Source organism: Pantoea sp. MBD-2R (assembly GCF_039134845.1).
GTDB lineage: Bacteria > Pseudomonadota > Gammaproteobacteria > Enterobacterales > Enterobacteriaceae > Erwinia.
The window spans coordinates 403701-461371 of record NZ_CP152417.1; the positions used below are offsets into that span (position 1 = coordinate 403701).

Here is a 57671-nt window from a genome sequence, read left to right on the forward strand (position 1 = left end):
CTATATTGGACCAACAAATGAGCAATGCCAAGCGCTTTTCCCGTTGCGCTTAGCCATGAGGGCCTTACTAACGTAGAGCGGTTTCAGACGTTTTACTGCTTTTAATTGTTTCTGAGAGGCCTCTCGCAGCACTTACAGCTAGCAGTGCTTCTGTGCGTCCTTAACTGGTAGAGTTTTGCTACACCGACAGCCTTGGCGCCTCGCCCGGCCAGAATTCACGGCAGCAGGCGATCCAGGCCTGAGCGCTTTTCGACAGATAGCTGCCCTCGCGCCAGATCAGCCCCAGTTTCCAGACCAGTTCAGACTCCAGCGGTAGCCACAGCAGATGGGTTTTATCCAGCCGCTGACAAATCGGCTCTGGCAGAATAGCCACGCCCATGCCCGCCTGCACCATCGCCGCCAGAAAATCCCACTGGCCGCTGCGAACGGCAATTTGTGGCGCGAAGCCGCTGGCCTGAAAAGCGCGCATCAGCTGACGGTTAAGGGAAAATTCTTCGTTGTAAATCAGGATCGGATGGCTGGCCAGTTCGGTCAACGGCACGTGAGTCCGGCGCAGCCATTCACGGGTACGCGGAACCAGCACGCAAAGCGGATGGCTCATCAGCGGCAGCGCGTTTAACGGCAGATCGTCCGCAACCGGTAGCGCGGTGAGCGCAATGTCCAACGTGCCGGACAGCACCGCCTGCTGTACGGTGAGGCCACCAAATTCGGAAATTTTCAGCTCGACGCCGGGATAGCGCTGGCGAAATGCCGAAATCGATCCCGCGATCTGCATGCCCACCATCGGTGGGATGCCCAGCCGCAGCTCGCCCGTTTTTAAGTCGTTGATATCGCTGATTTCGGCTTCCAGCTGTTTAAACTCTTGCAGAATAGTCAGACCGCGCTGATAGACCGCCTGACCGGTGTCCGTCAGATGTAGCCTGCGTCCCTCGCGGATCAGCAGCGTACAGCCCAGCTCGTCCTCAAGCTGGCGCAGCATCTTACTGATAGTCGGTTGGGTCACGTACAGCTGTTCCGCCGCGCGGGTAAAACTTTGCTGGCGCACCACTTCAACGAAATAACGCAAGGCACGGACGTCCATAATCATTCCTGTAAGGCATAGTTTGAATAATATTAAGTCATTTTTTTCACCCTTTGTTACGCCTTTATACTCTCTTTACGCATTATTCAGAGAGAGGCCATCATGGCACTGGCAATACGTCCGCAAAGCACACGCTGGTTACGACACGTTCAGGTTCCCTTACAGGTTGTTCTGTATATTGTTTTTTTCCTGGCGGCTCAGACGCTGGTCGACTGGCTGCATCTGCCTTTACCCGCCAACATCGTCGGCATGCTGCTGTTACTGGCGCTGATTATGCTGCGTGTGCTGCCGCTGAACTGGGTGAAAGCCGGATCGCGTTGGCTGCTTGCCGAAATGCTGCTGTTTTTTGTTCCGGCAGTGGTGGCCGTGGTGAATTACTCACAGCTGCTGCGGGTGGATGGCTGGCGCATCATGCTGGTGATCGGTATCAGCACGCTGTTAGTGCTTTCAGCCACTGCGCTGGTGGTCGATCGCGTGTACCGTTTTGAAATTGCCCGGGCAGCGCGTAAACAGAGGAAAGATGATGAATAACCTCCTGATCAGCCTCCTGTGCCCGATCGCGACCCTACTGGTTTATTTCCTTAACAAACGGCTCTACCGCCGCTGGCATAAACTGCTATTGATGCCGCTGGTGATGACGCCGATGGTACTGGTGGCGCTACTGTTGCTGACGCATATCTCCTGGCAGAACTATATTGGCGAAAGCCACTGGCTGCTGTGGCTGCTTGGCCCGGCGACGCTGGCTTTTGCCGTACCGGTGTATGAGAATCTGACGATTATTCGCCGTCACTGGATGTCGCTCACCGCGGGCGTGATCACCGCCACGCTGGTGGCCGTATGTAGCTCTGTCTGGCTGGCACGCTTGCTGACGCTACCGGAAGCGATCCAGCGCAGTCTGGCGGTACGCTCCATCACCACGCCTTTTGCGCTGGCGGCGGCTAAGCAGCTTGGTGGCCAGCCGGATCTGGTGGCGCTGTTTGTGGTGATCACCGGTGTGTTTGGCATGGCGACAGGCGATGTACTGTTTATCCGGCTGGCCGTGAAGCAGGGCATGGCGAAAGGGGCGGGCTTCGGGGCCGCCTCGCATGGTGCGGGCACCGCACGCGCCTATGAGCTGGGTCAGGAGGAAGGCGTGGTTGCCAGCCTGGTAATGATGCTGTCCGGCATTGTCACGGTGATCGTCGCCCCCGTCATTGGCCATATTATGTGGGCAGCCGTCTGACGCTCTGTTTTGTTATTCACCTGTTATCAACGTTGACTAAACGCTGGGCTTAATTCATCAGATTCTCATGTTAAAAAGCATGATGATGGTCTACGCTGACAAGCCGTCGGAATCCGGCGTGAGTAAATTTATCAGGAGAATAAAAAATGAAAGCAGTGGCAACGACCGCAGGCGCTCTGGCGCTACTGGTGCTGGCAGGTTCAGCGCAGGCTATCGAAGGCGGTATTGATGTGGGCCGTGATTACACCAATTTGCATGCCGGACTGGGGACGACGTCACCGGGTTTTGCGCTTTCAGGTAACTGGTTGCGCAGCGACCACGACGGCAGCATGGGCAGCCTGGGTCTGGGCTACAACGTCGCGCTGGGTGATGTGTTCCTGTCGCCGGGCGTGAAAGCCATCTCCACCAATCCGCAGGATACGAAAGACGGTTATGCGGTTGCTGTTGGCCTTGGCGTTAACGTACCTGTTACCCACATGTTTAACGTGTATGGCCAGTATTACTACTCGCCGGACGCGTTCTCCAGCCATATTGATAACTACCAGGAAGCGTCTGCTGGCGTCAGCTTCCAGCCGATTTCGCTGGTAGATGTTCATGTTGGCTATCAGTACATGACCATGAACGGTAAAGACGGTCGTAAAGACAACGTGATTGCCGACGGCCCGTTTGTGGGCGCATCGCTGCACTTCTGATGCAAAAGGCGGATCGCAGGATCCGCCTTTAAAGACACCTTTCCTAATGCGCCTTTCCGCTCTCTATTCCCACCCCGGTTTGTGAACGAACAAACTGCGCCTGAAAACGCTGGCGTTCCTGTTGACCTTCTGCCGAATGGTCAGTCACCGAAAACAGCCAGGTGCCGATAAACGCCGCCAGCATTGAGAACAACGCCGGATATTCATAGGGATAAATCGGCTTCGCATGGCCAAGCACCTGTACCCAAACCGTCGGGCCGAGAATCATCAGCACCACCGCCGTGATTAATCCCAGCCAGCCGCCGATCATCGCGCCGCGCGTGGTCAGTTTTGACCAATACATCGACAGCAGGATAATCGGGAAGTTACAGCTTGCGGCGATGGAGAAGGCCAGCCCGACCATAAAAGCGATATTCTGTTTTTCAAACAGAATGCCCAGCGCAATGGCCACTACGCCCAGCACCAGCACGGTAATCTTCGAGACGCGCAGTTCCTGTTTTTCCGTGGCCTGGCCTTTTTTCACCACGCTGGCATAAAGGTCGTGGGAAACCGCCGAAGCGCCCGCCAACGTTAAGCCAGCCACGACCGCCAGAATGGTCGCAAAGGCAACTGCCGAAATAAAACCGAGGAACAGGCTGCCGCCTACCGCATCCGCCAGATGCACTGCCGCCATATTATTACCGCCAATCAGCAGCCCGCTGGCATCTTTAAAGGCCGGATTCGCGCCGACCAGTAAAATGGCACCGAAGCCAATGATAAAGGTCAGGAAATAGAAGTAGCCCATAAAACCGGTGGCGTAAAAGACGCTTTTACGCGCCTCACGGGCATCGCTGACGGTAAAGAACCGCATCAGAATATGCGGCAGGCCAGCCGTGCCGAACATTAATCCGAGCCCCAGCGACAGCGCTGAAATCGGGTCGTGAACCAGTCCACCGGGCCGCATAATGGCAATACCTTTTGGGTGCACCGCCATGGCCTGAGTAAATAAATTATTAAAGCTGAAGCCTACGGTCTTCATCACCATAATCGCCATAAAGCTCGCACCAAACAGCAGCAGCACGGCTTTAATAATCTGCACCCATGTGGTGGCGAGCATGCCGCCGAACAGCACATAGAGCACCATCAAAATGCCGACCAACACCACGGCCACGTGATAATCCAGGCCGAATAACAGCTGGATGAGTTTTCCCGCGCCAACCATCTGCGCAATCAGATACAGCGCGACGACCACCAGCGAACCGCAGGCGGACAACGTGCGGATCGGCATCTGTTTCAGGCGATAAGAGGCGACGTCGGCAAAGGTATAGCGTCCCAGATTGCGCAGGCGCTCGGCGATCAGAAACAGAATGATCGGCCAGCCGACCAGAAAGCCCAGCGAGTAAATCAGCCCGTCATACCCTGAGGTATAAACCAGCGCCGAGATCCCCAAAAAAGAGGCGGCGGACATAAAATCGCCCGCCATCGCCAACCCGTTTTGAAAGCCGGTGATATTACCGCCAGCGGTATAGTAATCGCTACGCGAGCGGGTGCGCTTTGAAGCCCAGTAAGTAATGCCCAGCGTTGCTGCCACGAACAGCAAAAACATCACGATGGCTTCAACGTTGGTTGGCTGTTTCTGCACCGCGCCGGTAATGGCATCTGCGGCGGAGGCGGACAGGGGCAGCAGTGCCGGCAGCGCATAATAAAGCGAGCGTATTTTCATCCTTTCACCTCATTCAACAATTCCCGGGTCAGGCGGTCAAACTCGCCATTGGCTCGCCAGACGTAAACACCGGTGAGAAGAAAAGAGATCACGATCAGGCCAACGCCGATGGGAATGCCGCGCGTAACGTTAGTGTTGGCATCAAGCGGCGTACCCAGCCAGCCGGGCGCAAAAGCAATTAACAGAATGAAACCGACATAGAGGATAAGCATAATTGCCGAGAGCAGGGTGGCAAATGCCTGGCGTTTCCTTACCAGCTCTTTAAAACGCGCGCTTTTTTCTATCCGTTGATAAATAATGTCATTCATCATCGTATCTCCAGAGATATAATCAGGATTATTATTAATCGGATTGATTAACGGCTTTGAAAATCGGTATGGATATTGGATAAATTAAAAAACAGCGTAATTATCTTTTCGGATAAATTACGCTGTGAATCATTTTTATTCTAAACGGCCTCAGGGCATTTTAATTGACTGTTTCTCTTCCAGTAATTTTTCCACCACGCCAGGATCGGCCAGCGTAGAGGTATCGCCCAGGTTACTGGTGTCGCCCGCAGCAATTTTACGCAAAATACGACGCATAATTTTACCGGAGCGGGTTTTGGGTAAAGAGTCGGTCCAGTGCAACACGTCCGGTGTGGCAATCGGGCCAATTTCTTTGCGTACCCAGTTACGAACTTCCGTATAGAGTTCGGCTGACGGTTCCTCTCCGCTGTTCAACGTGATGTAGGCATAAATGGCCTGGCCTTTAATATTGTGCGTAATACCGACAACCGCCGCTTCGGCTATTTTAGGATGCGAAACCAGCGCCGATTCAATTTCCGCCGTGCCTAAACGATGGCCGGAAACGTTGAGGACGTCGTCGACACGGCCGGTTATCCAGTAGTAGCCATCCTCATCACGGCGTGCACCGTCGCCGCTGAAATACATATTTTTAAAGGTGGAGAAGTAGGTTTGTTCAAAGCGATCGTGATCGCCATACAACGTGCGAGCCTGGCCCGGCCAGGAATCGATAATCACCAGATTGCCTTCGCATGCGCCTTCCAGCGCATTGCCTTCGTTATCCACTAACGCAGGCTGGACACCAAAGAAGGGTTTGGTCGCCGAACCGGCTTTCAGTTCGGTGGCACCCGGCAGCGGCGTGATCATAAAACCACCGGTTTCCGTCTGCCACCAGGTATCGACGATTGGGCAGCGGCAGTCACCAATTTTCTGGTAATACCATTCCCAGGCTTCCGGGTTAATCGGCTCGCCAACGGAGCCCAGGATGCGCAGGCTGGAACGATCCGTTCCGGCGATGGCCTTGTCGCCTTCGGCCATCAACGCACGGATAGCCGTTGGCGCGGTGTAGAGCAGCGTTACTTTATGTTTATCCACCACCTCTGCCATCCGGCTCGGTTTCGGCCAGTTCGGTACGCCCTCAAACATTAGCGTGGTGGCACCACAGGCCAGCGGCCCATACAGCAAATAGCTGTGGCCGGTGATCCAGCCAACGTCAGCTGTACACCAGTAAACGTCGTCAGGATGGTAGTCGAAAACGTACTTAAAAGTGGTCGCGGCATACACCAGATAGCCGCCGGTGCTGTGCAGTACGCCTTTGGGCTTGCCGGTCGATCCGGAGGTATAAAGGATAAACAGCGGATCTTCCGCGCCAATCTCTTCCGGCTGATGGTGCGCGCTGGCTTTATTCATCAGCTCATGCCACCAAATATCGCGGCTGCTCATCGTGATATCCGTGCCGGTGCGCCGTAACACCACAACGTTGGTGATAGTGGTGACGGCAGGATTAGCCAGCGCGTCATCTACGTTCTTTTTCAGCGGGATAGTGCGGCCAGCGCGGATGCCTTCATCGGCAGTGATAACCAGTTTGGCATTGGAGTCGATAATACGGCCAGACACGGCTTCTGGCGAAAATCCACCAAAGATAACCGAGTGAACAGCGCCGATACGGGCGCAGGCGAGCATGGCAATGGCGGCTTCCGGCACCATCGGCATATAAATAGCCACCACGTCGCCTTTATTAATACCCAACTCTTTCAATGAATTAGCGAAACGGCAAACGTCACGATGCAGTTCACGAAAGGTCAATGTTCTGCTTTCGCTGGCGTCGTCACCTTCCCAGATAATCGCCGGATGATCGCCACGGTTATGCAAATGGCGATCGAGGCAGTTTGCGGCCAGATTCAGCGTACCGTCTTCATACCAGCGAATATTGATATCACCCGGTGCAAACGAGGTGTTTTTTACCTGGGTATAAGGCTTAATCCAGTCAAGGATTTTGCCCTGTTCGCCCCAAAAGGCATCGGGGTCCTGGACAGACTGCTGATACATCGACTGGTACTGCTGAGCATTGATTAGGGTAGTTTCCGCGATGTTCGCGGGCACAGGATGTCGGTGTTGTTGGCTCATGGCTACTCTCCTTGAAGATGTTAATAATATGTCAATCAAAGGTTGGATGGAGCGAGCCGCCGGGCTTTGTTTGCTTTTTGCGCCACAGATCACGCCAGTGCAACAGACGATCAAAACGATTAAAAATTTGTCTTATTACTGTTTACCTGGAGGTAAACAACACCCAGATTTGCTTTCCTGAGCCAAAACAAGCTGGTTATTTTTAGCACAATTAAACCTTGCCAGGGTTACGGCGTATTGCGAAAAAGTGCATAGCTATGCGTTAAATAAGCTAAATATTACTAATTATAACAACAAGTTAGTTATTGTGATTAATTCCAGAGCTTTATCCTGCACGCTGACGATATAGTAGCCATATATCACTTAGGGTTGCATTTATACCCGTGAAAATGGTACTGATTACGCGCCTGCAAATCAGGTATCAACCATCCATTATCCGCGAATTAGCCGGCTTAGGCCTGACCTCCCTTGAGAGTGATTCACTCCGCACAGCACATGCGGAGAGCGGGTTTTGTTAAGGAAAAAACTATTATGAAAGCTGCAAAATTCAGCCTTGCCTGGCAAATATTGACGGCGTTGGTACTGGGGATCATCGTTGGTGCGATACTGCATAATCAACCGTCAGATCGTGAATGGTTAATCGCTAACATTCTGAGTCCGGCCGGGGATATCTTTATCCACCTGATCAAAATGATCGTCGTGCCTATTGTGATTTCCACGTTAATCGTCGGTATTGCCGGCGTGGGCGATGCGAAAAAACTGGGACGCATTGGCGTCAAAACCATTGTTTATTTTGAAGTGATAACCACCATTGCCATTGTGGTAGGGATTACCCTGGCGAATGTGTTTCAACCTGGCTACGGCATTGATATGTCGACGCTGGCAACGGTGGACATCTCTAAGTATGAAGCGACAACGGCGCAGGTCCAGGGTGGCGCGCACAGTCTGGTGACAACGCTCCTTTCGCTGATCCCGCAGAATATCTTTGCGGCGATTGCAAAAGGCGACATGCTGCCGATTATCTTCTTCTCGGTACTGTTCGGTTTGGGGCTTTCATCGCTGCCGTCGGAACATCGCGAACCGCTGCTGAACGTGTTCCGTTCAACCTCGGAAACCATGTTCAAAGTGACGCATATGATCATGCGCTATGCGCCAATCGGCGTGTTTGCCCTGATCTCCGTGACCATTGCTAACTTCGGATTTGCGTCGCTGTGGCCGCTGGCCAAGCTGGTTATCCTGGTTTACGCCGCCATTCTGTTCTTCGCCTTTGTGGTGTTGGGTGCCGTGGCGCGGTTCTGTAATCTGCGGATTACTACGCTGATGCGTATTCTGAAAGATGAGCTGATCCTCGCTTATTCCACCTCCAGCTCGGAAACGGTGCTGCCGCGGATCATGGAAAAGATGGAGGCTTACGGTGCGCCCAAGTCCATCACCAGTTTTGTGGTGCCAACCGGCTACTCCTTCAATCTGGATGGCTCCACGCTGTATCAGAGCATCGCGGCAATCTTTATTGCTCAGCTGTACGGCATTGACCTTTCGATTGGTCAGGAAATCGTGCTGGTGCTGACGCTGATGGTGACCTCGAAAGGGATCGCTGGCGTGCCGGGTGTCTCCTTCGTGGTACTGCTGGCAACTCTGGGCAGCGTCGGTATTCCGCTGGAAGGCCTGGCGTTTATTGCGGGCGTAGACCGTATTATGGATATGGCTCGTACCGCGCTGAACGTAATCGGTAATGCGCTGGCGGTCCTGGTGATTGCCAAGTGGGAAAACCAGTTCGATGCTAAACAGGCGCAGGCCTATGAAGCAAAGATGAAGCATCTGGCTTCCGCTTCCTGATTGTTTCGTTCATGGTCAGGCGATGCCTGAGTAAAGAGTGGCCCTTCGGGGCCATTTTTTTTGCCTTCAGAAAACCGTTTCGTTGTATCACGTTATTTTTATTCAGCTTCAGGGTGAAGCTTAATAGCTCAGCCAGTTTCAACAACGGCGCTATCTTTTTAACTATTCTTGCTCTGCATAAGTTTGCCACAGGCATATGCGCTGACAGGCTTAACCATCAATCTATTCTGCTGCAAGTAAAGCATTATGATAATCAGCTTAGGCATAATGGGCTATTTTAATTTATGGGTACACTAAACACTTAACTCAAATTGATGATAGTAAACAGTATGGTAATAAATTAAAGATCCAGTCTTTATAAGAAAGTGTGCAGTATTATTCTTAATTTCATTTTATTGCCGGTTGTTTCCATAAGTTTGTATAGACGTTTTTCTCCTGAAGTGATGTTATGCCATTACTCATTTAATCCTCGGCGTTATGTCGAAGATACTTTTTTTAAAGAACCTTTGGTTCTTGTTTTCTGCTGCCTTTTTTACGGTTTTTATTCTTCTTTGTGGAGGAATTATCCTTGTTTAAATTACATCCCTTATTTATAAGCCTGATTGCCGCGCAGGGATTGATGTTTCCCGCCGTGCAGGCCGCCACGCTGAAACCTTTTTCTCCCGGAGCCAACGACAACAGAGTGGGGGTTTTTTGCGTCTGCAATGGTTCAACGCAAACGCTCAGCGGCATTCAGCAATTCGATGCTGGCATCGGCGGTTTTGAAAACGCCACGCTGGGCGCTAAACGCTGGTCCGGCGGCCTGGATTTCACCCTGCTTGGCGCTGCTCGTCTCGATCTTGGGCCGCAAAATTCTACGGTGAGCGTGTACGATTTTGACACTTCCAGCATAATTTACGTCCCCGTTTTTAATTCGGCAAATATCACTGCGCTGACGCCTGTGGGTAACGACACCGTTGTACCTGATTACTATTCCTCGGGAAATCAACAATACATTAATACCCGTGTGGCCCAGGTCAGCAACGGCACCATCAACGTCGATATCGGCGAGGAGGACGCGTTAACCACCGCCGCTACCAACGGCTGGAGCATGGCGGCCAAGCAGAGCCAGCTGTTTGTCGCTACCGGAAGCGGCCAGATCAACTGGGGATCGAATAACCGTATTAATTTTACCGCAGGCACGGTGCCTTATGGCGGGCCTTATCTTAATTATGCCGTGAATAATGTGGTCAGCTACAAAGGGACCTTCACGGTAACGACACGGGATGACGCCACCACCTCCTTTACGGTCACCAATGTCAGTCAGCTCAAAGCTTATAATGACTGGCTGATTGAGCAGTTGAGCAACGGCAATCTCAATGCCAGCAGCTACAACGAAGAATTTAACAAAGCCGTTTCCATCACCAGCGGCGACATTGTTTATCAGATGAAGGATCAGCCTTACGATGAAAAAATGTCTGAACAGATGGGTGAACTGGTTGTTCTGAGTGCCGATGGCCCTAAAGCCAGGGTGACGGTGGAGGCAGGGAAAACGCTGGAGGTGATTAATGCCAACGACACGGCGGTACGCGCTAACAACGGTGCCACGGCGATCATCAACGGCAAAGTTTCCAGCACGGGTGCCACTTATACCCTGAACGACGCGCTACAGCTGCTGAATGCCAGTACCGGGATCAATAACGGCGTGATCAACGGCGGTTTTCTTAATAACGCAGATGGCACCGGCGTTGATACCTCAGTAAGAGGCTACAACAATACGGCCATTGTGGACTACAGCGACAAAACGGTGTTGGTGCAGGGAACCAGCCGTTTCACCAATAACGGCGTAATTAACTATCAGCCAGCAAAAAGCCAGCCTGTCAGCGAAACCGCAGCGGTATGGCTGGAGAGCGGCGGCTTTATCAATAACGGCAATATTAACCTTGGCGTAGCGGATCTCACCGGCGGGCGTTCAAGCTCTGCTGTCAGGCTAACGACCGACGATTCCAGCTTTATCAACGGCACCAACGGGATTATTTATCTGGGCCGCACGCCACAGAACAGCGTGACGGATGACACCTCCAACGTGGTGCTGAACCAGACCGACGGCAGCTATGGCGTGAAGATCAACGGGAACGGCAGCGTCAAAAATAACGGTCAGATCGTCATCGGTTCCCGGGTGCAGAACAGCACCGCTATTCAGGTAACTGACGGCGCACTGGCTCAGGTGTTGAACAATGGCGTAATTGACGTCAACGGCAGGGCGCTGCTGGAGCCGGAGGAAAATATCGCCATGGCGGTGATTGATTCCGGCAGCGGCGGCCGGGTCGGTAACAGCGGCACCATTAACCTCAATGGCGACAACGCCACCGGGATAAAAGTTATCTCCAGCAACACCAGCTCAAACGCCTGGTCGGACGGCACGATTAACGTCAACGGCGGGACTTCTCTGGCTCCGTCACGCGGGGCGGTTGTCTCTGGTGGTGAAGCGACATTCACTCAGGATGGCATCCTCAATTTGAACGGTGAATATGCCACGGGTGCAATCGCTCAGGATGGCGGGACGATCGTCATCGGCAACACCAGTTCGCTTACTTTTAATAATGCCAATCAGACCGGTTATCAGGCGAAAGGATATTCCTCCACGCTGGTCAGTAACGGCGCAAATGTTGATGTCAGCACGGCGGGATCGACGCTCTATCAGCTGGACGGTGGCACGTTATCAACGTTATTTGCTGGCGACGTCACGCTGAGCGGCGCGAACAGCACGGGGATTATTGCCAATTCGGGTTATGCAACCTTAGCCGATCGCTTTACCGTTACCGGCGAAGGCGCTGCGGCCGTCAAAGCGCTGAATGGTGCGCAGGTGGATGTGAACAGCCCGGTTGTCCTCAGCGGCGATAATACGGTGGGCGCCTGGGGCGATGCCAATTACAGCTATATCTCCAACAATTCGACCGTTTCAGGCGAAGGTAACAACACAACCGGTTTTGAGGTGGGTTATATCCTGAGTAACAGGGGAAACATCGCGCTGACCGGCGCGAACAGCACCGCTGTTTCCCTCCACGACGGCGGCACGATTTTTAACCGTGGTTCGATATCGACAACCTCGGGCACCGGTATCTATGCCGGAACGGGTAACAACCAATACTTTTTTGACGGCGGTCAGCTGAGCGCTACCGGTGCCAACAGTACGGCGATACGCGTCGGTGAAAACGGCGGCTTAACTCTGTTTGGTGAGGGCATTTTCCGTAATGGTATTTTTGCCTATGACGGCGCAGATGCCGTTGTGCTCGATAAAGATGCGTCGCTTACCATTAACGACACCTCACTCTACGTGTACGGCGGGGGGGATGGTATCGACAACAGCGCTGGAGCCAGTAATATCTCGCTCTCCGGGATGTCGATCTATGTCGGCGGTAGCGGGAGCGCAATCCGCTCTTCCACATCACTGCCGGGCGGCGGCGCTTTTATTGAAGTTCATGATGGCGGAACGGGGGTAACCTTTGCCAACGCCGATGGCTCAACGTCAGATAAAGATTTCGTGGTTGGATCCGGCTATGCCATTCTTGCGATGTATGGATCCACCGGGATCCGCGGCAATACCACCGGTCGGGTCATCTCGGAAGGCAATATCTATATAGGCACTGAAGATGGCGGCTCGGCCATCGTCACCAGCACCGCCAGCCAGGTGGTTAACCGCGGTGATATCTATTCCTACAGCACCGTTTCGCCGGTTATCGATCTGCGCGGCGGCAGCACGGTGTTTATTAACGAAGGCACCCTGGGTGCCGAGTCGCCGGATATTTTGCTGGTGGCCGGTGGGGCAACCAGTGACCAGATCGCGCTGCTTGCGGGTAGCGTGACCGGCGACGTCAATACCGGCGAAGGCACCGACACGGTGGCGCTGACCGGCGGCACCCTGGACGGCAGCGTGACCATGGGCAGCGGCGTCGATAATCAGGCTTATGTGGAGAACGTCAGCCTGGCAAACGTCAGCCACATCACCACCGCGGGCGGCGAGGGCAGCACGCTCGATTTAAGCAAAATCTCGGCGAGCGGCGGCTCTTTCGCCAGCGACGATTTAAGCCGGGGCGTCAACCTGGGCGCGGGCTGGAGCACCATCAACTTCCTCAACACCGACTGGACGCTGACCGATAACCTGAAGCTGGCGCACAGCACCATCAACATCGACGGCACCTCAACGCTCTACGCCGGTAACGGCGTCAGTCCGCTGCTGTCGGGCGCAACGGATGATTCACTGACGGTGAACAACTACGGCACGCTGGATCTGACCAACGGCACGGGGCTGCCGGGCGACACCCTGACGATCGAGGGCTCGCTGGCCTCCTTCGGCGGATCGTTACGACTCAACAGCGATCTGAACGGCGGCGGCGCGCTGAGCAGCCAGCGCAGCGACACGCTGCGCGTCACCGGCGATGCGAACGGCACCACCTTTATTGAGGTTCTGCCGGCCGCCGCCAGCAGCGGCACGCTGAGCGACAGTAACCTGAACAGCATCACCGATGCGAACGAGGGGATCTCGCTGGCGCAGGTGGCGGGCAACGCCGGCGCCGACAGCTTTGCGCTGAAGGGCGGCTATCTGGCCGCCGGGCCGTGGAGCTACGGGCTGTACAGCTTCGCGCCGGGCAGCAGCGATGCAGCGCAGCGTCAGGTGGCGGGCACGGGTAATGCGTTCTGGGACTACCGCCTGGCCAACAGCCTGGTCTGTGAAAACGGCGCGGCCTGCCAGGCGGGTTCAGAAAGCCGCGCGGCGGTGGTGCCGCAGGTGCCGTCCTATATTTCTGCGCCGGTCGGGCTGGCGTATTACACGGCGGCCATTCTCGGTGACTTACAGCAGCGTCTGGGCGAGCTGCGCCATCAGCAGGGCGGCCCGGCGGGCGACGGCGGCGAGATGTTCCTGCGCTACAGCGGCTCGAACCTGCGCTACCAGACCAGCCAGAACTTTAAGGACTTCGGCTACAACGTTGACCTGGACTACAGCGCGCTACAGGTGGGCGGCAACGTGCTGCGCCTCGACGGCGACGGGCAGAGCCTGCGCGGCGGCGTGGCCTACACGCGCGGCAACACGCGGCTGCGCCCGGACGCGGCGGACGGCTACAGCAGCACCACCTTCGACAGCGACAGCCTGGCGCTCTACGGCACCTGGCTGCGCGACAGCGGCCTGTATCTGGACGGCACGCTCTCTTACAGCTGGCACCGGGGCGAAACGGACATCGCCCGCCAGAAAGAGGTGGCGAAAATCAAAGGCAAAGGCTGGACGGCCTCGCTGCAAAGCGGCTATCCGTTTGAGCTGGGCAGCGGCGTGCGGCTGGAGCCGCAGGCGCAGCTGATGTACCTGCATCTGGGGCTGGACAACTTCACCGATAAGGAGAACCTGACGGTGAAATATGATGACTACAACCAGACAGTGGGCCGGGTGGGGGCGAAGCTGGACCGCAGCTGGCGCGACGACGGCGGGCGGCAGTACACGCCTTACGTACAGGCTAACTACTTTAAAGGCTGGGGCGGAAAGGCGAAAACCACCGTGGGCGCAGAGGGCGTGGATAACCTTGACCATACCTTTAACAGCGGCAGATTCGGGCAGATGTGGGAAGTGGGCGTTGGCGGCACCACCACCTTCAGAAACGACGTCTCGCTCTACGCGCAGGCGGACTACCGCAAAGAGATCGACAGCAACGGCGCGAAAGGCTGGGGCTACACCGCGGGGGTGCGGTGGACCTTCTGATCGGTGAGGCAGGCCGGGGAAACCCGGTCTGTGTGGCGACCGTTAGTTTTAAACCGTTTGGCAGGGCGCTATATCAACTTAACACACTTATAGATCAAGCAATTCACTGTAATAAAAGTTATTTAATACAGTGAGTTATGTTTTTTTTAGATGGGGAATGGCTTGTGCAATCAAGCAACGGTCAAGCAAATTTTTTTCTGTAGCCATCCTGGGGATCAAACAAACCAAAAAATAAAAAATGCTATATATCAAAGGCTAACATCATAATATAGTTGAAAGTGCGCATTGTTATCATGCAACGATCAAGCAACTCATGCCCAGCATGGAACATAGCGCATTGCTTTAGTCCCTGCATCTGGATCATAAGGACGGATAAAACCTGCATTCACCGTATCTTTAATAATACGGCTGACCTGTGCCTGGTTTTTTTGTTCAATCCCAAATCGCTCACGTAGTGACGTATTGTTAGTATGTTTTCTACTCACATAGCGCAGACAGCAGTGTAAATAGCATGCCCTGATACGATCTTCTTTATCCATATCAGAAAAAGATCTGTATGAAAATAATACGGCTCGGGTATGATTTTCAGTCACTTCGAAAATAGGCGCAGGAAGTTGGTAAAGTTCAGTTTGAAAAACCACTTTATCCACCCCCGTCCCGCGTTCTTCACAAATACTGATACGTCTCATAAAAGATGCCAATGCCTCATTACGGCTTTGAGGAGGAGAATCCAGAAAACGGTCTGTAGATACCAAAGGTATTCCAGGATTAGTGATTTCCATTCTGGACTGAAAAATTTCAATCATAGGGCCAGTACCTGTCAGAGAAAAATCCTGGTGAATTATCGCATTTACAACCAGTTCGCGAATAGCCAGTTCAGGGTACACAGGTTCTTCTTTACGGAAAGCTTTACCTATATGCTCATTACGCGGTAATAAAGTTTCAAGATAATCAATTAAACCTGAGAAACCAACAGCATAGCCTTTGGGTTCTTCTATTTCACGAATAGTGTCAATGCGGCCATCCCCTTTATATAAAACCAGTCGTACGGTTTTCCGACTCAAATGCTGAAAACTTGATAATTTACGGGCAAACAGAACTGCACCCAGATTAGTGATATGCCAGTGTCCGCCTGGCGCTGCTTCCAACAAATTATCTAATTTTAATGCATCAAGAATTCCCGTTCTGCCTTCAGGTAATGGCAAACCGACTAATTCGAAATAGGAAGGGTAATCTAATAGTTGTAATACGTTTTCAGACGTTTGATTTTCTGCGGCCCTTTGTTTTTCAAAAGGGGTTTTATCAAATTTCCGCCACAATGCTCTTTCTTTCTCAGGGAAATCTTTTAATTTTTTCTTGTAGGAACCAATCCGGATATATTCAATACCCTCGCATTGCACAGGGGTATGACTGGCTGCCTGAATCTCCAGAATTACAACAGGTAATTCACTATCAGAAAATGAAAATTCATAAAAACGGAAATGAATTTTTGGGGAAATTTTTTGTAAGAGCCAGCTTTCGACTTCCTGCTGTTTATGTTTTTGTACTGAAGGTTTAAATGATGTACCGACAATGTTATGACTCTTATCATCAACACCATATACAAGCCAGGCATTTTGTTTTCCTAACAACGCTGCTGAATTCGCTAGCGCTGAAATATACTCACCGATTTTATCAACATCTGCATTATGTTTAAATTCAACCCACTCTGTTTCATTTGGCAGAAGACATAACTCTTTCAGGAGGCTACATAAATGTTCTGGAGGGAGTTCAACTGGCATCATTTCCTCTTATTTTTTCAAGTGTCTAATGGGTGGCTCAATTATTTATGCATCATACAAGGCTTCGTGGAAAGGATCAGTGCAAAATTCTTATCGAAATCAACCATGCTGAGGCTATTTTTACGTTTGAATGCGCTTATCCGTGATGATTGTTAAGAGGAAAGCTAAGGTTCAATTATTACAGTAATGGTGGGTAGCGAAATCTGTACTGTTGTCTGTCATCTACAATCCTTATCCAAAAGATCCTAAAATTTCCCTTCAGAATAACCACTTACTTTTTGAATGGTTAAAAAAGAAGCTGGAACCGGTTCATCTTCAGACAGAGTGCGGTAATCGGGCAATGCCTGTTTTGTAACCTGAGTGACAAAATTTAGTTTATGAAGCTAAAGTTCGCGGTTAGCGCGCCGAAAACATAACAAAAGATAACTCATTTAACCAAAGCCCAATCCTGGTCACCGCTTCAAGGATTTACCCCATGCGCACCAATTTACCTGTAACACAGCAGGAATATGCCTTTGATGATGAGGCCACCCTGATGTCGACAACCGACACCAGCAGCCGTATCACTTACGCCAACGATGCTTTTATTAAAGTTAGCGGCTTCACGCCGGACGAAATTAACGGGCAACCTCACAACCTGGTGCGACACCCGGATATGCCGCCGGAAGCCTTTGCTGATATGTGGGCCACGCTGAAACAGGGTGAACCCTGGACGGCGCTGGTGAAAAACCGCCGTAAAAATGGCGATCATTACTGGGTGCGGGCGAATGCCATTCCGGTTGTGCGGAATGGCCAGGTTCAGGGCTTTATGTCTGTGCGCACCAAACCGAGCGCACAGGAGATTCAGCAAACGGAAAAACTCTACAAAGAATTCCGTGACGGCAAGCGTAAAGGCTGGCGTTTTCATAAGGGTCTGCTGGTTCGTACTGGCACCATGCGCTGGGCTTCGTTGTTTAAAACGCTGCCGCTGCGCTGGCGAATTCGCAGCACGATGATGGCCCTGTGGCCGCTGACCGTTGCAGGCGTCTGGACGCTGGGCCTGACGCATTCGCCCTTGGCGATCTTCAGCGTGGTGATGGCCGTATTGCTGCTTCTGGCCTCTGCCTGGCTGGAACAGCAGATTTCACGCCCGCTCGAACGGTTGTGTAAGCAGGCTTTGAGCGTCGCGACAGGTGCCAGCCACCAGGTCGATCAGATGGATCGCGTAGATGAAGTGGGCACCACGCTGCGGGCAATTGGTCAGCTAGGACTGATGTTCCGCTGGCTGGTAGACGACGTCAGCGGGCAGGCGATTAACGTCCTGAGCGCCAGTGATTCTATCGCCCAGGGCAATAATGACCTGAGTCGGCGTACCGAGCAGGCGGCGGCCAATGTCCAGCAGACAGCGGCAACCATGAATGAAATGACCGCCACGGTAAAAAGCAATACGGAAACCGCACAGCAGGTAAATACGCTGTCGAAAAGCACCAGCGATGCCGCGACCCAGGGCGGCGTGGCGATGAAAGATATGGTCAGCATGATGGCGGAAATCGCCGACAGCTCGAAGAAGATCGCCAATATTACCAGCGTGATCGATGGCATTGCCTTCCAGACCAATATTCTGGCGCTAAACGCGGCGGTTGAAGCTGCCCGTGCTGGCGAACAGGGGAAGGGGTTTGCCGTGGTCGCCGGCGAAGTCCGCACGCTGGCGCAGCGCAGCGCGAAAGCGGCCAGCGAAATCAAAAACCTGGTAGAGAGCAGTGCGGCAAAAGTGCAGTCCGGCAGCATTCACGTTAACGATGCGGGCAAGACGATGGAAAATATTGTTTCTCAGGTGCAGAACGTGACCTCGCTGATTGCGCAAATCAGTGCGGCCACCTCTGAGCAGGCTACCGCGCTGAGCGAAGTTAGCCTGGCGGTAGAAGATCTGGATAACATTACTCACCAGAATGCGGCTCGAGTAGAAGAGGGCGCCCAGGCTTCTGGCCGTATGACGCATCAGGCCACACGTTTGGTAGAAGCGATTAGCGTTTTTCGCTAAGCCCCGGTTTTGTCCACTAAAGCGGGTTCGGCAATCAGAAGCTGGCCCGCTCTCTCTTTAAATCCGCACGGCAACAGCAATCCCCGGAACATTGCAACAGCATCGGGTTCTCCCCGGAAGACCGATCATTATTCTGCCGGGAAGGTCGCAATGGCTGGCCAAAACTGACAACCTGTGTCGAAAAAATGACAAAAAAAGGGGCCTTGCGGCCCGCTTCATGAAATGCCCTGGTGTTGGCATGAGAAATTGTTTTTATACAGACGAACCGGCCAGACTAACTTACTTAATGAGAATAATTATTATCTTAGTCTAAAACAATGCAGATTCTTTTTTGCAGGCCTGAGGGTTAATAGAAGCAACTTTATATGAAGGAGGTATGAGACTGCAATTTTAAATTTCGCAGTTTCTGGTAAATAAGATTAATACGGCAATCTTTAATTTTATAATCCTGACTAATTTTGGCCCTGATTTTCTGGACCAGGAATTCTCTTAAATAGCGCTTTTACAGGACTGCTGCGCGATAGAAGTTAAAATGATAGGATATTATTCCAGTAATGAGGGGATGTAGAGATATATTAGTTAGCGATGTCGTTAAGGATAATTCTTAATTAATTCTCCCCGCTTCAAATCCTTTCGCTTTCCGCTGGTGCGCCTTTTATGCGCGCTGCCCGGCTCATTATTCAGCTACAGTTAGTCACTCGGACGATATCACCTACTACCTGGCGGAGAAACGAGTCTTATGAGTCAGTTTTTTATGCATCAGAAAAGCGAGCTGGTCAGCGAGGCCATTGAAGGCACTTTGCTCAGTCATCCTCATCACACGCTCAGCCTGCTGGACGTCGGCCCGGATATTCGCGTGGTCGTACGTAATGACTGGGATAAATCAAAGGTGGCGCTGATTTCCGGTGGCGGCTCTGGCCACGAACCGGCGCACGTGGGCTTTGTTGGCGAGGGGATGCTGACCGCTGCTGTCTGCGGCGATATTTTTGCCTCGCCGAGCGTGGACGCTGTGCTTAGCGCCATCATCAACGTGACCGGTGAAAAAGGCTGCCTGCTGATCGTAAAAAATTACACCGGCGATCGTCTCAATTTTGGCCTGGCCGCAGAAAAAGCAAAAAAACTGGGTTTTAAGGTAGAGCTGGTGATGGTGAAAGACGATATCGCCTTGCCCGATAATCCGCAGCCGCGTGGCATTGCCGGTACCGCGCTAATCCACAAGATAGCGGGCTATGCCGCAGCAGAAGGAAAATCGTTGGAAGAGGTAGCCGCAGCGGCGAACGAAGCGATTGCGGCCACGGCAAGTATTGGTCTGGCGTTCAGCAGCTGTCATGTTCCTGGCGAGCAGCAGGATGAGCGGGTGAAAGCTGGCGAGAGCGAGCTGGGCATGGGCATCCATGGCGAACCCGGCGCTTCCACGCTCAAAACCCAGGACAGCCGCGAAATCGTGGCGCTGCTGGCGGAAAAACTGGCTGCCGGTCAGGACGACGGCAAGATCGCGCTGCTGGTTAATAATCTTGGGGGCTTTTCTTCGCTGGAAATGGCCGTACTCACCCGCGAAGCCCTGCATTCGCCGCTGGGAAAAAACGTTAAGCTGCTGATTGGTCCGGCTACGCTGGTCAGTGCGCTGGACATGAAAGGCTTTTCGCTTTCAACAATGCGTTTAACGGATTATCTGCAAACAGCGCTGCTGGCACCCGTCAAAGTGGGTGGCTGGCAGCCTGCGGTAGAAATCCAGCCGCTGAACACCATTAAAGGCGAAAAAGTTGCCCGCAGGCAGCAGGTTACGCCTTCTGACAATACTCAGACGGCAGGCGTAGTAAAAACCGTCTGCCGCACGCTGGTCGCGCTGGAAGAGGAGTTAAACCAGCTTGATGCGCGCGTTGGCGATGGCGATACCGGTTCGACCTTTGCTGCTGGCGCGGCGAAAGTCTTGAAAGCGCTGGAGGCGGGTACGCTTCCGCTCAATGAACCTTCACTGTTGCTGACGTTAATTGGCGAGGAGCTGGCGGTGGTGATGGGGGGCTCCAGCGGCGTATTGATGTCGATTATGTTTACGGCTGCCGGGCAAAAGCTGGAAGAAGGTGAGTCACTGTCACAGGCGCTGAGCTGGGGACTGGATCGCATGCAGCACTACGGCGGTGCCAAACTGGGCCATCGTACGATGATTGATGCGCTGCATCCGGCCTTTGCCGCACTGGTCGCGGGAAAAGGCGTGGCAGGGGCGGCAAGCGCCGCGAAAGAAGGTGCCGACGAAACCGCGAAGATGACGTCGGCGCAGGCTGGCCGCTCTTCCTATCTGAATAAAGAGAGCCTGAACGGGGTAAAGGATCCGGGCGCTTACGCTGTGGAACGCGTGTTTTCCGCGCTGGCTTCCTGAACCGGTTTGCCCTCAAGCGCACGCTCAAAACCGCGTAAACGTTTATAAATGGAGAGTAGCTCCACCAGCGTGGTCCAGGAGTTAATCAAATATTGAAAAGCACCACGCACTTGCTCAAAGACATTCAGGATTTGCGTCATCAGCCCGAAGGTAATCGCGCCAGCAACGATAGAAGGAAACAGCGTGACCAGGCCGAATACCGCATCAATCTGAAGATAAAGAATGCGGGCGATGTTGAAGTAGAGATAGTGAAAATAGAGGCGGAAATAGTTCTTTCTTATCGATAAAAACAGGTTTTGCACCGTCACCGGGCTGGCGCGGCGATCATCGTCCTCGCCGTAGACCAGCTCCTTACGATAAGCCGCTTCCACTCGCTGATTGCGGAAAGAAAGGCCGGGCAGCTTAATGCCCACTATCGCCAGCAAACCGGTCCCCAACACTGCCCAGGCCAGTGCGGCAATAACCAATGCATAAGGCATGCTGCCAAGTAGCGGCACGGTGGCGACGTGTTTTGACAGCGCCACCAACACCGGCAGAAAAGCAATCAGCGTCATGATGGCGTTAATCAGGCTTACGCCCATATCTTCCAGCGTGGATGAAAAACGCATGGTATCTTCCTGCACACGCTGAGACGCACCTTCAATTTTTCGCAGTTCTGGCCAGTGCGCCATGTAGTAGTTGTTCATGGCCGTGCGCCAGCGAAACACGTAGTGGCTGATAAAAAACAGGTTCAGTACATCAATGATTACCGCGATAAGTGCAATACTGAGAAATCCGACAAGCTGCTGATATAAAGAGGTAATTTTTACAGTATTGGCATGAGTTAACGCCTGCTGAAGCGTATCGTAGAAGGGTTCATACCAGGCATTTATCGCGACGCCCATCTGTACCGACAGCCATGTGGCAAAAATAATCAGCGCCGAGCCGAGCACTGACCAGCGCTGCCAGGGATGTGGGCTGAAGACAAACCAAAAGCCCGCGAACAGACCGGCTGCCAGCAAATAATAGACATAAAACGCCACTTCCGACGGCGCGATAAATCTCAGCGCATTATTGGGCAATGGCATCGTCGCCGAATGGGCGAAAGCGGAAAATTGGAAAAGCCAGTGGCTGCCGCCAGCAAACCATATCAGGATAGCGAGCAAACTCCAGCAAATGGCGGTGCTGAAAAATAGCCCGGGACGGGGGAAAAAAGATTTGAACATAAAAACTCCGCTTTTTTTGTTTTTATAACGTCATTCCCTGTTAACTGTCTCAGTGGGGTTGTTTCTGGTCGTTACCATCTTCAGGCAAAGGGTTACAATTTGCCCGGCTTCTCTGCCCGGGCACGTTTTGACTTAACCATCGAACGCGACATATCAGCGGCCAAAAGCGGCCAGAAATTATTGCTGAATATTATTTTAATCAGGCCGATAACCGGTAAAACACCTTTGGGCAGTAAGGGAATTTTCCCGAGCCGTGGCCTGTCTGCCATCCGGAGCTTCCTTTGGGGCGGCAGCACTCAACAACCAGGCGAAAAGAGAATGAACGAAAATAATGATGTGATGTACCGGTTGTTGGTGCAGAGCGTAATTGATTACGCACTTTATATGCTGACACCTGATGGCATCGTCGCGAACTGGAATGCAGGCGCCATCCGGGCCAAAGGCTATCAGCCAGAAGAGATCATCGGCAAAAATTTTGAGTGTTTCTACAGCGCCGCCGATCGGGCAAAAAATCTGCCGCAGCGTGGCCTCGCTATTGCCCGTGAAACCGGGCGTTATGAAGTGGAAGGCTGGCGCTATCGGAAAGACGGCAGCGCCTTTTGGGCACACGTAGTGATTGATGCGGTAAAGGATGATGAGGGAACGCTGATTGGCTTCGCCAAAATTACCCGGGACTGCACCGAGCAGCAGGCCAGGCTCGCCGAGCAGCGGGCGCAGGAGCAAAAATTTCGCCTGTTAGTGGAGGGCGTGACGGATTACGCCATCTATATGCTTGACCCTGAAGGCCACGTCGTTAACTGGAATGAAGGCGCAAGGCGCTCGAAAGGCTATAACGCCGACGAAATCGTCGGCAAACATTTTTCCTGTTTCTACAGCGAGAAAGATCAGCAGGCAAAACTGCCGCAGGCGAATCTGAAAACGGCTTACCGCACGGGGCGTTTCGAAGAACAGGGCTGGCGATATCGTAAAGACGGCACCTCGTTCTGGGCGCACGTGGTGATTGATGCCGTGCATGATGACGACGGCAAGCTGATTGGCTACGCCAAAATCACCCGCGACTGTACCGAACAACAACGCGTGCTGCGCGAACAGCGTGAAAGAGAGCAGGTGTTCCGCCTGCTGGTTGAAGGCGTAAGCGACTACGCCATCTATATGCTCGATCCCAAAGGCAAGGTCGTAAACTGGAACGCCGGGGCTCATCGCGCCAAAGGTTATACGGCAGAAGAGATCGTCGGCAAACATTTTTCCTGCTTCTACAGCGCCCAGGATCGACTGGCCCGCACGCCGGAAACCAATCTGCACATCGCCTATACGACCGGGCGGTTTGAAGATCAGGGCTGGCGGTATCGAAAAGATGGCAGTGCCTTCTGGGCGCATGTCGTGATTGAGTCGATCTATACCGACGAGGGCAAGCTGATTGGCTATGCCAAAATTACCCGTGACTGTACAGAAGTGCGCGAGTACGAGCAGCAGATCCTGCGAGCGAAGGATTTAGCGGAGCAAAACAGCGCGCAAATGGCTTCGCTGTCGACATTTCTTGATACCATTATTGCTAATATTCCGTCCTGCGTGATTGTGGAAGATGTGGTCTCGCGGGAAGTATTGCTGCTGAATAACAAAGCGGAACAGCTGCTCGGCCTGAAAATAAAAGAGGTAAAAGGCAAAATGCTGGTCGACTGCATGCCTTCAGAGCTCAGCAGCTATTTTGCGCAGCTCGCCACGGCAGCCCAGCGTAATGAAGGCGTACATCGCAATGAGCAGCTGTTACGCACCCGCGGTGGTGAGAAAATCATTAATGCCTCTGCTTCGCTGATTCACGGCAACGATGCGCGCACCAATTACGTTTTGCTGATTGCGGATGACGTTACCGATCAGCGGGCGGCCGATGCCCGTATTCACCATATGGCGCATCACGATAACCTGACCAGCCTGCCAAACCGCGTGCTGTTTAGCCAGCGCCTGAATGAAGCGCTGCGTACTGATTTTGATACCAGTAAAATCACCGCCGCCCTCTGTCTGGATCTGGATAATTTTAAAAACGTCAATGATGCGCTGGGCCATCAGGTGGGTGACGATCTGCTGCGTGCGGTTGCAGGCCGTCTGCGTAGCGCGCTACGTGAACAGGATACGCTGGCTCGTAACGGTGGCGATGAATTCTCCGTGGTGCTGCCTGGCCTGACGCATCAGGATGAAGCCGAAGCGGTGGCGCAGCGCCTGATTGAAGTTATCCGGCCGTCGTTCAATGTGGATGGTCACAACCTGTCGGTTGGGTTGAGCATCGGTATTTCCCTTGCTGCGGGCGGTTTGACCTCGCCTGACGAACTGCTGCGCTGCGCGGATATGGCGCTGTACGAAGCCAAACGCAACGGCCGCAATCGCTTCGAGCATTTCTCGCATGAAATGGGCGAGGCGGCCAGCAAGCGTCGGATGATTGAGACCGACCTGCGTGAAGCGATGACCAACCGCCATCTTAAACTGTATTACCAGCCGATCACGAACGGTCAGGGCTACGACATTATCGGCTATGAGGCGCTGATGCGCTGGCATCACCCCAAGCAGGGGCTGATTATGCCGCTGGATTTTATTCCCGTGGCGGAGGAAACCGGTCTGATTCATACGCTGGGTGCTTTTGCACTGTATGAGGCCTGCCGGGAAGCCTCTACCTGGCCAGAAGACCAGAGCGTGGCGGTGAATCTTTCACCGTTGCAGTTCAAGAACAGTTCACTGGTATCCGTCGTGGAAGCCGCACTAAAGGATTCCGGCCTGTCGCCGCACCGTCTGGAAGTGGAGATCACCGAGTCGGTGCTGTTGGATAATACCCGGGTTAATATTCGTACCTTGCAAAAGCTGAAAACGCTCGGCGTGCGCATTGCGCTGGATGATTTCGGCACCGGCTATTCGTCATTAAGCTATCTGCGTTCGTTCCCGTTCGACAAAATCAAAATCGACAAGTCGTTTATTAACGATATGAAAGACAGCCGTGAAGCGTTGGCGATCATCCGGGCGATTACCGGGATGAGCCGCAGCCTGGATATTCAAATCACGGCGGAAGGTGTAGAAAGCAGTGAACAGTTCGAACAGCTGAAAATTGAGGGCTGTACCCTGTTTCAGGGCTACTATTTTGGCCGTCCGCAGCCATCAGAAACACGATTAAAGCTGTTTGATTCCCCGCAGGGCATGAATGAGGAGGCTTCTTTATCTACCAGTTTGGTTGCTGTCACTCCTCAGCCTGGAAAGAACGGGGTTGTGCTGTAGAAGTAAAGGGGTAATTCAGGGCCATAATTTACTGCATTTTGGCCCTGAAGCTTTTCCGGCACTGGAAAGTACGATCGATAAAGAAAAATCCATCCTGTTCAATCGAGCTGGCTAATCTCTGATAAGCATTTTCGTCAGGCATAACTATACTAAAAAAATTGCCATTTTTTATTTTCAACTGGCCCTGAATCGGTAATTTGGCTTTAGCGAAGAGAACGTTTTGTAAAATCATTAATTGTTAATGAATTTGTGCCATTTTGTTTCTTAGTGCTCAAATTTTGCAAAAAGACCTGTTAAAATGCCGGATATTGTTACCGGTAACATTGATCCGGATCAAAATACCCGCTTTTCATAACAAAAACAGTAGCGCAACCGTGAACCCTTAACCGCTTTTTGACCAGGCGAAGTTTAAGAAGGCAATGTAATGTCGAAAGAAAAAACTGGAAGTTCCCGCCGGGACTTTCTGCTGAAAACGATCGCGATAGCACCTGCAATGGCGATCGGGACGAGCGGAATTGGCGCGCTCACCGCAGCGGCGCCAGCTGGCGCAAAAGAGACCCCGCCTGCCGGCCCGCAAAAAGCCCGTGACTATCAGCCCACCTGGTTTACACCAGAAGAATACGCTTTTGTTCAGGCTGCCGTCGCGCGTTTGATCCCTGCCGACGATCGTGGCCCGGGCGCGCTGGAAGCAGGCGTGCCTGAATATATCGATCGCCAGATGAACACCCCTTATGCCACCGGCTCTAACTGGTATATGCAGGGGCCTTTCCACCCGGATGCGGATAAGGCGTTGGGCTATCAGCTGCCGCTGGTGCCGCGCGATATTTATCGTCTTGGCCTTGCCGATGCCGATGCCGTGGCAAAAGCGCAGCACGGCAAGGTGTTTGCTCAGCTGACTCAGGAGCAGCAGGATGCGCTGCTTCAGGCTTTTGAAGCGGGCAGCGTGGAATTCAAACAGGTTCCGGCGAAAGTCTTTTTCACTTTCCTGCTGCAAAACACCCGTGAAGGTTTCTTCAGCGATCCTATCCACGGCGGTAATCAGGGCATGGTCGGCTGGACGCTGATTAACTTCCCTGGCGCACGCGCTGATTTTATGGACTGGGTTGAGCGTGGCGAGCGTTATCCGTTCCCACCGGTATCGATTCGTGGGGAAAGAGCATAAGCATGGCAAACGAAATGAAAAAAGTGGATGCGGTGATCGTCGGCTTCGGCTGGGCGGGATCGATCATGGCCAAAGAGCTGACTGAAGCGGGCCTGAACGTGGTTGCGCTGGAACGCGGCCCGCACCGTGATACCTATCCTGATGGCGCTTATCCGCAGGTTATCGACGAACTCACCTATAACATCCGTAAAAAGCTGTTCCAGGATCTGTCGAAAAGCACCGTCACCATTCGCCACAACTCGGCGCAAACCGCTCAGCCATATCGTCAACTGGCGGCGTTCTTACCAGGCACCGGCACCGGTGGCGCAGGCCTGCACTGGTCGGGCGTGCATTTCCGTGTCGATCCTATCGAACTGCGGATGCGCAGCCATTACGAAGAGCGCTACGGCAAAAAATTTATTCCTGAAGGCATGACGATTCAGGACTTTGGCGTGACTTACGACGAGCTGGAACCGTTTTTCGATAAGGCCGAAAAAGTTTTCGGGACGTCCGGTTCCGAGTGGAGCGTGAAAGGCAAGGTCATCGGGCAGGGCAAAGGCAATCCGTTTGCGCCAGACCGCTCCGATAAATTCCCGCTGCCCGCGCAAAAACGCACTTATTCCGCACAGCTGTTTGCCCAGGCAGCAGAATCGATTGGCTATCATCCTTACGATCTGCCTTCCGCCAACACGTCTGGCCCGTACACCAACACCTACGGCGCGCAGATGGGGCCGTGCAACTTCTGCGGTTATTGTAGCGGCTACGCCTGCTACATGTATTCCAAAGCATCACCGAACGTTAACGTGCTGCCAGCGCTGCGTCAGGAAGCGAAGTTTGAACTGCGTGAAAACGCCAACGTGCTGCGCGTTAACCTGACCGCTGATAAAAAACGCGCAACGGGCGTGACCTACGTCGACGCGCTGGGACGTCAGATTGAGCAGCCTGCCGATCTGGTTATCCTCTCGGCGTTCCAGTTCCATAACGTGCACCTGATGCTGCTTTCCGGTATTGGCAAGCCGTATGACCCGGTTACCAACGAAGGCACGGTAGGTCGTAACTTCGCCTATCAGAACATCTCCACCATTAAAGCCTTCTTTGATAAAGACGTCTTCACCAACAACTTTATCGGTGCGGGCGGCGCAGGCGTGGGCGTGGATGACTTCAACGCCGACAACTTCGATCACGGCAAATATGGCTTCGTTGGCGGTTCGCCGATGTGGGTAAACCAGGCCGGCGTGAAGCCAATCTCCGGTCTGCCAACGCCTCCGGGCACGCCAAACTGGGGCAGCAAATGGAAAGCGGCAGTGGCCGATCACTATACGCATCATGTTTCAATGGATGCTCACGGCGCACACCAGTCCTATCGCAATAACTATCTGGATCTCGACCCGAACTACAAGGATGCTTTCGGCCAGCCGCTGCTGCGCATGACGTTCGACTGGCAGGAAAACGACATCAAAATGTCGCAGTTTATGCACGGCCGGATGCACAAAATCGCTGAAGCGATGAATCCCAAGCTGATTAGCGGCGCACCTAAGATGCCAGGCGCACATTTTGACACCACCGTTTATCAAACCACGCATATGAACGGCGGCGCAATCATGGGTGAAGATCCGAAAACCAGCGCGGTGAACCGCTATCTGCAAAGCTGGGATGTGCCAAACGTCTTTGTTCCGGGCGCATCCGCCTTCCCACAAGGTTTGGGCTATAACCCAACCGGCATGGTGGCGGCGTTGACTTACTGGTCAGCCAAAGCGATTCGTGAACAGTATCTGAAAAACCCCGGTCCGTTGGTGCAGGCATAAGGATATCCATGATGAAAATGATGATCCCTGCCCTGTTACTGGGCATGACCACCTTTGCCGCCGTGGCGGACGAGAGCGGTGCTGAGCAGATCAAGCGCGGCGAATACCTGGCGCGAGCCGGTGACTGCGTGGCTTGTCATACTAAAATGGGTGGCAAGCCCTTTGCTGGCGGCCTGTCGATGGCAACCCCGATTGGCAATATTTACTCCACCAACATCACGCCGGACAAGAAAACCGGGATTGGCGATTACAGCTACGACGATTTCCAGAAAGCGGTTCGTCATGGCATCGCGAAGAATGGCGACACGCTTTATCCGGCCATGCCTTATCCTTCTTATGCCGTGGTGAGCGATGAAGATATGCAGGCGCTGTATGCCTGGTTTATGCATGGCGTGCAGCCGGTTGAGCAGGCTAACCAGAAGAGCGACATTCCGTGGCCGCTGTCGATGCGCTGGCCGCTGGCCATCTGGCGTGGCATGTTTGCGCCAGACGTGAAAGCTTTCCAGCCGGTGAAAGGCCAGGATGCGGTGCTGGCGCGCGGTCAGTATCTGGTGGAAGGTTTGGGCCACTGCGGTGCCTGCCATACGCCGCGTAGCCTGACTATGCAGGAAAAAGCGCTGAACGACAGCGAAGGCAGCGATTATCTTTCCGGCAGCAACGCGCCGATTGATGGCTGGACGGCGAACAACCTGCGCGGCGACAGCCGTGACGGACTTGGCCGCTGGAGCGAAGACGATTTGGTGCAGTTCCTGCGCATGGGCCGCAACGATCATACCGCCGTGTTTGGCGGCATGACGGAAGTCGTCCAGCACAGCTTGCAGCATCTGAGCGCAGAAGATGCGACGGCAATTGCGCGTTATCTGAAGTCACTGGGTGCACGCGATCCTAATCAGGTTGGTTTCACCCAGGACGATACGGTTGCCAAAGCCTTGTGGAAAGGCGACGACAGCAAGCCGGGCGCGTCGGTGTATGTCGACAGCTGCGGTGCCTGCCATAAAACTGACGGCAGCGGCTACAAGCGTTTCTTCCCGGAACTGCGTGGCAACCCGGTCGTGCTGGCCGAAGATCCAACGTCACTGATCCATATCGTGCTTAGCGGGGCGACGCTGCCCGGCGTGAAGGGTGCGCCTTCTGCTGTCACCATGCCGGCCTTTGGCTGGCGGCTGAACGACCAGCAGGTTGCGGATGTGGTTAACTTTATCCGTACCAGCTGGGGCAATACGGCGAAAGCTCAGGTCAGCGCCAGCGACGTCGCGAAAGCGCGTAAAAACGTGGCGGGTGAACAGGGCAATGTCGATATTGAGAAACTGACTGAAGTGAAATAATGTTGAATACGGCCAGTTTACTGGCCGTATTTTCTCATCCATTCTGAGATATTTTCCCTGCCTGACGCTGTTTTTTTCTTTTTAATGTCCCGCACTGAAATTGCCGACAGACAGGTTCATTCCATTAAGCTGTATAAACTAACAGTCTTATTTTTTTGTATATAAAAAAGAAACGCGCCAGATGGCGCGTAATTGTTGTTTTTCTGTTAACTTCTTTTATTTTTATCGGAATATAATAATAATTAATGCGTGATATTATTTCGTAGAGTTATAGTGTCCCTGGTGCTGGAAACAGACAAAAAAAACAGCATATCCGCTTTTGCTTCTCCGTTTATAATAGCGAACAATATAATCTGAATGATACGGTAGAAAACCCCCTTGAATTCCCGACGATAAAATGTTATTCGACTACGTTTGGATGGTAATTTAATAACGGAGCAGTAATGAAAATCGTTGTAACGGATACGCCTGCTGAACAGGATGAGCAATTTGTTATTGACAGCCTGTGGCAGCACAACAGTCAATTTGATGATGTGGATATAACGCCGCTTTTCCTCACGTTGCGAGATGATGACAATCAGATTTATGGCGGGTTGGTGGCCAGAACCTGGTGGCAGGGACTGGAAATACAATATTTGTGGATCGGTGAACAGGAGCGGGGGAAGGGCAGAGGAAACCAGCTGATGCTTAAGGCAGAAGAGGTTGCAAAAGCACGAGGATGCCAGATGGCGTACGTAGATACCTTTGATTTCCAGGCAAAGGGTTTTTATGAAAAACTGGGCTATCAGGCTTATGGCAGCATGGATGGCTACCTTGGAAAACATACACGCTATTATCTGAAAAAAGCGTTTTAATAAAAACGGAAAAAGTATGTCGCAGGACGATAAGTATAGTTACTTCCGGGGTTTTATTTCCATGATGGAGCATCTTAGCGAGCCATGGGGAATCAAGGACCTTGAGTCAAGACATCTCTATATGAATAAGGCGGCATACTTATATACGCATACGCCCGTCACCTTCTCTGTTGAGGGCGCGCTGGATCAGGATTTCCCGGCCAAATGGGCAGAATGCTCGGAAGATTTACAGGAGCACGATCGCCGCACAGAAGAGGCGCAGGATCGTGTCACCGTGATTGAAACCCATTATTGGTACGGATTAGAGAGCCTTTCCCCTTATGTCAGCGAAAAACTACCCGTTTTTGATAATGATGGCAACTGCATCGGAACCCTCTGGAACGCGAAGCCGCTTGATAATCTGACGCCCCTTAAGTTCCTTAATCAGAAAAAGCCCAGCGTATTGACCACCGTTACCGATAATAAAGAGTTTACCCCCGCCGAGCTTGATATTATCTTTCTGATGCTGCAACGGTATACGGCCAAAGAAATCGCCAATATTTTCGGCGCCAGCGCCAAAACAATTGAGAACCGAATATATACCATTTATCAAAAAGCCAATGTGCATTCACTAAAGCAATTTGAAGAGTACTGCGTCATCCATAACCTTGAAAACTATATCCCTGGTCGTCTTATTAAGAAAGGGATCAACTTTATCTGATACAGGCCTGATAACAATGCAAATTAATGATTTTCCTTTGAGTCGGGTGCCGGAAAGCAGCCGCGTGTCGTTTCTCAGCGTGGCTATTGTCCATATGGGCATGCTTACCGCACTCGATCAATTTATGTTGGGGGCGGTACTCGGTGACAGCATGAGTTTATCTGCCGCGCTAACCGCTATTCTGGCAGGCAGTCTGCTCTTTGGCTTAATTACCTTTGGCTTTGGTTACATCGGCATGAAAGAGGGATTGTCAGGCAGTATGCTGGCGCGCTGGTGTGGTTTTGGGCGAATCGGTTCGGCTTTTATTGGCATCGTCGTTGCAATAAGCCTGCTGGGCTGGTTTGGTATTCAGAACGCCATTTTTGCTAAATCGCTGAGCACGGCATTTTCTGACACGCTGAGTTTTCAGAGCGCGGCGACAATTTCCGGCCTGTTTTTAACCGTGCTGGTGGCCTTTGGGTTTAAAGCGCTAAGATTTACGGCGCGGATAGCCGTTCCGGTGTTTATTGCGTTAATTGCCTGGATTTCCTGGCAAACGCTGGCCACCGATCATGTTGCGGCCGTTGCGGCAACAACCGCCGGCAAAGAGATGCTGTCGGTTAATGCCGGTATCACACTGGTGGTTGGCGGCGCTATTCTGGCCAGCTTAATGACGCCCGATCTGACGCGTTATTCAAAGCGCGGCAGCCATGTGTTGGGAATTACAGTGGCCACCATCTGCCTGGGTGAATTTATCATTAATGGCCTGGCTATTTTTATTGCCCGCAAGCTTAATACCGGCGATGTGATGTCCATTATTACCATTGCTTCAGGAACGATTGGCCTGTTTGCGGTCATTTTCTCTACCCTCAGGGTAAATGATTTAAACCTCTATTCATCTGCGCTTGGCGTGATCAACGCTGTTGAAAGCACCAGTGGTTTAAAGCTTCACTACAAGCCGGTCACGCTGGCGCTGGGCATTCTGGGAACTACCTTGTCGGTGCTTGGCATTCTGGATCATTTTGTAGATTTCCTGAACCTGCTCGGGGTCATTGTTCCACCCGTGCTGGGCGTGATGCTGACGGAATATTTTTTGCTGAAGAAATACAGCCTTCCTCTCAGAGTGACAAGGCTGACAGGCACGTTACCGGAAGAGACTATTTTTAGCGGCTGGCCCGCGATTTTTGCCAGCCTGCTCGGCGGCTACGTTGGCCTGTATGTGACGTGGGGCGTCTCAACCCTTAACTCATTTTTAGTCGCCTGCGTCGGCTATATCATCCTGGAAAAACTGGCGGAAAAACTTTTTGCGAGGCGAATGAAAACGGCCTGATTTCGGGCGGATAAAGCGGAGCCATTCCGCTTTATCCTTTTTCGCTTCCTGACCAGGAAGAGACTGAAAAAAGAAAACATTGCGCTGAAAAGAGGCAGTTATCGGCTGCGTTGCTACCCTTTCCTTACTGCTTATTCTCCAGCAGCAACGATCACTCAAGGAGAGGTTATGCAAATTTCACCCTATCTGTACTTTGCGGGCAACTGTGAAGAAGCTATCGCGTTTTATCAGCAGGCGATCGATGCTCATCTGAAGGTTAAAATAACCTGGGGCGATGTCCCACCTGAAAAACAGCAGCAGCCGCAGAAGCAAAATCGTGCCAGTGGAGAAAAACCGGCGGACGACAAAATCATGCATGCCCTGCTGCAAGTCGGCGACAGCGAGCTACAGCTGAGCGATAGCGCCGAAGCAGTAAACTACACCGGTTTTGCCGTTAGTCTTTCCAGTCACGACGCCGCTGAAGGGAAAAAATGGTTCGATCGCCTTTCGGACGGCGGGACGGTGACGCTGGAATGGGAAGAGACCTTTTGGGCACTCGGCTTTGGTACGCTGACGGATAAATTCGGCATTCCATGGCGCGTTAACGTCAATAAGCCTGACGCCTGATTACATTTTTAGCCGATCCAGCGCGCTCAGCAGCGCGTTGACTTTTGGCGTCAGCTGTTTCTTACGCGGCCAGACGACGTACAGCGGTAAACCCTCTACCGCCAGTTCTGGCAGGATCGGCACCAGTTCACCGCTGGCTAGCGGCTTTTCCATCAGCCAGCTGGCCATCTGCGCCACGCCCAGGCCTGCGATGACCGCAGCAACCTGGGCTTCTCCATCGCCAAGCGCCATACGGTGCGGCACGGTTCTGGCCACCGTTCGACCATCTGGCGAGGTAACATGCCAGGGACTGATGCTACCGTCGACGCGGTAATAGACAATGGCGCGATGATCGGCCAAATCCGTCAGGGACGTTGGCGTCCCGTGGCGGGCAAGATAATCGGGAGCGGCGCAAAACAGCAGACGCTCTTTTCCCAGATAGCGATAGCCGAGCGAAGGCGGATATTCTGCCGGGCCACCAATCCGTATAGCGATATCCACGCCTTCTTCAAACAGATCGACAAAGCGATCGGAAAACGTAAGGTTGATCTGCATCTCTGGATTTTGCTGACAGAATTGCGTTATTAACGGTACGACGTGCATACGCCCGAAGGTGTTTGGCACGGCGATTTGCAATCTACCGACCGGGATGGTGCGTTGCGCTGCCAGTACCGATTCCGCTTCCGCCAGTTCACTAAGCACTCGCGTACAGGTCTCATAGAAAGCCTGTCCGGCATCGGTCAGGGCCAGGCTACGCGTTGTTCGCTCAAACAGCCTTGAGCCAAGCCGCGCTTCCAGCCGGGCAACGCTTTTACTCACCGCCGAACTGGTCAAATGCAGATGTTCAGCGGCAGCCGTAAAGCTACCGTGTTCCACGCTTGCAACAAAAGGCGTAATGCCTTTTAGCCGATCCTGGCTGCTCATGATTGATGACTCGAATTCTGAAATGTTATGAATTTATACCTGAAATAAGACTTAATTTCTCTATTAAGCTTAATGTTACTCAATATCAGTGGAGAAAAAAGATGCAACAGCGAGCACTTATTGTCGGCGTAAGCGGCGTAATTGGTACTGCACTGGCGGAAAAACTGACCGGCGACGGCTGGCAGGTTTATGGCCTTTCACGCGGACGCACCGCAGTGCCTGCGGGTTGTACGGCGCTGACGGCCGATCTGACTGATGAGGGATCCGTCCGTAAAGCGTTAGACGGCGTGAAAGTCGATAAAGTCTTTTTCAGCGTCTGGGCACGTCAGGCAAATGAAAAAGAGAATATCCGCGTTAACGGCGCGATGGTGCGCAACGTCATTGAAGCGTTGGGCGATGGCCTGAAGGGCGGGCATGTGGCGCTGGTTACAGGCCTTAAACATTACCTCGGCCCGTTTGATGCTTATGGCAAAGGCGCGGTGCCCGTAACGCCGTTCCGTGAAGAGCAGGGCCGCCAGCCGGTCGATAACTTCTACTACGCGCAGGAAGATGAAGTCTTTGCCGGTGCCGAAAAATATGGCTTCACCTGGAGCGTGCACCGTCCGCATACCATCATCGGTTTTGCGCTGGGCAACGCCATGAACATGGGCCAGACGCTGGCCGTCTATGCAAGCCTGTGCAAGCAGACCGGACAGCCCTTTGTTTTCCCTGGCTCAAAAGCCCAGTGGGAAGGCGTGACCGATATGACCGATGCACACGTATTGGCACAGCAGCTGGAATGGGCGGCAACAACCCCTTCGGCGCAGGACCAGGATTACAACGTGGTCAACGGTGACGTGTTCCGCTGGAAATGGATGTGGGGCCAGATTGCCGACTATTTCGGTATCGAAGCCGCGCCGTTCCCGGACGAAATGCAGCCGCTGGAAGGCCGCATGGATGCCGCGCCGGAGCAGTGGAAAGCGGTTGCGCAGCAGTTCAATCTTAAGGAAGCCGACATCAGCAAGCTGGTTTCCTGGTGGCATACCGACGCCGATCTGGGCCGCCCGATGGAAGTGTTTACCGACGTCAGTAAGAGCCGTAAAGCAGGCTTCACCGGCTATAAATGTACACGCGATGCTTTTGTCGAACTGTTCGATAAGCTGAAGGCGGAGCGGTTAATTCCAGGCTGATAGTCAGGATGCTGCGCATACGTGCGCAGCATGCCCGTGTCCAACAAGATCGCTCTGCATTATTTCCCTGCCCGTCGCACTCACTCACTGACGCTTTCCTGCAACAACTGTTTCCTGATGGAAACAATATGGGAATAAGTGCTTTTACTGTTGCGTTAAAAGAGGGTGAGGTTAGGATGGTTTCAACCGGTCAGCCGTCGTCACCGCAAGCGTTTCAATGCTGTGCCAGACTGAAACACTGACCAACGAAATTACCCTCTAAGATTAGGTGCGACCATGAGCAATAAAACGATTCAGTGGAACGGTGGCTTACAGCCAGAAGCAGTAGAAATCCTGTCTGCCGACGGCGGTATGATCGTTTGCCCAACCAAAGTGGGCTACATCATCATGACGTCTGATGCAAAAGGGCTGGAGCGTAAATTCGACGCCAAGCAGCGCAACCGCAACAAGCCGGGCGTGGTGCTGTGTGGTTCCCTGGATCAGTTGAAAGAGCTGGCGCAGCTGAACCCGGAAATCGAAGCGCTGTATCAGCAGCACTGGGACAAAGACGTGCTGCTGGGCTGCATCCTGCCATGGAAAGAAGAAGCCGTGGCGCGTATTCCGGAAGATGGCTCGAAAGAGCTGATGATGGATCGCCGTCAGACCAGCTGTTTCGTGATTAAATTTGGTATTCCTGGCGAAAACCTGGCAAAAGAACTGTGGGAAAACCACGGTAAATTCTCCTTTGCCAGCTCGGCTAATCCATCAGGCAAGGGCAACCGTGGCCTGGTCGAAGGCATCGGCGAGCGCATCGAATCGCAGGCCGATCTGATTATCGCGGCTAACGACTATGTGAAATCTATCCAGCCTAACGAGTCTGAAAAGACCCGCTATGAGCAGGGCGTAATGGTGGCAATGGTTGATGAGAATGGCAAACTGGTGCCGGAACAGAAAGGCGAGCGTAACATCACGCCGTGTCCGGTGCTGATCCGCAAAGGGCTGGATGTGGACAAGATCATGTCGATGATGTCGGACATCTTCACCACCTGGGATTACCGCCACGGTAACTATTACTAAATGAGAAGGGCGGAACTAGCGTTCCGCCCTTTTTTTATCTGTTCCCAATGCCTTCTGTAACTCTGCAATAAACAGCCTGACACGAGGTGACGTAAAGCCATCGTTTTTCGTCAGTATCCAGGACTGATAAACATCCATTTCCCATTCCGGCAGCACCTGGCTCAGCTTACCCGCTTTAACCGCTTCCTGTGCCACATAGTCAGGCAGATAGGCGATCCCGGTCTCTGCAATGGCCGAATTCACCAGCGCAGTACTGTTATTGGCGCGGAAACGGCTACGCACTTCAATATTCCGCGTCTGCTTATCGCGACGAAACGGCAGAGAGATCGTATGAGCCGGGCCGCGGAACAGAATAAAGTCATGGCGAGGCAAATCATCAGGCGTGGTAACAGGCGCAAAACGCTGAAGATAGTCCGGCGAGGCATATAAACCCCAGCTGATATCCATCAGCGGCTGACAGCGATCGTATTCAGGGCGATCCCGGCGGATCACGATTGCCAGATCGACATTATCGTCGATCACCGGCCGGTCGGTTAGATCCAGATCGACGCTGACGTGCAGGTTGTTTGCCACAAACTGATTCAGTACCGGCACGATACACTGGCAGCCGAACGTCACCGGCGCGACGACGCGCAGGCTACCCGTTGGCTCTTCATGCTGCTGACGGATAAACAGGTCGGCGCTTTTGATTTCACTCAGAATGCGCGCGCAGTAGTGATACCAGGTCATGCCGACGTCGGTTACGGCGATTTTGCGGGTAGTGCGCAAAAGCAGCCTGGTACCCAGCCGCACTTCCAGCGCGGAAATTTCTTTGCTGACGGAGGATTTAGAGATGCCCAGCAGCTTCGCCGCTTCGGTATAGCTCAGCGTTTCTACCACTCTGGCGAAGATGACCATCGCCTGTAAATTGGCTACGTCACGCATGTTAACGAGCAGAGATCGCCAGCGCGCTGCCGGCGAAAACGAACAGGCTGCCAATCGTCCGGTTCAGCAAACGCAGCCGCTTCTGGCTGGCAAACAGCGTCGACAAACGGCGACCGGCACAGGCATAGGCGAACATCATGCTGAGATCCAATACTGCCCAGGTGACAGCCAGCGTAGCGAACTGGATAGCGTGAGGCTGGCTGGCGTCAATAAAGTTGGGAAACAAAGCGGCGAAAAACAGCAGATCTTTTGGATTGCTGATCCCTACCATATAGCCTTTACGAAAGAGTTTCAGGCTGCCAGGCATCTCTGCGGGCTGACCGGCAAGAACCACGCTTTCCGGCGCACTTTTATCACGCCATGCGCTGATACCCAGCCAGATCAAGTAGGCCGCGCCCACCACTTTCAGCACGGTAAAAGCCGTTGTTGAAGCGGCGAGGATAGCGCCTAAACCTAATGCGGAAGCGGTCATCAGCGTCATTGCCGCCAGCACGCCGCCCGCCACTGTCGCCAGCGCACGGCGACGTCCATAGCGTAAACCGTGAGTCATGCTGAGCAGTGCCGTCGGGCCGGGGACCGCAATCAGTACGGCAATAATCCCGGTATAAGCCAGCCACAGATGAAGCGCCATAGATACTTTCCTTACGCGTGCCCGGGGGAGGATGCAGGGCGGAAAAAGAGGTTATTTCAGGTGGCGCTAGCTTAATGGCTGAACAGAGGGAAGTAAATCGTCAGCGGTGGGGTAAGGCCCGCTCGGGGCCTTTGGCGGGATTATTTATCTGGCTTTAAGCAGAGCACGACGTCCAGAACGAACGGGCGTTTTAGCATCTTTAAAATTCTTACCCGCAACCAGTCTACCGTCGACAATTTCAATCTCGCCTGTTGCTATTTTTTGCTTCACGATAACCTGAGAAGCTACTTGCATGACGAGACGCTGACGAGCCATAACTTCATTGTAAACAGTGCCTTTAGCAGATGATGGCATAACCCCTCCCGTCTGTACTCAAATTATTATATGCCCGCCAGCCATCTGGCAATATGCTCTTCGCTGGCCGGTTTTTCTTTCTTTGGGCAAATCCCAGCATTCTGTCATAAACCAGTTTAAGGTCCGTATGACGTCCGGCATCCAGATAGCTTACTGCTGCATAGAATAAATAACCACCGGGTTTTCGTTGAGTGTAGTGCTGCGTCAGCAGGGTTACTACCCTTAGAAGCGCTACAGGATTGGTATCCTTTACTTCAACGTGTTGAAAACGGCCAAAGTTGTCACCGGTTAGATCGCTGATAGCATCAAACTGGATTTCAACCATGCCATTTGGCGGGAAGAAAAATTCCGGGACATTGATATCGTAACTTTTACTGCGCATATCGGCATGACTGGTTATTTCTTTAAACACCATGACGTAGAGCTGTTCCCCGACTCTAAAGGTTCCCGCAACTAATGGATAGCCATAATAATCAATGGATTCCAGCGGCGGCGTATAAATGACGTCTTCCATGTGACCCCCTTTTTTAACTTCCTGTCAGAGGCTATTTTTCCCGATCCGGCTGTAAATTGGCAGGTTTTTTCTGGCAATATTGGCTTTCAGGTTACCTCATCCTGTTGAGATAAAAGAAGTGACTTATTACGGGCGGAGATCGCTCTCCGCCCGCAAAACTAGCGAACTTTTTTCACCAGCACGGGGATTTGGCGTAGCTTATTCGCCAGCACCAGCCCGGCAAGCAGCATCACGGCAATGAAGGCCGACACGCCCGCCCAGCCGTAGCCGTGCCAGAATACGCCACCCAGCGTACCGGCGACGCTGGAGCCAAGGTAATAGAAGAAGAGATAGAGCGACGAAGCCTGGCCGCGAGCGCGACGGGCACGATGCCCAACCCAGCTGCTGGCGACCGAATGCGCGGCAAAGAACCCTGCGGCAAACAGCATCAGACCAGGCAGGACCAGCAGCAGTGAGGTGAACTGCGTGGCAACGAGGCCTGTTAACATCATGATCAGTGACCCCATTAGCACGACGCCACGGCCATAGCGCGCCGTCATAACGCCCGCCCGGGGTGAGCTGTAAGTCCCGGTAAGATAAACCACAGACAGTAACCCGACTACCGTTTGGCTCAGCGAAAAAGGCGCAGATAAAAAGCGATAGCTGACATAGTTAAAAAGGGTGACGAAGCTGCCCATCAGAATAAAGCCGACCAGGAACAGCATTGGCAGTCCCATATCGCGCCACTGGAACATAAAATTCACTAATAGCTTATGAGGACGAAGCGAGCTGGCGCGGAAATGTTGCGAAGGCGGAAGCAAACGGAAAAACAGCGCGGCGGCGGCCAGCGCAAACAGGCCAACCACAAACAGCGAAACATTCCAGGAAAAATGATCCGCCAGCATGCCGGTAGAGAGCCGTCCGATCAATCCGCCAATTGAGTTACCGCTGATATACAGCCCCATCGAAAAAGAGAGAAAGCCGGGATGCAGCTCTTCACTAAGCCAGGTCATGGCCACCGCCGCCACGCCGCTCAGCGCCAGCCCGGTCAGTGCGCGCATTGCCAGCACGCCTTCCCAACTGCTCATGGTCGCACAAATCAGCGTAAAGAAGGCCGCCAGCAACAGCGAAACTGACATCACCGATTTGCGACCAATCGCATCCGACAGCGGACCGGTAACCAGCAGGCCCAGCGCCATCATCGCGGTCGTCACGGAAAGAGAGAGGCTGCTTTGCGCCGGGGTGAGATGAAAGCTTTGCGAGAACACGGGGAGGATTGGCTGCACACAGTAAAGTACGGCAAAAGTGGACAATCCGGCGCAGAACAACGCCAGCGTAGCGTGGATGAACCGGCGGGTTCCACGCGTAATATAGGTTTTATTTATCGGTGCGGTATTATCAACGGGAGAAAGTAAACTGTCATCTTCTTCAGAAAGACTTTCCGAGTGCAACGCTGCGGATTTATTTACTACGGGTGCCACAATAATTCCTTAGTTAAGATTTATGAGTCTGGTTTGCTATCAGATAAACTTATATATGCCGGATGTAACGCGGGCTGAGCCACGTTTTGGCCCGATTAGTATTCGACTGTTTAAATATAATGTAAATGGGAAATCTGAATATTTTTACATGACTTTTCATCATAACCCTTTTCATTTTGGTAATGCCGCTATTTTGAACGGCTAAGGCTCACTTTACGCGGATCGTGGCTGATTTTGCGTAGAGAAAGCGGGCGCTGCACATCGGCAGCCTGCTTCGTTTACGGTGTTTTTGCATCAATTTTACCCTGACCGCTGAGCAGCTCAGGGCGAAATTAACGGACTGAAGCGATAAGAGGAAAATAGGTTCGTTAGCGATGCTGTTTATTTCTCGTAATATTATCTCATCAGTGGTAATAAAATGAACAATTTGCAGGATGAGACGACAGTACTATACTGATCACTTGTTTATGAAAATATACCGAGCGAGATTGTCAATCATCGGCCTCAGGAGGTTTTTATCACTTTTAATCATAATGACCTGCAAGTTGACAATAATCAGACGGAATATGACGCCTTTTATCACGACTATGAGGCGGGTCCGGACGCCGCGGTTGAGCCTCAACCGGAACCCATCCGTGGTTTGCCTGCACCAGACATTCTGACACCGTCTGACCGTTACCAGGAACTGTTCGAAGCCGTACAGTCTTCACGCATCTTCACCGACAGTAAAACGTTCGCCGATTGTGCGCCGAAAATCGAGCCGGAGAGGATCCTCTACCGCTATTTTATTCAGCGTGAACGCGAGGATTTTGATCTGCTGGCTTTCGTGCTGGAGCATTTTGATCTCCCGAAAGTTAACGACAGCCGCTACGTCTCCGATCCGGAAAAAAGTATGGGCGAGCATATCGACTCGCTGTGGCCGGTTCTGACGCGTAAGCCAGAAAAAAGCGCTGAGTTCTCGTCTCTGCTGCCGCTGCCTGAACCTTACATTGTGCCCGGCGGTCGCTTTGGCGAAACCTACTACTGGGACTCTTATTTCAGCATGTTGGGCTTCGCCGCAGGCGGGCAGAACGATCTTCTGCGCCACATGGCGGACAACTTTGCGTGGATGATCGACACCTATGGCCATATTCCAAACGGCAACCGGACTTACTATCTCAGCCGCTCTCAGCCGCCGGTGTTTGCATTAATGGTTGAGCTGTTTGAAAAAGATGGCGTTAGCCAGGCGCACCGGTATTTGAAGCAGCTGAAAAAGGAATATGCGTTCTGGATGGACGGTGCTGAGTCGCTGCTGCCTGGCGAAGCTTATCGTCATGCCGTCATGTTATCGGATGGCTCGGTGTTAAATCGCTATTGGGACGATCGGGACACGCCGCGTGACGAATCCTGGCTTGAAGACGTGGAAACCGCGAAAAATTCGGCACGTCCTTCCAGCGAGGTTTACCGCGATTTGCGCGCAGGTGCCGCATCGGGCTGGGATTTCTCCTCACGCTGGTTAAGCGAAGCGGGCCGGCTGGAAAGTATTCAGACGACCAGTATCGTGCCAATCGATTTAAACGCGTTTCTTTATAAGCTTGAAACGACGATTGCACGGCTGTCGGCCAGTAAAAACGACCCTGAAACTGCCGAGCTGTTTCAACAGAAAGCGATGCGGCGCCGCGAAACGGTGAATAAATATCTGTGGGATGCGCAGGCGGGCTTCTACCGTGATTACAACTGGCGGGAGCGTGAGAAAGGGGCGTTTTCAGCAGCTTCTGTGACGCCGCTGTATGTTGGTATGGCAAGTCTGGAACAGGCCACTTCCTCGGCAAACGCGATTCGTACGCATCTGCTTGCGCCGGGCGGCGTATTGTCCACGGTTGAAGAAACCGGTGAGCAGTGGGATAAACCCAACGGCTGGGCGCCGGTGCAATGGATGGCGATCAAAGGCCTGAATAACTACGGCGAGGAGCTGCTGGCGAAAGAGATTGCCACCCGCTGGCTACAGGTGACGGGCGCAACTTATCACCGCCACCACAAGATGGTGGAGAAGTATAACGTTGCCGGACGCGCACCGGTTCTGGCAGGAGGCGGGGAATATCCTCTACAGGATGGCTTTGGCTGGACGAACGGCGTTACGCGTCGCCTGCTTACGATGTATCCGGATGCCGCGCCTCAGCGCTAGGCTTGTGTTCCCCGCGCTTTAAGTTTATTAGCAGTCTGAAGGCCTTCATCATGAAGGCCTTTTTTGTTTGCTGCGAAAAAGCGTGATGCGATGTCAGTAATGAAAATTATGTGCCATACCTATAACAAATGAAAAATAGCAATCATCAGGTGAGGCAAACAATGAAGATAGGATTAGTAGGCTACGGCACCGGCGGAAAGAATTTTCACGCACCTTTTATCAACGCCGCTAAAGGTCTGGAGCTGGCAGGCATCGTTGCGCGTGCGCCCGCCACGATTGAGCGTGTCAAAGCCGACTTTCCGGATGTTCCGATTTATGCCAGCCTCACTGAACTCCTGGCCGCCGGTGTGGATATCGTTACCATTTCCACACCGCCGCAAACCCGCCGCGAGCTGGTGCTGGAGGCGATTGAGGCCGGCGTGGCCGTAATAGCCGACAAGCCGTTTGCGCCAGATGCTAAAACCGGGCGCGAGCTGGCGGCGGCGGCCAAAGCCAAAGGGGTTATTTTAGGGGTTTATCACAATCGCCGTTTTGATGCGGATATCCAAACACTACGTCAGCTTCTTGAGCAACAGCGGGTCGGCAAGCTCTGGCGGCTACACAACCGGATGGATCTTGACGATCCGGACACGCTCGAAAGCGGTGAAATGGGGGGCCTGCTGCGCGATATGGGCAGCCATCTGGTGGATCAGGCGGTCTGGCTGCTGGGGCCGGTAAAATCCGTTTTTGCACAAACCGATCTGATCGCGCGTCCGGAAGGCCCAACCGATGCCAGCTTTGTGATCACGCTCGTCCATACCAGCGGCGTACATTCGCATATCTCGTCAAGCAAGCTGAATCACCTTTCCGCCCGAGATTTACGGATTTATGGCGACAAGGGCAGCTATGTTGCAAAGGGCACCGACGTGCAGGCACAGGCGATTTTTGCCGGTAAACGTCCGGCTGACGATCCGGCCGGATGGGGCTACGAACAACCGGAACACTGGGGAACGCTATATACGGCGGGCAGCGCCGAGAAGATCCCGTCCGCGCAGGGGAGCTATCATGCCTATTACGAGGCGTTTGCCGCGGCGGTTCGCGAAAATGGCGAACCGCCCGTAACGACCGAACAGGCGATACGCACGCTGGAAGTGCTGGATGCCGCGTTGCTCAGTGCAAAGGAAGGACGGCTGGTGGTGATTGACCCGTCAAATAACTGACGCTTTATTCGCCAATGGGGGCGGAAAAATCGCGGCGATGTTCCATTATCTGGAACAGATTCATTTCAATCCAGTCGGCCAGGCCCACGACCTGTCCCCGGATTTCATGGCCCAGCGGCGAAAGACGATATTCCACGTGCGGTGGGACGACTTCATAAGCGATACGCTCGACGAAGCCATCTTCTTCCATAAAACGTAGCGTCTGGGCCAGCATTCTTTCACTGACGCCGCCGATTTTGCGGCGCAGCTCGCCAAAGCGCAGCGTATCGTCCTGCAAGGCCAATAGCACCAGCACACTCCAGCGGCTGGTCAAACGCTTCAGGATATCCCGTGAAGGGCAGTTGGTATTAAGCAGTTCACCCCGGCGAAATTTTTCGCTCAGCGAACAGGCTGATGAGATTTTTTCCACACTAACATTCCTGTAAGTACTTACTTTTAGTTAGTGTATGACATAGGCTGGTCGGGTCAAAGCAATTTCTCCGGCGCTGCCGGTGAACCGTTTTTTATTGAGCTACAAGGAGAGCATCATGATTGCTGTTACTGGCGCGACTGGCCAACTGGGCCAACAAGTGATTAAAGCTTTACTGAAAAAAGTCCCCGCGGGAGAAATTATTGCAGCCGTCCGGACCCCGGAAAACGCCACCGACCTGACTGCGCTGGGCGTGCAGGTTCGTCAGGCGGATTACACTCGGCCTGATACCTTACTGAATGCTTTTACTGGCGTTGAAAAGGTGCTGCTGATCTCCTCCAACGAAATCGGCTCGCGTGAAGTGCAGCACAAAGCGGTCATTGCTGCGGCTAAAGAGGCGGGCGTGAAGCTGCTGGCCTACACCAGCCTGCTGCATGCGGACAGCAGCAGCATGGGGCTGGGTGGCGAACATCGTGCAACGGAACAGGCTTTAATCGCCTCCGGAGTCCCTTATGCCATTCTGCGTAACGGCTGGTATACCGAAAACTATGCGGCCAGTATCGCGCCAGCTGTGGCGCATGGCGCTTTTATTGGCGCAGCGGGCGAAGGAAAAATTGCGTCGGCGAGCCGTCAGGATTATGCCGAAGCGGCTGCCGTTGTACTGACCCGCCAGGATGTGGCTGGCAAAACGTTTGAACTGGCAGGCGACGAGGCTTATACGCTCGCGCAGTTCACCGCTGAAATTGCCAAAGCGAGCGGCAAAGCGATCCAGTACATTGATCTGCCGGAAGCAGAGTTTGCCGCCGCGCTGAAAGGCGCAGGCCTGCCGCATGCGCTGGCGGAGATGCTGGCTGACTCTGATGCCAATGCGGCGAAGGGCGCGCTGTTTGATGACAGCCATACTCTGAGCAAGCTAACGGGTCATCCGGTTACACCATGGCAGGATGTGGTCAGGGCATTTGTTGCTCAGGCTTAAATATTTTACGGGAGAGACTGTCTCTCCCGCTGTTTCCCTTCCGGCGTTTTTAACCATCCTCAAAGCAGCATCGCCATCACGATAATCGCCGCTGCCACAAAGACACGGCCTCTCTTTCCTGGGATTCAGGTCATAAAAGAAGAGAGAAACTGCCCGGAAAAAATGGTCCCCGATAAATACGCCAGATTTTTACCACGCAACGCTAGCGGGCTTTGTTCCACCACCGATGATTTATCAGCCAGCGGGTAAAAAACATAAAAATTATTAAGCATTTTATTCGAAACAACAGAAGAGGAACGACGCGCTTTGACCTGGCTATGTCTTACCGCCGTAGCGCGACTTTATTCGGCCTGTAAAGCGGTTAAGCAGGCAATTTGATGAGACTTGTCTAATCTTTTTGACAGACCTGGTCAAATATCTTCACTATCGGCCCGGCGACTTATCTTGCACTATCATCGACACACTTTGTGAAAATAAGGGCAAATCGCATGTCATTAATTAAAAAAATTACCTTACCGCTATTAATCAGTTCCGCCCTCTATTCGCAGTTTTCTGCGGCAGCGGTAGAAACCTATGCCATGGATCCGGGCCATACTTCAGTTGTCGTTTCCTGGAACCACTTTGGTTTTTCTCATCCAACGGCGGACTTGTCTAACGTCACCGGCAACATTGATTACGACGCCAGCAGCGTGGGCAAATCCAAAGTCGACGTTTCTATTCCGGTTGGCACGATTGACACACACGTCGATGCACTGACCAGCGAATTTAAAGGCGCGGAATATTTCGATACCACCAAGTACCCTACGGCGACCTTTAAAAGTACCAAAGTCGTTAGCACCGGCAGCAACAAACTGGACGTGCACGGCGATCTGACCATCAAGGGCATCACCAGGCCGGTGGTGTTGCATGCTGTGCTGAACAAGCAAGGTATGCATCCGATGGTGAAAAAGCAGGCGATTGGCTTTGATGCAACAGGCACCATCAAACGTTCTGACTTCAAGCTGGATAAATATGTCCCTTCCGTTGGCGATGACGTGAAGCTGACCATTTCTACCGAAGCTTACGCGAAATAATTTCGGCAGAAGCGCCCGGCCAGTGGTCGGGCGTTGTTCTTGTCTGTCTTTGCCGCTAAACCAGCTGACGGAAAAGGATGGCTTCCTGAACTTTGCGCCATCAAAAAAACCGCTGCTAAACGTTGCTGTTCGCAGGCCATCCCAACCCCTGGCCGCGCAGAATGGAAATTTGAGTGTACCGCGCAGGAGCGAGTAAAACCGGTATTACATGCTGATAGCGATGGGGTTAGCAAACAATCCAGGTTCGGGATTTGAACGATCAACGCTGCGTGGCGGGCCGAAAAGTCGGTACCACTTCATGGATTGCAACGCCAATAATAGTAACTTCTTTTAATTCTTCACCGGTAATGACTCTTCCCTGTTCGGTGACAATATGTTCAGGGCTACGTCGAACGCGCGCCCATTCACAACGACCGGCGATATCAATCAGAACACGACTACCCGCCACGGCCGGACGGTAACGATCGATAATGCACAGGCTGCCGTTGCAGGCGCTGAGGTAGCAGTCCTGGTTGGTCGGCACCAAATCCTGTAGCTTGCTGAACAGAAACTTCACCTGATGGCTGGAGGAAGAGAGAGTGCGATCGACCTCGCCAGTCTGGCAGGGCTTGTAAACCCGATTCTTTAACATATCCACTCTCCGGTTATTCCATCGCTTTGATGGTAAAGGTGACGACGCCAAAAATTTCCAGCTGCTCTTCCGCCTGTAGAATAATCGGCACCCAGGCATCGTTCATCGGCAGCAGTCGCACATCCGGGCGCAGCTGGAGTTTTTTGACGGTAAATTCACCGTTGATGGCGGCGACTACGATATCGCCCTGATCGGCTGTCAGGCTCTTATCGACCACCAGCAAATCGCCGTCATCAATACCAGCATCTTTCATTGAATCGCCGCTGACGCGAATGTAATAGGTGCTCTCAGGCCGCTGGATGAGCAGCTCGTTTAAATCCAGCCGCTGCTCGACATAGTCCTGGGCTGAAAAGGGCGAGCCGCAGGGAACACGTGCCAAAAAAAGGGGCAGCTGCACCAGTGCCTGAACCTCAGGAGGTCGAAGAAAATTCATGGGGTTATCTCGTAAGATGACTGTATATAAATACAGTATTATCTTTTGCAGTCAGCAATCAAGCCCGATAGCGTTTTTTTTCGTTGCCAGGCAAGTTGTGACGCTAACCGATGACACAAACAGACGCGCCAGAAGCGAGCCAGCGATAGATTTCAGCATTTATCTGAAAAAAACGTTGTCAGTGAATCGGCAAAAAATTGACGAAGCGGTAACAATTGCCAGGGGAGAGTAGAGTCACAACGATTCATTTCCGCTCGTCGTCTTATTCAGGGTCATTGAGAATATTCACCAGAGCATCTCTGATCGCGGCACTGCTGGATTTTCCATCTACTTAAGAGTAATGAAAAGTTTTTACAACAGGGTAAGCAGGCGCGGGGATTGACCGCGCCTAAACTTAAGTACCTTACTGCCGGGTAAAGTCGCTAACGCTGGTGAGGATTCTGTCACGCATCAGATTATAATTTTGCTCACTTGGACAGGTTGCGGCGAAAAGCATCAGCTCGCCGGGACGGACTTGTGCCAGCGCCGTGAATTGCCACAGTGGCGTGGTTTGATTCATAAAGGTAAAACCCAGCGCATGTGCTTCGGTAAAACCAGCATGAGCAGGGAGTGTCTCCTCATTGAGCAATTTGAAACCCGGCAGCCCGCCGTTAAGCTTCTGCATCTGTCCCGCCAGATAGTCAGCGAAAGTACTTCCCTGCGCATATTTATCGCGGTTGATGGTGATATTGCTCCCATCAGGGAAAGCAATAATATTCACGGTGTGAAATGCCGCATCCTGTGGCAGAGTAAACGTGCCCTCTGGGCAGGAAAAATTCATCAAATTAGACATAGTTGGTTCCTTTATTATTATTCATAACTAATTGTGTAGATAACAATGGATTGGAAATCCCCTGGTGAAAGACTGCTCTTTAGCGCGTAATAGCCAGCTCGAAGTGGGATAGAAACGGTAGAAAAACCACTCCCAAATTCTGCAAACTTAAATTTTTCACCAAGCGTAACCGGCAGCCAATTGCTACCATCCTGACGGAAAATCTGTGCCGCGATTTCGTCAGAAACTTCACCGGTCGACAGATCTTTGAAAGAGAAAATACCTTCTTTTTCCAGACCAGTAATGCCTTGTCCGGTAAGGCTCATATAAATACCTAACGTGCTCCAGAGGCTGGAGTTGCAGGTCAAATCAACATTGAAATCGTGATTGAAGCCTTCAACCTGACCCTGTGCGGAAACCTGGCTGATATCCAGCGAAGGAAGGGAAAATGTATAGTTTCCATCGCCGGTAACTTCGCAGGTTTGCGTCGTAAAGGTGAGTTTGGCGGTATTCTTCATATTGAACTGGAGACTACCCTCGCCGACTGAACCTATATCAAAAACGCGTATCTGTGAGCTTTTAGGGCTTAAAGTCGTATTCTCGCCTGTTTTGACCAGTTCTATTAAAATATCTTGTTCAAAATTAAGATAGGTATCCGTGCTAAGGCCTGCAACATAGGGAATAGCTGTGCTAATACCCAGATCGAAGCGACGTGCGGTATAATTTCTGTCGCCATTAACGGTGACAAAAATCGTTAAGCCGCTGTTACTTCCCAGGGCATTAGACAGGTTTTTGGTGTTGATATAGACATTTTCTTCTTCCCAGAAATTTCCCGTCACCTTTTTTGCGCACCATAGGGACAAATGCATGGTTTTACTGTAAAGCACGGTGCCGATGGGCATGTCGGTCTGAATCTGATTTGGGATCAGATTAAAGTCAAGCGCTGTTGTATCCTGATAGCCACTGGCAAAATCACAATTCAGTTCTGCCCAGGCTTGGGAGCAGGTTGTCATCAGCAGGATCAACGCACACCGGCGGATAAACGTTAAGGTTTGGTATACATTCATTGTCTCAATCCCTGAGCAGTGTTGCAGTATTTTTACTGCCGATAAGACCTGCTACTGCCGTTATGGCTGTTGAAGTCTGGGGAATCGTATCATGTGACAGCGGCTGGCAAACCCGGCTCAGCCGGTCAAAGCTCTGTTGGGAGCGAGCGCCAGAGCCTTCCAGACTGACGTCGAAACTACAGCCGGGTATGTCCTTGGCACCCCAATGTACCGTCAGACGTTGTTTATCTTCTGCCAGGCGTACATAAATCTGCCCGCCTTGCGCGACGACCCCGATGTCATCACCGCTTTCATTGGTCACTGAGGCACCAAAAGGCAGCGTATCGCCATCTGGCAGGCTGGCACGGATCAGCACCATGCGGCCTCGCTGTGTCGGGTAAGTGATTTTGACAATAGCGCCCTGATGCGGAGCTATTTGCTGGCTGGTACTCTGTAGCTCGACATCATAAGGCAAGCCCTTGGGGTTAAGGGAGACACGGTTGATTCGATAAGGATTCAGATAAGGCACTATCGCCTGACCGCGACTATCAAGTACAACACCGGTATACCCTTCCACGCTTGCCCCGCCCGCGTCTTTCGCAGACACGATAGCTATGGTGTTGAGGTTGCTATAAGGACTCAGGACAATGCCATCGCTGTAACCAACAATACTTCCACTTGCACCACCAGAAAATGCATAATAGTTCTTGCCGCTGGAGTAGCTGCCATTCAGCGTGGTCTGAGGCAAAAGCGTGGAGCCGCTGATGTTACCTGAATAATTATTGTTATAGTCTCTGCCTGCCGTTGCGTTGTAATTAAATTGATCGCGTTCGCCAGCAAGACCGCTAAGTCCAAGCTGGGTGCTCAAGCCGTTTTTATCGAACGTGGTATAGTTGTTAACACTGGAAGCATGTTTTCCTGAGCTTAATGGCAGGGTAAAATTCAGCAAGTACTGGGTTTCTGACCCGCTATTAGTAATGTTTTTATTAACCGATAAACCATAGCTAATTGAATTATAATGGTTATTATAGCCGAGCTGGTATTGCGTATTGGTTTTATCTTTATTCCAATAATTTTCGCGATAGCCACTGATATAAAGTTGTCCCCAATCTTCACTGAGGTTTTGTGACAGCGTTAATGAGACGCGGCTTTTAGGCCGGTTCATATCATTGAATGACCAGGATTTATCATTTCTTTCAAGTTTATTTTGAAGGTAAACTGTATTATATAAATCCAGATAACCAGATGATGAAAAACGATAGGTCGCCAGTGAAACACTGCTGCCGGTAGCAGCAAGAAATTTGCTATAGCTGGCTCTTAAGCTCGCACCATTATGGGTTTCATTTTTGTAATTAAAACGTGTACCTGTAACATCTAAAGCAAAAGCACCCATGCTTGTGCCCAGGGCAGATCCTGCCACAGCAGAACTCCAATGCTCGGTACCGGTTATACCGGTATAGGCAGTAATGAGATTATTAATACCCTGTTTGTAGGTCGCCTGGGCAATATAAGGTTGGCTGGCGATAGTAAAATTACGTAGCTGCCCTATTACCAGATTGTAATTATGTTGTCCCGGGCGCAATAGTTGAGCCAGAGAAGCATAGGGTACGGAGAAAGAAGATTGGGTTCCATCAGACTCTGTAACCGTTACCTCTAAGTCTCCGCCGTAGCCGGTAGGATAAAGATCGTTGATTGAAAACTCGCCGGGCGGAACCGTAGTTTCATGAATAATTTTGTCACGCTGCCGTATAGTGACTCTGGCATTAGATTTAGCTATTCCCCTTACAACCGGTGCATATCCACGCAGTGAATCAGGCAGCATTTGATCGGCTGTAGCCAGCTGTAAACCCCTAAAGGAGAACGTGTCGAAAATTTCACCAGAAGTGTTTGCATCACCCAGCAAAAGACGAGAACTTAACGGCACGATATCCCGCTGAATATTTGTGCTGAAAACATTATAATGGCTACCGTTAGTGTCGTTCCAACGTAATGCGCCAGAGTGGCGAAGCAGCCATGGCCCTAAATTAATGCCACTGCGAAAATCACCATAGAAAGATTGGGTTGTCTGTTTACCATTGTGCTGTTCAAAATAATTGGTGTTGTAGTTCGCAAACAGGCCATTTTCACCATAGGACCACATTGAAGGCGGCACATAGCCTCTCGCCTGCTGATTGATGTGGGCCTGAGGAACAGATAAATTTAGTCGCATAGTCGACAAGTTTAATTCGGCGCTGGAGTTTGATACGAGCTGAGAAAAGGGAATGCATTGCGACAAGTTTTTCAGGCGAGCAATATCCTCTTCAGAGAAAGTGGTTAGCTTAATCCTGCTCAATTCAATAAGTGACAGGCTGCCGCAGACAGCTGACCTTCCTCCAACATCACTTACAACTATCCGATTACGACCAATTAATTTTCCGTTAAGATAGATATCTGGGGTGTATTCACCTGGCTGGACTTTGTACTCACCGTAAAATCGAGAAACATCAACGCTCTGTCCGGTAGTATTGTTAATAAAGTCAGGGTTAAATTTAATTTCAGCCAGAGCGTAAGATTGTTGTAATGACAAAAAAGCAAAGGCGGCACTAGTTAGTATTTTTATTTTCGATAAGGTGAATTTTTCGCTGGACAGCATGCCTTTATCCTTCATCCCTGATGAGATAATTTAAATTCTTTAATTAAACTTCTTTTTTACCTTTGCGCCATAATCGTTAATGTAACTAATTACAGTAGTGTATCCTTCACCTGACGCAATTTCTTTCGTAACATATGATTCACTGGAGAAAGGTGGAATCATTTTTCCTTCTAACGAGGTTACTGTCTTTTCGCCACGTAAAATATCAACGGATGATATCGTAATATATAAAGGTGAGTTGTTTTGAATATTTATTTTTTTCCGTTTTTCATCTGGGTAGGTAACAAGGAGCATTTCTACAGCTTCATTTGAAGTCGTACCTTTGATAGCGTTCGGGCGGAAAAAAAGCTTAATCCGACTGCGGAATGCCATCTGCATTTCATTGCCGCTTTTATTCTCCGATGCAGGCGGGATATCCAGGTTATTAAACCAAAAAACACTCTCCCTGTCTGCTGGTAACGATTTTCCTGTATACGAAATCCTCAGGCTCTGACCCTGAGAGGGTTCGATGCGAGAAACAGGCGGAAGAATGATAAAAGGCACATCCATCTGCTTAATTTTGGCATTAGTATTTCCATCATCGATCCATGACTGGACAAGTGCGGGTTTGGTCCCTTTGTTTTCAAGAGAAACAACTATTTCCTTCTCATTTTCAGGATATATAATCCGGGTGCTATGAATTATAACATTTGCGTAAACACTGTTAGCAAAAAAAGAAAGTAAAAGCAGAGAAAAAAGAGGGAGTGTGTTTTTTGTTTTTGATGTTGACATGAATTATCCTTAATAAAATCGGGGGTGCCCCCCCGATTTTCATTTACGGGGTTTTTATTCGTAATCTACAGAATAAGTTACCGCAGTAGTCAGATCGCCAGGGGTAGAAGCGCCAGTTGCATAGTACTGTGCCTGATAAGTCATGCTCGCTGCACCTGAAGCCAGTGCAGTTGCTGCATTACTACGCTGGGAATCGCTACCAGCACTCAGAGCAACATCGCTGTCATTAAGCAGCTGTACCTGAACATTTTGAGCTGCTGAATCACCGGTAGCAGCGTTATTCAGACGACCAGTAGCTGAATCCACATTAGCACCTGATTCGAAATAGGCACGTACATTACCTGTGGCAGGCGTACAGTCGGTCATTTTAATGACGAAGCTGGTTGCGCCAGCTACTTCACCGGATTTAGCCAAATTAGCGGTAGAAAGGGTAGGCAGAGTAATAGTTGCATCACCGTTCGCACTGTCATCAACTTTTACAGAACAGGTAGAAGCAGTCAGTTTACCATTAATGGTAATGGTGCCTGCTGGTGCGGCTGAAGTAGCAAATGCAGCGAAACCCATACCCGAAATCAGTACTGATGCAATAAGTGTCTTTTTCATTTTAAAATCCTTAATAATTTCATATTTTACAATATTACTTGATAAGAGCTGGAGGGAATCCAGAACTTAGTCCTTTTTTACAGATGACATTGACTGGTTATTAATCAGTCATAGGTCATCACTTTCGGGTCATTAAACCGAAAACTCCGTTAAGTCCAGCTGAGAAGATAGTAGCGGCAATAACCAGCGCGCCGACAACAACTTTCCCGAACTTATCACCCTGGCCGATGGCCGGAGATACAACAGTCGATGGGCTGGTCCAGTCCTTGTTATTTTCAGAAGAATCACTCCCCTTAAAATAATCCAGGATATCGCTGGTTAAACTTCCGCCTGCAACCACTTCCATTTCATTTTTATGAATATTACGCATTTATTAACCTGGATTTTATTTAGGTAAATTATTAGAGTAGTCGAGGAAGTATTCAGTATTGGTATTAAACAATTCCAGTGTCTTATCCCAATCATTAACCAAGCCATAAAGGGCACCCTGAAGGCTATAGGCTATGCCACCAACGATTACACCAACGCCGGCCGCAATAATCCCGGCGCCTAATACACCACCCGTGTTACCTCCAGCTATGCCACCTTTAATAACACCGGTCCCCAAACCCATAACTGTCCCAAGCGCGGCAGCTCCGATAGAACTAAAAAAACCTGCACCTGATACTTCATTGATTTCAAATGTGTTTAACTGACGCATTAAATTTCCCTTTTAATTTGTTTGTGATTCAGAACTAACCTGTTCCGTGGAAGTAATAATAGCTTGAAATTGAAACGCACAACAATAGTATAAAATCTATTTTTTCGGGAAAAGCGTTTCTTTTTCTAACTGTTTAATTTCACCTTTTTCAAGATAAATAATCCTGTCGGCACTCATAATAGTCTCTGGGCGGTGTGCAATAATAATTCGGGTAACGTTCATTTGAGAAATTGCACTGTTGATTGCTGATTCTCTGGCGACATCCAAATGGCTGGTTGCTTCATCCAGTACCAGTAATTGCGGCTGACGATAAAGCGCTCGAGCCAGTAATACGCGCTGAATTTGTCCGCCGGATAATGACGAGCCCATATCACCCACCAGACTGTTATATCCCATTGGCATGGCAACTATATCTTCATGGATTCGGGCTAGTTTTGCGACTTCCATGGCCCTTTCTTCATGGTAAACGGTATCAAAGAAACAAATGTTATCCATAATAGAACCAGCAAAAAGTATATCGTCCTGCATTACGCTACCTATGCGATCGCGATAATATTTCATTCCCAATTTGGTAATATCAATGCCATTGATACAAAGCTCACCCGACTCAGGGCGAAGTAAGCCCAATAAAAGTTTGGCTAGTGTCGTTTTACCCTGGCCTGAAGGACCAACAATAGCCACGGATTCACCAGGTTGAATGGTAAAACTGGTGTCATTCAAAATATAAGGTTCTGATTCAGAGTACCTGAACTTAATATTTTTAATTTCAACACCGCAAGGTGACCCATCTTCTTGAAATTTAACCTGGTTTGCGGTGTTCTCTTCGGTTTCAGTCAGAACGATATCCGCCAGACGTTCACCGTGTAAGCGTAACATAGTAAAGTCAATGACGGCGTCGACCAGGCCAGTCATGCGCGAGATAAATTGATCCGAAAAGCTAATAAAGGCTACTAACATCCCACCGCTGAAATTACCTTCCAGCACCTGTATCGCCGCCAGCCATATCAAGGCAATGCGGCTAATCCCTGAAGTCAGACCCTGCAGAACGGTGAAAAAAATTGACAAACGCTGGATCTGAATGCCTTTATTCGTTACCTGAACTAATTCACTGGCATAGCTTGATACACGAATCTCTTCCTTATTATTCAGTTTAACAGCCTGCATGCCTCTGATCGATTCAAGCAACTGTGACTGCGCTTTTGCTGAAGCGATAAGCTGATCTTCATTTGCCTGGCGGAAAGGACGAAATGAGATTGCCCTTAACAAGGTGTACACAGCAACAGTCGCTAAGACGATATAGGTTAACGTCACGTTATAGCTGAACAGAACAAACAGCGTGATCACAGCCATTGCACCATCAAGGATGGTACTGATGAAACGTGTAGTTAGCGTATTCTGTATTGTTGAAATAGAACCAAATCGGGAAACAATGTCACCAATATGCCTTTCCTGAAACCAGGTCATCGGCAATCCCAGAAGATGGGTACAGACATTAGTTGACCACTGTATACTTAGCAGGCTCGAAAACCATGTCGTTACCCATGAACGAAGTGCCGATATAGCCGTTTGCAGCAAGATGACGCAGATAAAGGCAATGCCCAGTAGCGTTAAGAGATCGCGGTCCGCTGACACCAGTACCTGATCCATAACCCACTGCATATAGAAAGGTGACAAAAGTCCAAACACTTCCAGGGCGACAGATAGCACCATTATTTGCACAAAAGCAGAACCAATTCCGGAAACATTGGAAAACAATTTCAGCATGGATAGCTGCGTTTTTTCCTGCTTCTGCTCAAAATTACAGTTGGGATAAAGTTCTAACGCTACGCCCGTGAAAGAAGAGGATACCTCATCCAGAGGAATCTCACATTTGCCACGAGCCGGATCGTGCAAGGTTATCTTATTCTTCGATACGCTTTTTAACACAACGAAGTGATTCATATCCCAGTGCAGTATGCAAGGAAGCTGTAACTTATTAAGTTCGTTCAGCTCAAGGCGTAATGCACGCCCGGACAAGCCCATATTATTGGCTGTTTGCATAACATCTGCCAGCGTCGCACCTTTTAATGACGTAGCATGTGAACGACGAAGCGTGATCATATCGGTTTTATAGCCATAATAACCCGCAATCATACCTACGCAGGTGAGGCCACATTCAGCTGCCTGAGTCTGGTGCAACACAGGCAGTTTTTTACGCCAGGAAAATTGTAAGTCTTTAAAGTTTTTCATTATTAGCGAAACCCGTAAAATTAATCAAATAGACGTCTGACGACCCAAAGCATAAAGAGGCTCAAGTACCCATTCATACAAATGGCGTTTGTCTATAATAAAATCGGCCTCTACTGCACCGCCCGGCTGCAATTTGATCTCATTGCTATAGGCACTGATAACTTGTTTATCCAGATTTACCCGCACTTGATAAAATGACTCCTGGACCTGTTGAGTTGCACCAGTCAGCTGGGTGATTTCCTGAGGGGAAAGTGATACGCGAGATATTTCTGCGACGGACCCAAATTGCTGCCCAAATTTTTGGTAAGGGTAAGCCTGAAATCGAAGTACAACACGCTGACCAGTTTTAATAAATCCAATTGCTCTACTGGATACCATAATGCGGGCGACAAGATCGCCATTCTGAGGCAATAAAGAAGCTACAGATTGGCCGGCATTAACAATTTGTCCTGGCTTAACTAAAACAGAACCAATAATGGCATCTTCCGGAGCCAGAAGTTTTACGGCCCGGCGTGATTCATTTTCCATCCATGATTGTTTCACGCTGGAAAGCTGTCGCTCTATTTCATTTTTTTTATTACGCGTGTTAACAGGCTGTTCCCTTATTTGCTGTTGCGTTTGAGTAAGCTGTTGCTGTATATCAATACGCTGTCTGTTAACTTCTAAAAGGCGAGACTCAGCATCCAGTAAAGCCGATTGTTGTTGCTCGACCTGACTATTCGATGCGAATCCCTTTTCACGCATCAATTGAAATTTATCAACCTGTTTTCTGGCAAGATTAACCTGCGAAAGGCGTTGTGAACGCATTTGAGCAAGCTGATTTAGCTGCTGTTCCAGCATTTTTTTCTTGTCACTGAGCCCCCGCATGGTTTCTTCATCCAGGGTTTGCAGATTTTTTAGTTCATTTTCCAGACCTGCAGATTGACGCGAAAGCTGCTCAGCAATCATGACGCGAGTCTGACCATATTGTGTGGCAATTTCTGACGAAATCGTAGCGAGAGGTTCACCTTTTTTTACGATCTGGCCTGTTACCATATTCAAATCAGTGATTGTACCGTTGTTTACCGACATTATATTCATCACGCCATTAACAGGTAACAACGTTCCCGTTGCCGTTTCACGTTTGGTATAGCTTCCAAAGAAGCAAAACAGCACGACAATGAGCGTAACAATGACGACCAAAGAAATGTGAATCCATCTGTAAGGGGGGCAATAGAGTGCAACTTTTCCTACTGCTTTGGAGCGATTAGCCTCTAATGCTTCATCCCTGAATAGCTTATTACTCATATAAGTTCCATTAGATAGTTTTTAATTACAGGTGTAATCATGCAACGTCGAATAATCTAAATCTCCTGTTGAAGATGCAAGACTGATTTTTTGCTGCACAAAATTATTTTCTGCTTCATTTAAGTCCTGCAAGGACTTGAACAGTTCTTTCTCCGCATTAAACTCATCTACCAGAGTTCGTAAGCCAACTTCCTTCCCGTAGACTGTTGAATCAAGTTTCTTTTTTGCAGATAACGTTGAACGCTGATAAGCATAAATTTTTTCAAGGTTATTATTTACCCCATACCAGGCAACCTGTGTATCCTGTGCAACTTTTCGCTGGGCATCATGCATTAATTCTTGTGCCTGATTACGCCGGCTTGCCGCTTCAAAGCTCTGAGAAAGATATCTTCCACCTGCAAATATGGGTACCGAAACATTGATACCTACATAAGTATTTCTGGTTTTGGATGTACTTCCAAAAAGAACGTCAAGTCCATTCTCGTTTTCGGCACGACTCCAGTTAGCGCCATAGTTAGCCTGCAGAGTGACCACGGGTAGATGTGCCGCGGTAGCGCTAATTACATCCGATTTTGATTCTTCAAGCCGATGCAACGCAGCAACAATATTCAGGTTTTTTTGTTTAGAACGGGCAACGGTCTCTTTT

Annotated in this window: 47 protein-coding genes (1 of these 47 only partly in view); 21 read left to right on the forward strand and 26 right to left on the reverse strand. The window is 51.2% G+C overall.

The features are described 5' to 3' along the window. Nucleotides 1–178: 178 nt before the first annotated feature. Nucleotides 179–1081 carry a LysR family transcriptional regulator gene (locus AAGQ96_RS01670; protein ID WP_147194166.1) on the reverse strand — a complete coding sequence of 301 codons (903 nt, stop codon included), beginning with the start codon at nt 1079–1081 and terminating at the stop codon, nt 179–181. Between the two features lie 102 nt (nt 1082–1183). Between AAGQ96_RS01670 and AAGQ96_RS01675 the strand changes: the two genes are divergently transcribed. The 3 genes from AAGQ96_RS01675 to AAGQ96_RS01685 all read left to right on the forward strand — a co-directional run bounded on the left by AAGQ96_RS01675 (nt 1184) and on the right by AAGQ96_RS01685 (nt 2995). Beyond that, nucleotides 1184–1612 carry a CidA/LrgA family protein gene (locus AAGQ96_RS01675; protein ID WP_147194168.1) on the forward strand — a complete coding sequence of 143 codons (429 nt, stop codon included), beginning with the start codon at nt 1184–1186 and terminating at the stop codon, nt 1610–1612. Beyond that, entirely contained in the window at nt 1605–2303 is a 699-nt protein-coding gene (locus tag AAGQ96_RS01680; RefSeq protein WP_147200490.1) for an LrgB family protein, read from the forward strand. The genes AAGQ96_RS01675 and AAGQ96_RS01680 overlap by 8 nt, the downstream gene beginning before the upstream one ends. Before the next feature lie 146 nt (nt 2304–2449). Beyond that, entirely contained in the window at nt 2450–2995 is a 546-nt protein-coding gene (locus AAGQ96_RS01685) for a YfaZ family outer membrane protein (protein WP_147194170.1), read from the forward strand. Nucleotides 2996–3038: 43 nt separating this feature from the next. On the opposite strand, the gene actP is transcribed toward AAGQ96_RS01685, so the two are convergent. The 3 genes from actP to acs all read right to left on the reverse strand — a co-directional run bounded on the left by actP (nt 3039) and on the right by acs (nt 7108). After that, nucleotides 3039–4697 (reverse strand): cation/acetate symporter ActP, encoded by a 1659-nt coding sequence (gene actP / locus AAGQ96_RS01690; protein ID WP_147194172.1) that lies wholly within the window; start codon nt 4695–4697, stop codon nt 3039–3041. Next, on the reverse strand, nt 4694–5005 hold the full coding sequence (locus AAGQ96_RS01695; RefSeq protein ID WP_147200491.1) for a DUF485 domain-containing protein: 312 nt from the start codon (nt 5003–5005) through the stop codon (nt 4694–4696). The genes actP and AAGQ96_RS01695 overlap by 4 nt, the downstream gene beginning before the upstream one ends. Nucleotides 5006–5155: 150 nt before the next feature. Further along, nucleotides 5156–7108 carry an acetate--CoA ligase gene (gene acs / locus AAGQ96_RS01700; RefSeq protein ID WP_147194175.1) on the reverse strand — a complete coding sequence of 651 codons (1953 nt, stop codon included), beginning with the start codon at nt 7106–7108 and terminating at the stop codon, nt 5156–5158. 531 nt (nt 7109–7639) lie between these two features. On the opposite strand from acs, the gene gltP reads away from it, so the two are divergent. Beyond that, nucleotides 7640–8944, forward strand: a complete 1305-nt coding sequence (gene gltP / locus AAGQ96_RS01705; protein WP_147194177.1) for a glutamate/aspartate:proton symporter GltP — start codon at nt 7640–7642, stop codon at nt 8942–8944. A gap of 568 nt (nt 8945–9512) precedes the next feature. After that, on the forward strand, nt 9513–14672 hold the full coding sequence (locus AAGQ96_RS01710; protein ID WP_342754677.1) for an autotransporter outer membrane beta-barrel domain-containing protein: 5160 nt from the start codon (nt 9513–9515) through the stop codon (nt 14670–14672). Nucleotides 14673–14983: 311 nt separating this feature from the next. On the opposite strand, the gene AAGQ96_RS01715 is transcribed toward AAGQ96_RS01710, so the two are convergent. After that, a complete protein-coding gene (locus AAGQ96_RS01715; protein ID WP_254446293.1) occupies nt 14984–16456 on the reverse strand; it encodes an ATP-binding protein in 1473 nt (490 codons plus the stop codon). A gap of 472 nt (nt 16457–16928) precedes the next feature. On the opposite strand from AAGQ96_RS01715, the gene AAGQ96_RS01720 reads away from it, so the two are divergent. Next, entirely contained in the window at nt 16929–18473 is a 1545-nt protein-coding gene (locus AAGQ96_RS01720; protein WP_147194181.1) for a methyl-accepting chemotaxis protein, read from the forward strand. Nucleotides 18474–19212: 739 nt separating this feature from the next. Next, nucleotides 19213–20850 carry a dihydroxyacetone kinase subunit DhaK gene (locus AAGQ96_RS01725; protein WP_342754678.1) on the forward strand — a complete coding sequence of 546 codons (1638 nt, stop codon included), beginning with the start codon at nt 19213–19215 and terminating at the stop codon, nt 20848–20850. Here AAGQ96_RS01725 and sbmA read toward each other — a convergent pair. Beyond that, a complete protein-coding gene (gene sbmA / locus AAGQ96_RS01730; protein ID WP_342754679.1) occupies nt 20811–22055 on the reverse strand; it encodes a peptide antibiotic transporter SbmA in 1245 nt (414 codons plus the stop codon). The two genes, AAGQ96_RS01725 and sbmA, sit on opposite strands and share 40 nt — an antisense overlap. A gap of 318 nt (nt 22056–22373) precedes the next feature. Here sbmA and AAGQ96_RS01735 point away from each other — a divergent pair, with 318 nt between their 5' ends. The 8 genes from AAGQ96_RS01735 (at nt 22374) to yjdN (ending at nt 33050) form a co-directional block, all read left to right on the forward strand. Continuing rightward, nucleotides 22374–25310: an EAL domain-containing protein gene (locus AAGQ96_RS01735; RefSeq protein WP_342754680.1), complete on the forward strand. Its 2937-nt coding sequence runs from the start codon at nt 22374–22376 to the stop codon at nt 25308–25310. A gap of 424 nt (nt 25311–25734) precedes the next feature. Then, nucleotides 25735–26472 (forward strand): gluconate 2-dehydrogenase subunit 3 family protein, encoded by a 738-nt coding sequence (locus tag AAGQ96_RS01740; protein WP_147194188.1) that lies wholly within the window; start codon nt 25735–25737, stop codon nt 26470–26472. A gap of 2 nt (nt 26473–26474) precedes the next feature. After that, nucleotides 26475–28256, forward strand: coding sequence for a GMC family oxidoreductase (locus tag AAGQ96_RS01745; RefSeq protein ID WP_147194190.1), 1782 nt, complete (start codon nt 26475–26477; stop codon nt 28254–28256). Between the two features lie 8 nt (nt 28257–28264). Continuing rightward, nucleotides 28265–29581, forward strand: a complete 1317-nt coding sequence (locus AAGQ96_RS01750; RefSeq protein ID WP_147194192.1) for a cytochrome c — start codon at nt 28265–28267, stop codon at nt 29579–29581. A 443-nt stretch (nt 29582–30024) separates the two neighbouring features. Continuing rightward, nucleotides 30025–30435 carry a GNAT family N-acetyltransferase gene (locus AAGQ96_RS01755; RefSeq protein WP_147194194.1) on the forward strand — a complete coding sequence of 137 codons (411 nt, stop codon included), beginning with the start codon at nt 30025–30027 and terminating at the stop codon, nt 30433–30435. A gap of 16 nt (nt 30436–30451) precedes the next feature. After that, nucleotides 30452–31135 carry a LuxR C-terminal-related transcriptional regulator gene (locus tag AAGQ96_RS01760; RefSeq protein ID WP_147194196.1) on the forward strand — a complete coding sequence of 228 codons (684 nt, stop codon included), beginning with the start codon at nt 30452–30454 and terminating at the stop codon, nt 31133–31135. Nucleotides 31136–31151: 16 nt separating this feature from the next. Then, nucleotides 31152–32444: a cytosine permease gene (locus AAGQ96_RS01765; protein ID WP_147194198.1), complete on the forward strand. Its 1293-nt coding sequence runs from the start codon at nt 31152–31154 to the stop codon at nt 32442–32444. Between the two features lie 168 nt (nt 32445–32612). Then, entirely contained in the window at nt 32613–33050 is a 438-nt protein-coding gene (gene yjdN / locus AAGQ96_RS01770) for a VOC family metalloprotein YjdN (protein ID WP_147194200.1), read from the forward strand. Here the strand turns inward: yjdN and AAGQ96_RS01775 are convergent, their stop codons facing one another. Beyond that, nucleotides 33051–33956, reverse strand: a complete 906-nt coding sequence (locus tag AAGQ96_RS01775) for a LysR family transcriptional regulator (RefSeq protein WP_147194202.1) — start codon at nt 33954–33956, stop codon at nt 33051–33053. It abuts the gene before it with no gap. 98 nt (nt 33957–34054) lie between these two features. Between AAGQ96_RS01775 and AAGQ96_RS01780 the strand changes: the two genes are divergently transcribed. Both AAGQ96_RS01780 and AAGQ96_RS01785 read left to right on the forward strand, forming a co-directional pair. After that, on the forward strand, nt 34055–35122 hold the full coding sequence (locus AAGQ96_RS01780) for an SDR family oxidoreductase (protein ID WP_147194204.1): 1068 nt from the start codon (nt 34055–34057) through the stop codon (nt 35120–35122). 276 nt (nt 35123–35398) lie between these two features. After that, on the forward strand, nt 35399–36178 hold the full coding sequence (locus tag AAGQ96_RS01785) for a Sua5/YciO/YrdC/YwlC family protein (RefSeq protein WP_147194206.1): 780 nt from the start codon (nt 35399–35401) through the stop codon (nt 36176–36178). A 15-nt stretch (nt 36179–36193) separates the two neighbouring features. Here AAGQ96_RS01785 and AAGQ96_RS01790 read toward each other — a convergent pair whose 3' ends face one another. The 5 genes from AAGQ96_RS01790 to AAGQ96_RS01810 all read right to left on the reverse strand — a co-directional run bounded on the left by AAGQ96_RS01790 (nt 36194) and on the right by AAGQ96_RS01810 (nt 40064). Continuing rightward, on the reverse strand, nt 36194–37102 hold the full coding sequence (locus AAGQ96_RS01790) for a LysR family transcriptional regulator (RefSeq protein WP_147194208.1): 909 nt from the start codon (nt 37100–37102) through the stop codon (nt 36194–36196). A gap of 1 nt (nt 37103) precedes the next feature. Then, the gene (locus AAGQ96_RS01795) at nt 37104–37733 is read right to left on the reverse strand and encodes a LysE family transporter (RefSeq protein ID WP_147194210.1); all 630 of its coding nucleotides are present in this window, start codon (nt 37731–37733) and stop codon (nt 37104–37106) included. Nucleotides 37734–37877: 144 nt separating this feature from the next. Then, nucleotides 37878–38087, reverse strand: a complete 210-nt coding sequence (locus AAGQ96_RS01800; protein ID WP_147194211.1) for a hypothetical protein — start codon at nt 38085–38087, stop codon at nt 37878–37880. After that, the gene (locus AAGQ96_RS01805; RefSeq protein ID WP_147194213.1) at nt 38071–38601 is read right to left on the reverse strand and encodes a hypothetical protein; all 531 of its coding nucleotides are present in this window, start codon (nt 38599–38601) and stop codon (nt 38071–38073) included. The genes AAGQ96_RS01800 and AAGQ96_RS01805 overlap by 17 nt, the downstream gene beginning before the upstream one ends. 158 nt (nt 38602–38759) lie before the next feature. Next, nucleotides 38760–40064, reverse strand: a complete 1305-nt coding sequence (locus tag AAGQ96_RS01810) for an MFS transporter (RefSeq protein ID WP_168199664.1) — start codon at nt 40062–40064, stop codon at nt 38760–38762. A 535-nt stretch (nt 40065–40599) separates the two neighbouring features. Here AAGQ96_RS01810 and treF point away from each other — a divergent pair. Continuing rightward, on the forward strand, nt 40600–42225 hold the full coding sequence (gene treF, locus AAGQ96_RS01815; RefSeq protein WP_254446337.1) for an alpha,alpha-trehalase TreF: 1626 nt from the start codon (nt 40600–40602) through the stop codon (nt 42223–42225). Between the two features lie 161 nt (nt 42226–42386). Then, nucleotides 42387–43424 carry a Gfo/Idh/MocA family oxidoreductase gene (locus tag AAGQ96_RS01820; protein WP_147194219.1) on the forward strand — a complete coding sequence of 346 codons (1038 nt, stop codon included), beginning with the start codon at nt 42387–42389 and terminating at the stop codon, nt 43422–43424. A 4-nt stretch (nt 43425–43428) separates the two neighbouring features. Here the strand turns inward: AAGQ96_RS01820 and AAGQ96_RS01825 are convergent, their stop codons facing one another. After that, nucleotides 43429–43833, reverse strand: coding sequence for a helix-turn-helix domain-containing protein (locus AAGQ96_RS01825; RefSeq protein WP_254446294.1), 405 nt, complete (start codon nt 43831–43833; stop codon nt 43429–43431). Nucleotides 43834–43951: 118 nt separating this feature from the next. Between AAGQ96_RS01825 and AAGQ96_RS01830 the strand changes: the two genes are divergently transcribed. Next, the gene (locus AAGQ96_RS01830) at nt 43952–44809 is read left to right on the forward strand and encodes an SDR family oxidoreductase (RefSeq protein ID WP_342754683.1); all 858 of its coding nucleotides are present in this window, start codon (nt 43952–43954) and stop codon (nt 44807–44809) included. A gap of 488 nt (nt 44810–45297) precedes the next feature. Beyond that, the gene (locus AAGQ96_RS01835) at nt 45298–45882 is read left to right on the forward strand and encodes a YceI family protein (protein WP_147194223.1); all 585 of its coding nucleotides are present in this window, start codon (nt 45298–45300) and stop codon (nt 45880–45882) included. Here AAGQ96_RS01835 and AAGQ96_RS01840 read toward each other — a convergent pair. From AAGQ96_RS01840 to AAGQ96_RS01900, 13 genes are all read right to left on the reverse strand, one after another. After that, a complete protein-coding gene (locus AAGQ96_RS01840; protein WP_168199579.1) occupies nt 45870–46022 on the reverse strand; it encodes a hypothetical protein in 153 nt (50 codons plus the stop codon). The genes AAGQ96_RS01835 and AAGQ96_RS01840 overlap by 13 nt on opposite strands. Before the next feature lie 119 nt (nt 46023–46141). Continuing rightward, a complete protein-coding gene (locus AAGQ96_RS01845; protein ID WP_342754684.1) occupies nt 46142–46513 on the reverse strand; it encodes a hypothetical protein in 372 nt (123 codons plus the stop codon). Nucleotides 46514–46526: 13 nt separating this feature from the next. Further along, nucleotides 46527–46946, reverse strand: coding sequence for a translesion error-prone DNA polymerase V autoproteolytic subunit (umuD, locus tag AAGQ96_RS01850; RefSeq protein ID WP_147194227.1), 420 nt, complete (start codon nt 46944–46946; stop codon nt 46527–46529). Between the two features lie 403 nt (nt 46947–47349). After that, entirely contained in the window at nt 47350–47778 is a 429-nt protein-coding gene (locus AAGQ96_RS01855; protein ID WP_147194229.1) for a DcrB-related protein, read from the reverse strand. A 17-nt stretch (nt 47779–47795) separates the two neighbouring features. Next, nucleotides 47796–48824, reverse strand: coding sequence for a fimbrial protein (locus AAGQ96_RS01860; RefSeq protein ID WP_342754685.1), 1029 nt, complete (start codon nt 48822–48824; stop codon nt 47796–47798). A 4-nt stretch (nt 48825–48828) separates the two neighbouring features. Beyond that, nucleotides 48829–51435, reverse strand: coding sequence for a fimbria/pilus outer membrane usher protein (locus AAGQ96_RS01865; protein WP_342754686.1), 2607 nt, complete (start codon nt 51433–51435; stop codon nt 48829–48831). Between the two features lie 39 nt (nt 51436–51474). Continuing rightward, nucleotides 51475–52206: a fimbria/pilus periplasmic chaperone gene (locus tag AAGQ96_RS01870; RefSeq protein WP_147194234.1), complete on the reverse strand. Its 732-nt coding sequence runs from the start codon at nt 52204–52206 to the stop codon at nt 51475–51477. 54 nt (nt 52207–52260) lie between these two features. Continuing rightward, entirely contained in the window at nt 52261–52809 is a 549-nt protein-coding gene (locus AAGQ96_RS01875; protein ID WP_147194236.1) for a fimbrial protein, read from the reverse strand. 118 nt (nt 52810–52927) lie between these two features. Beyond that, the gene (locus tag AAGQ96_RS01880) at nt 52928–53179 is read right to left on the reverse strand and encodes a hypothetical protein (protein WP_147194239.1); all 252 of its coding nucleotides are present in this window, start codon (nt 53177–53179) and stop codon (nt 52928–52930) included. Nucleotides 53180–53194: 15 nt separating this feature from the next. Further along, the gene (locus AAGQ96_RS01885; protein WP_147194241.1) at nt 53195–53509 is read right to left on the reverse strand and encodes a hypothetical protein; all 315 of its coding nucleotides are present in this window, start codon (nt 53507–53509) and stop codon (nt 53195–53197) included. Between the two features lie 96 nt (nt 53510–53605). Continuing rightward, nucleotides 53606–55738 (reverse strand): peptidase domain-containing ABC transporter, encoded by a 2133-nt coding sequence (locus AAGQ96_RS01890; RefSeq protein WP_342754687.1) that lies wholly within the window; start codon nt 55736–55738, stop codon nt 53606–53608. A 24-nt stretch (nt 55739–55762) separates the two neighbouring features. Beyond that, nucleotides 55763–57025, reverse strand: coding sequence for an HlyD family efflux transporter periplasmic adaptor subunit (locus AAGQ96_RS01895; RefSeq protein WP_342754688.1), 1263 nt, complete (start codon nt 57023–57025; stop codon nt 55763–55765). 21 nt (nt 57026–57046) lie between these two features. After that, nucleotides 57047–57671, reverse strand: the final stretch of a protein-coding gene (locus tag AAGQ96_RS01900; RefSeq protein WP_147194247.1) for a TolC family outer membrane protein. Its footprint extends 692 nt past the window's final position; the window shows 625 of its 1317 coding nt (coding positions 693–1317); its start codon lies beyond the right edge, outside the window; the stop codon is at nt 57047–57049.

Coding starts and splice junctions, on each gene's coding strand:
- AAGQ96_RS01670 (WP_147194166.1), bottom strand. CDS start 1,081: ATGGACGTCCGTGCCTTGCGTTATTTCGTTGAAGTGGTGCGCCAGCAA.
- AAGQ96_RS01675 (WP_147194168.1), top strand. CDS start 1,184: ATGGCACTGGCAATACGTCCGCAAAGCACACGCTGGTTACGACACGTT.
- AAGQ96_RS01680 (WP_147200490.1), top strand. CDS start 1,605: ATGAATAACCTCCTGATCAGCCTCCTGTGCCCGATCGCGACCCTACTG.
- AAGQ96_RS01685 (WP_147194170.1), top strand. CDS start 2,450: ATGAAAGCAGTGGCAACGACCGCAGGCGCTCTGGCGCTACTGGTGCTG.
- actP (WP_147194172.1), bottom strand. CDS start 4,697: ATGAAAATACGCTCGCTTTATTATGCGCTGCCGGCACTGCTGCCCCTG.
- AAGQ96_RS01695 (WP_147200491.1), bottom strand. CDS start 5,005: ATGAATGACATTATTTATCAACGGATAGAAAAAAGCGCGCGTTTTAAA.
- acs (WP_147194175.1), bottom strand. CDS start 7,108: ATGAGCCAACAACACCGACATCCTGTGCCCGCGAACATCGCGGAAACT.
- gltP (WP_147194177.1), top strand. CDS start 7,640: ATGAAAGCTGCAAAATTCAGCCTTGCCTGGCAAATATTGACGGCGTTG.
- AAGQ96_RS01715 (WP_254446293.1), bottom strand. CDS start 16,456: ATGATGCCAGTTGAACTCCCTCCAGAACATTTATGTAGCCTCCTGAAA.
- AAGQ96_RS01720 (WP_147194181.1), top strand. CDS start 16,929: ATGCGCACCAATTTACCTGTAACACAGCAGGAATATGCCTTTGATGAT.
- AAGQ96_RS01725 (WP_342754678.1), top strand. CDS start 19,213: ATGAGTCAGTTTTTTATGCATCAGAAAAGCGAGCTGGTCAGCGAGGCC.
- sbmA (WP_342754679.1), bottom strand. CDS start 22,055: ATGTTCAAATCTTTTTTCCCCCGTCCCGGGCTATTTTTCAGCACCGCC.
- AAGQ96_RS01735 (WP_342754680.1), top strand. CDS start 22,374: ATGAACGAAAATAATGATGTGATGTACCGGTTGTTGGTGCAGAGCGTA.
- AAGQ96_RS01740 (WP_147194188.1), top strand. CDS start 25,735: ATGTCGAAAGAAAAAACTGGAAGTTCCCGCCGGGACTTTCTGCTGAAA.
- AAGQ96_RS01745 (WP_147194190.1), top strand. CDS start 26,475: ATGGCAAACGAAATGAAAAAAGTGGATGCGGTGATCGTCGGCTTCGGC.
- AAGQ96_RS01750 (WP_147194192.1), top strand. CDS start 28,265: ATGATGAAAATGATGATCCCTGCCCTGTTACTGGGCATGACCACCTTT.
- AAGQ96_RS01755 (WP_147194194.1), top strand. CDS start 30,025: ATGAAAATCGTTGTAACGGATACGCCTGCTGAACAGGATGAGCAATTT.
- AAGQ96_RS01760 (WP_147194196.1), top strand. CDS start 30,452: ATGTCGCAGGACGATAAGTATAGTTACTTCCGGGGTTTTATTTCCATG.
- AAGQ96_RS01765 (WP_147194198.1), top strand. CDS start 31,152: ATGCAAATTAATGATTTTCCTTTGAGTCGGGTGCCGGAAAGCAGCCGC.
- yjdN (WP_147194200.1), top strand. CDS start 32,613: ATGCAAATTTCACCCTATCTGTACTTTGCGGGCAACTGTGAAGAAGCT.
- AAGQ96_RS01780 (WP_147194204.1), top strand. CDS start 34,055: ATGCAACAGCGAGCACTTATTGTCGGCGTAAGCGGCGTAATTGGTACT.
- AAGQ96_RS01785 (WP_147194206.1), top strand. CDS start 35,399: ATGAGCAATAAAACGATTCAGTGGAACGGTGGCTTACAGCCAGAAGCA.
- AAGQ96_RS01790 (WP_147194208.1), bottom strand. CDS start 37,102: ATGCGTGACGTAGCCAATTTACAGGCGATGGTCATCTTCGCCAGAGTG.
- AAGQ96_RS01795 (WP_147194210.1), bottom strand. CDS start 37,733: ATGGCGCTTCATCTGTGGCTGGCTTATACCGGGATTATTGCCGTACTG.
- AAGQ96_RS01800 (WP_147194211.1), bottom strand. CDS start 38,087: ATGCCATCATCTGCTAAAGGCACTGTTTACAATGAAGTTATGGCTCGT.
- AAGQ96_RS01805 (WP_147194213.1), bottom strand. CDS start 38,601: ATGGAAGACGTCATTTATACGCCGCCGCTGGAATCCATTGATTATTAT.
- AAGQ96_RS01820 (WP_147194219.1), top strand. CDS start 42,387: ATGAAGATAGGATTAGTAGGCTACGGCACCGGCGGAAAGAATTTTCAC.
- AAGQ96_RS01830 (WP_342754683.1), top strand. CDS start 43,952: ATGATTGCTGTTACTGGCGCGACTGGCCAACTGGGCCAACAAGTGATT.
- AAGQ96_RS01835 (WP_147194223.1), top strand. CDS start 45,298: ATGTCATTAATTAAAAAAATTACCTTACCGCTATTAATCAGTTCCGCC.
- AAGQ96_RS01840 (WP_168199579.1), bottom strand. CDS start 46,022: ATGGCCTGCGAACAGCAACGTTTAGCAGCGGTTTTTTTGATGGCGCAA.
- AAGQ96_RS01845 (WP_342754684.1), bottom strand. CDS start 46,513: ATGTTAAAGAATCGGGTTTACAAGCCCTGCCAGACTGGCGAGGTCGAT.
- umuD (WP_147194227.1), bottom strand. CDS start 46,946: ATGAATTTTCTTCGACCTCCTGAGGTTCAGGCACTGGTGCAGCTGCCC.
- AAGQ96_RS01855 (WP_147194229.1), bottom strand. CDS start 47,778: ATGTCTAATTTGATGAATTTTTCCTGCCCAGAGGGCACGTTTACTCTG.
- AAGQ96_RS01860 (WP_342754685.1), bottom strand. CDS start 48,824: ATGAATGTATACCAAACCTTAACGTTTATCCGCCGGTGTGCGTTGATC.
- AAGQ96_RS01865 (WP_342754686.1), bottom strand. CDS start 51,435: ATGCTGTCCAGCGAAAAATTCACCTTATCGAAAATAAAAATACTAACT.
- AAGQ96_RS01870 (WP_147194234.1), bottom strand. CDS start 52,206: ATGTCAACATCAAAAACAAAAAACACACTCCCTCTTTTTTCTCTGCTT.
- AAGQ96_RS01875 (WP_147194236.1), bottom strand. CDS start 52,809: ATGAAAAAGACACTTATTGCATCAGTACTGATTTCGGGTATGGGTTTC.
- AAGQ96_RS01880 (WP_147194239.1), bottom strand. CDS start 53,179: ATGCGTAATATTCATAAAAATGAAATGGAAGTGGTTGCAGGCGGAAGT.
- AAGQ96_RS01885 (WP_147194241.1), bottom strand. CDS start 53,509: ATGCGTCAGTTAAACACATTTGAAATCAATGAAGTATCAGGTGCAGGT.
- AAGQ96_RS01890 (WP_342754687.1), bottom strand. CDS start 55,738: ATGAAAAACTTTAAAGACTTACAATTTTCCTGGCGTAAAAAACTGCCT.
- AAGQ96_RS01895 (WP_342754688.1), bottom strand. CDS start 57,025: ATGAGTAATAAGCTATTCAGGGATGAAGCATTAGAGGCTAATCGCTCC.